At 69.6% G+C, this 45175-nt stretch carries 44 protein-coding genes and 1 pseudogene; 26 read left to right on the top strand and 19 right to left on the bottom strand.

The genetic code is table 11. The annotated features are described in order from the left end of the window. Positions 1–116: 116 nt before the first annotated feature. The 4 genes from ON19_RS16775 to ON19_RS16760 all read right to left on the bottom strand — a co-directional run bounded on the left by ON19_RS16775 (position 117) and on the right by ON19_RS16760 (position 3385). Positions 117–914, bottom strand: a complete 798-nt coding sequence (locus ON19_RS16775; protein ID WP_306307047.1) for an AraC family transcriptional regulator — start codon at positions 912–914, stop codon at positions 117–119. Between the two features lie 227 nt (positions 915–1141). Continuing rightward, positions 1142–1429, bottom strand: a complete 288-nt coding sequence (locus tag ON19_RS16770) for a DUF427 domain-containing protein (protein WP_043692968.1) — start codon at positions 1427–1429, stop codon at positions 1142–1144. A gap of 65 nt (positions 1430–1494) precedes the next feature. Further along, positions 1495–2046: an NUDIX domain-containing protein gene (locus ON19_RS16765; protein ID WP_218006439.1), complete on the bottom strand. Its 552-nt coding sequence runs from the start codon at positions 2044–2046 to the stop codon at positions 1495–1497. 139 nt (positions 2047–2185) lie between these two features. Then, positions 2186–3385 carry a DUF418 domain-containing protein gene (locus tag ON19_RS16760; protein WP_083899433.1) on the bottom strand — a complete coding sequence of 400 codons (1200 nt, stop codon included), beginning with the start codon at positions 3383–3385 and terminating at the stop codon, positions 2186–2188. A 121-nt stretch (positions 3386–3506) separates the two neighbouring features. Between ON19_RS16760 and dop the strand changes: the two genes are divergently transcribed. The 13 genes from dop (at position 3507) to ON19_RS39005 (ending at position 17562) form a co-directional block, all read left to right on the top strand. Then, positions 3507–5006 (top strand): depupylase/deamidase Dop, encoded by a 1500-nt coding sequence (gene dop, locus ON19_RS16755; protein WP_043692966.1) that lies wholly within the window; start codon positions 3507–3509, stop codon positions 5004–5006. 674 nt (positions 5007–5680) lie between these two features. Then, positions 5681–5875: a ubiquitin-like protein Pup gene (locus ON19_RS16750; RefSeq protein ID WP_014986166.1), complete on the top strand. Its 195-nt coding sequence runs from the start codon at positions 5681–5683 to the stop codon at positions 5873–5875. Then, on the top strand, positions 5872–6726 hold the full coding sequence (gene prcB / locus ON19_RS16745; protein ID WP_043692963.1) for a proteasome subunit beta: 855 nt from the start codon (positions 5872–5874) through the stop codon (positions 6724–6726). Before ON19_RS16750 ends, prcB begins: the two co-directional genes overlap by 4 nt. Before the next feature lie 2 nt (positions 6727–6728). Next, the gene (gene prcA / locus ON19_RS16740; protein WP_043692960.1) at positions 6729–7520 is read left to right on the top strand and encodes a proteasome subunit alpha; all 792 of its coding nucleotides are present in this window, start codon (positions 6729–6731) and stop codon (positions 7518–7520) included. A 208-nt stretch (positions 7521–7728) separates the two neighbouring features. Continuing rightward, positions 7729–9087: a Pup--protein ligase gene (pafA, locus tag ON19_RS16735; RefSeq protein ID WP_174186519.1), complete on the top strand. Its 1359-nt coding sequence runs from the start codon at positions 7729–7731 to the stop codon at positions 9085–9087. Between the two features lie 22 nt (positions 9088–9109). Beyond that, the gene (locus ON19_RS16730) at positions 9110–9406 is read left to right on the top strand and encodes a thiamine-binding protein (RefSeq protein WP_043692955.1); all 297 of its coding nucleotides are present in this window, start codon (positions 9110–9112) and stop codon (positions 9404–9406) included. A gap of 170 nt (positions 9407–9576) precedes the next feature. After that, entirely contained in the window at positions 9577–10572 is a 996-nt protein-coding gene (locus ON19_RS16725) for a helix-turn-helix transcriptional regulator (protein ID WP_086006654.1), read from the top strand. After that, on the top strand, positions 10569–11546 hold the full coding sequence (locus ON19_RS16720; protein ID WP_043692947.1) for a helix-turn-helix transcriptional regulator: 978 nt from the start codon (positions 10569–10571) through the stop codon (positions 11544–11546). The genes ON19_RS16725 and ON19_RS16720 overlap by 4 nt, the downstream gene beginning before the upstream one ends. Positions 11547–11568: 22 nt before the next feature. Beyond that, on the top strand, positions 11569–12618 hold the full coding sequence (locus ON19_RS16715; protein ID WP_043692945.1) for a 2-dehydropantoate 2-reductase: 1050 nt from the start codon (positions 11569–11571) through the stop codon (positions 12616–12618). A 64-nt stretch (positions 12619–12682) separates the two neighbouring features. Beyond that, a complete protein-coding gene (tatA, locus tag ON19_RS16710; RefSeq protein WP_043692941.1) occupies positions 12683–12943 on the top strand; it encodes a Sec-independent protein translocase subunit TatA in 261 nt (86 codons plus the stop codon). A gap of 97 nt (positions 12944–13040) precedes the next feature. Continuing rightward, the gene (tatC, locus tag ON19_RS16705; RefSeq protein ID WP_043692936.1) at positions 13041–13994 is read left to right on the top strand and encodes a twin-arginine translocase subunit TatC; all 954 of its coding nucleotides are present in this window, start codon (positions 13041–13043) and stop codon (positions 13992–13994) included. 3 nt (positions 13995–13997) lie between these two features. Then, positions 13998–16700 (top strand): DEAD/DEAH box helicase, encoded by a 2703-nt coding sequence (locus ON19_RS16700; protein WP_043692933.1) that lies wholly within the window; start codon positions 13998–14000, stop codon positions 16698–16700. A gap of 160 nt (positions 16701–16860) precedes the next feature. Further along, a complete protein-coding gene (locus ON19_RS39005; RefSeq protein ID WP_051168977.1) occupies positions 16861–17562 on the top strand; it encodes a DUF4333 domain-containing protein in 702 nt (233 codons plus the stop codon). Positions 17563–17968: 406 nt separating this feature from the next. Here the strand turns inward: ON19_RS39005 and ON19_RS16690 are convergent, their stop codons facing one another. Then, positions 17969–18934: a 5'-3' exonuclease gene (locus ON19_RS16690; RefSeq protein WP_043692930.1), complete on the bottom strand. Its 966-nt coding sequence runs from the start codon at positions 18932–18934 to the stop codon at positions 17969–17971. Positions 18935–19017: 83 nt separating this feature from the next. Between ON19_RS16690 and ON19_RS16685 the strand changes: the two genes are divergently transcribed. Continuing rightward, a complete protein-coding gene (locus tag ON19_RS16685; protein ID WP_043692927.1) occupies positions 19018–20145 on the top strand; it encodes a M24 family metallopeptidase in 1128 nt (375 codons plus the stop codon). 57 nt (positions 20146–20202) lie between these two features. Here the strand turns inward: ON19_RS16685 and ON19_RS16680 are convergent, their stop codons facing one another. After that, positions 20203–20646 (bottom strand): PPOX class F420-dependent oxidoreductase, encoded by a 444-nt coding sequence (locus ON19_RS16680; RefSeq protein ID WP_051168976.1) that lies wholly within the window; start codon positions 20644–20646, stop codon positions 20203–20205. A gap of 115 nt (positions 20647–20761) precedes the next feature. On the opposite strand from ON19_RS16680, the gene dprE2 reads away from it, so the two are divergent. The 4 genes from dprE2 to ON19_RS16660 all read left to right on the top strand — a co-directional run bounded on the left by dprE2 (position 20762) and on the right by ON19_RS16660 (position 24221). Next, positions 20762–21517 (top strand): decaprenylphospho-beta-D-erythro-pentofuranosid-2-ulose 2-reductase, encoded by a 756-nt coding sequence (gene dprE2 / locus ON19_RS16675; RefSeq protein WP_043692925.1) that lies wholly within the window; start codon positions 20762–20764, stop codon positions 21515–21517. Beyond that, a complete protein-coding gene (cbiE, locus tag ON19_RS16670) occupies positions 21514–22779 on the top strand; it encodes a precorrin-6y C5,15-methyltransferase (decarboxylating) subunit CbiE (protein ID WP_227954711.1) in 1266 nt (421 codons plus the stop codon). Before dprE2 ends, cbiE begins: the two co-directional genes overlap by 4 nt. Before the next feature lie 78 nt (positions 22780–22857). Next, on the top strand, positions 22858–23475 hold the full coding sequence (locus ON19_RS43805; protein ID WP_043692922.1) for a DUF8020 domain-containing protein: 618 nt from the start codon (positions 22858–22860) through the stop codon (positions 23473–23475). Beyond that, complete coding sequence (locus ON19_RS16660) at positions 23472–24221, top strand: cobalt-precorrin-6A reductase (RefSeq protein ID WP_043692985.1); 750 nt, start codon at positions 23472–23474, stop codon at positions 24219–24221. The genes ON19_RS43805 and ON19_RS16660 overlap by 4 nt, the downstream gene beginning before the upstream one ends. A 49-nt stretch (positions 24222–24270) precedes the next feature. Here the strand turns inward: ON19_RS16660 and ON19_RS16655 are convergent, their stop codons facing one another. The 5 genes from ON19_RS16655 to ON19_RS16635 all read right to left on the bottom strand — a co-directional run bounded on the left by ON19_RS16655 (position 24271) and on the right by ON19_RS16635 (position 28026). After that, positions 24271–24801 carry a PadR family transcriptional regulator gene (locus ON19_RS16655; RefSeq protein WP_043692919.1) on the bottom strand — a complete coding sequence of 177 codons (531 nt, stop codon included), beginning with the start codon at positions 24799–24801 and terminating at the stop codon, positions 24271–24273. 57 nt (positions 24802–24858) lie between these two features. Next, on the bottom strand, positions 24859–25254 hold the full coding sequence (locus ON19_RS16650) for a hypothetical protein (protein WP_043692917.1): 396 nt from the start codon (positions 25252–25254) through the stop codon (positions 24859–24861). A 32-nt stretch (positions 25255–25286) separates the two neighbouring features. Next, on the bottom strand, positions 25287–26855 hold the full coding sequence (cobJ, locus tag ON19_RS16645) for a precorrin-3B C(17)-methyltransferase (RefSeq protein ID WP_043692914.1): 1569 nt from the start codon (positions 26853–26855) through the stop codon (positions 25287–25289). Further along, a complete protein-coding gene (locus tag ON19_RS16640; RefSeq protein WP_043692982.1) occupies positions 26852–27487 on the bottom strand; it encodes a precorrin-8X methylmutase in 636 nt (211 codons plus the stop codon). Before ON19_RS16640 ends, cobJ begins: the two co-directional genes overlap by 4 nt. Positions 27488–27588: 101 nt before the next feature. Beyond that, entirely contained in the window at positions 27589–28026 is a 438-nt protein-coding gene (locus ON19_RS16635) for an Lrp/AsnC family transcriptional regulator (RefSeq protein WP_043692911.1), read from the bottom strand. Between the two features lie 137 nt (positions 28027–28163). Between ON19_RS16635 and ddaH the strand changes: the two genes are divergently transcribed. Next, positions 28164–29009 carry a dimethylargininase gene (ddaH, locus tag ON19_RS16630; RefSeq protein WP_227954712.1) on the top strand — a complete coding sequence of 282 codons (846 nt, stop codon included), beginning with the start codon at positions 28164–28166 and terminating at the stop codon, positions 29007–29009. A 32-nt stretch (positions 29010–29041) separates the two neighbouring features. Here ddaH and cobG read toward each other — a convergent pair whose 3' ends face one another. The 3 genes from cobG to ON19_RS16615 all read right to left on the bottom strand — a co-directional run bounded on the left by cobG (position 29042) and on the right by ON19_RS16615 (position 31751). Further along, the gene (cobG, locus tag ON19_RS16625; RefSeq protein ID WP_043692906.1) at positions 29042–30229 is read right to left on the bottom strand and encodes a precorrin-3B synthase; all 1188 of its coding nucleotides are present in this window, start codon (positions 30227–30229) and stop codon (positions 29042–29044) included. A 48-nt stretch (positions 30230–30277) separates the two neighbouring features. Further along, positions 30278–31162, bottom strand: coding sequence for an alpha/beta hydrolase (locus ON19_RS16620; protein ID WP_083899430.1), 885 nt, complete (start codon positions 31160–31162; stop codon positions 30278–30280). 223 nt (positions 31163–31385) lie between these two features. Next, positions 31386–31751: a hypothetical protein gene (locus ON19_RS16615; RefSeq protein WP_043692903.1), complete on the bottom strand. Its 366-nt coding sequence runs from the start codon at positions 31749–31751 to the stop codon at positions 31386–31388. 184 nt (positions 31752–31935) lie between these two features. On the opposite strand from ON19_RS16615, the gene ON19_RS16610 reads away from it, so the two are divergent. From ON19_RS16610 to ON19_RS16600, 3 genes are all read left to right on the top strand, one after another. Beyond that, positions 31936–33006: a hypothetical protein gene (locus ON19_RS16610; RefSeq protein WP_227954713.1), complete on the top strand. Its 1071-nt coding sequence runs from the start codon at positions 31936–31938 to the stop codon at positions 33004–33006. Positions 33007–33151: 145 nt separating this feature from the next. Then, the gene (locus ON19_RS16605; protein ID WP_043692899.1) at positions 33152–33952 is read left to right on the top strand and encodes an SAM-dependent methyltransferase; all 801 of its coding nucleotides are present in this window, start codon (positions 33152–33154) and stop codon (positions 33950–33952) included. Positions 33953–33961: 9 nt separating this feature from the next. After that, positions 33962–34402: a nuclear transport factor 2 family protein gene (locus ON19_RS16600; RefSeq protein WP_043692897.1), complete on the top strand. Its 441-nt coding sequence runs from the start codon at positions 33962–33964 to the stop codon at positions 34400–34402. A 133-nt stretch (positions 34403–34535) separates the two neighbouring features. Here ON19_RS16600 and ON19_RS16595 read toward each other — a convergent pair whose 3' ends face one another. Then, complete coding sequence (locus ON19_RS16595; protein ID WP_051168975.1) at positions 34536–36092, bottom strand: MFS transporter; 1557 nt, start codon at positions 36090–36092, stop codon at positions 34536–34538. Between the two features lie 103 nt (positions 36093–36195). Between ON19_RS16595 and ON19_RS16590 the strand changes: the two genes are divergently transcribed. From ON19_RS16590 to ON19_RS16580, 3 genes are all read left to right on the top strand, one after another. Next, positions 36196–36870, top strand: coding sequence for a TetR/AcrR family transcriptional regulator (locus tag ON19_RS16590; protein ID WP_043692894.1), 675 nt, complete (start codon positions 36196–36198; stop codon positions 36868–36870). 133 nt (positions 36871–37003) lie between these two features. Next, positions 37004–40579, top strand: coding sequence for a cobaltochelatase subunit CobN (gene cobN / locus ON19_RS16585; RefSeq protein WP_043692891.1), 3576 nt, complete (start codon positions 37004–37006; stop codon positions 40577–40579). Between the two features lie 170 nt (positions 40580–40749). After that, on the top strand, positions 40750–41277 hold the full coding sequence (locus ON19_RS16580; RefSeq protein WP_043692888.1) for a DUF8020 domain-containing protein: 528 nt from the start codon (positions 40750–40752) through the stop codon (positions 41275–41277). 97 nt (positions 41278–41374) lie between these two features. Here the strand turns inward: ON19_RS16580 and ON19_RS16575 are convergent. The 3 genes and pseudogenes from ON19_RS16575 to ON19_RS16565 form a co-directional block, all read right to left on the bottom strand. Then, positions 41375–42330 (bottom strand): annotated as a pseudogene (locus tag ON19_RS16575) (helix-turn-helix transcriptional regulator). A 49-nt stretch (positions 42331–42379) separates the two neighbouring features. Continuing rightward, positions 42380–43732 (bottom strand): cytochrome P450, encoded by a 1353-nt coding sequence (locus ON19_RS16570; RefSeq protein ID WP_043692886.1) that lies wholly within the window; start codon positions 43730–43732, stop codon positions 42380–42382. A gap of 115 nt (positions 43733–43847) precedes the next feature. Then, complete coding sequence (locus ON19_RS16565) at positions 43848–44216, bottom strand: STAS domain-containing protein (RefSeq protein ID WP_043692971.1); 369 nt, start codon at positions 44214–44216, stop codon at positions 43848–43850. Positions 44217–44473: 257 nt separating this feature from the next. Here ON19_RS16565 and ON19_RS16560 point away from each other — a divergent pair, with 257 nt between their 5' ends. Then, entirely contained in the window at positions 44474–44803 is a 330-nt protein-coding gene (locus ON19_RS16560) for a hypothetical protein (RefSeq protein ID WP_043692884.1), read from the top strand. A 267-nt stretch (positions 44804–45070) separates the two neighbouring features. Here the strand turns inward: ON19_RS16560 and ON19_RS40435 are convergent. Then, positions 45071–45175, bottom strand: a 105-nt coding sequence (locus ON19_RS40435; protein ID WP_043692881.1) for a DUF4235 domain-containing protein, incomplete at its 5' end; no start/stop codon positions are given.

The following is a 45175-nucleotide window of genomic DNA, read 5'->3' as shown; positions in this document are numbered from 1 at the left end:
ACGGCCACGCGGCGGGAGCGTCGCCGGACGAGCCGGCGCGCCCGCATGGCCGCGTCTCCGCGGTCGGCCGTGGCGGAGGACATCGGGAGAGGAATCGAACCTACAGGTCGGAGGGGCTATGCGTCCTGCATCGGATCGCCCGTGTGGCTCAGCGCCGAGGGGGGTAGTCCGAACGTCCGGCGGCAGGTGCGGACGAGATCAGCGTCATCGGTGAAACCCGCCGCGTGCGCCGCGGCGGCGAGATCGTCACCGGCCAGCGCGCGAGTCCGCGCGATGTGCAGCCGAAGCCAGAGGATGTAGCGGCGCAACGGAATCCCCATCTGCTCGGCGAACAGGTGGGACAGCCTGGCGGCCGGAATGCCCAGTTGCCGTGCGACGTCCGAGCCGCGTACCGACCCCTTGCGCACCAGAGCGGGCAGCAAGTGCAAGGCCGCGGTGACCACCGCGTGCCGCTCGCCGGCGCCGGACGCGCCGTCCTGCGGCAGCAGATCGTCGACGACCGCCGTGACCTGCGCGGTCAGGTCGCTGCCACCGGCGGTGAGGCCGAAGGTGTCGGCGCTGCCTGCCCAGCCGTTGACGTGGGCCCTGCGGTCGGCCGCCGCACCGGCGGCGGTCTCGGGGTCGAGGTAGACCGCCGTGCCGTGCGCGGAGCCCACATCGATCCGGTGCGGGGCGTCGGTGGGCACGATGACGTGGGTGCCCTGCCTGCGGACGCCGCTGCCGTCCACCACCACGATCGGGGTGCTCGCGGCGACGATCTGCACCGCGTGGTGCGCGTGCAACTCGGTCGGGCCGATCGATCCGGCGAAGGCCAGAACCCCCGGGCGCAGCAGCGCGACACCCGCGGGCGGTGGTTCGTCCGCTGCGCCGGTGGGCGACATGGAGAAGCCGTTGGTGACCAGAGCCTTCATCATGGGATGCTCCCGGCTGAGACACACGCGCTGAATCCTGGGATGAGCGTATCGGTTTCGCGCGCGCGGCATTCGGAAATCTTCGATTACCGCTCGCCCGGCATCGGGTGGGACATGCCGCCGACCGGTGTCCGAGCCGGGCAGGCGGTCACCTCACCGCCGTATCCCGACCGGATTCCGGGATCGATCATGAGTCCCGCGCTCGATTCCCGGCCCCGGAAGGACGGCGGTCAGCTATCGGTCACGTCGACGCCGCGCCAGAACGCGACATAGCCCTTGATCTGCGCCGCCTTCGTCTTCGGCTCGGGGTAGTACCAGGCGGCGTCGGGATTGCTGTCGCCGTCGACCACCACGGTGTAGTAGCTGGCGGTGCCCTTCCACGGGCAGTAGGTGTGCGTGTCGGTGGGCTGAAGGAATTCCGGTCGGATCGAGTCCGGCGGGAAGTAGTGGTTGCCCTCGACGATGATGGTGTCGTCGCTGGTCGCGAGGACGCGGCCGTGCCAAGTTGCCGTTGCCATCCTTCGATTCTGCCCCAGTTCCCGGCGTCGGCGGCGGCCGAGCGTGCCGGGCCGTGACCAGCCGGTCACCCGGGACGACCGGGCTGCGCCGCCGGCCGGTGGAGTTCGACGGCCAGGGCCACGAGTTCGCTCATGTGCTCGCCGTCGGTTCCGGCGCGCCGCATCGCCTCGGCGACGGGGAAGGTGCGCACCTCGAGGATCTGCTCGCCATCGTCGGGATTGGTCGGCGCGGAGTCGAGCACCACGTCCGCGGTGCACCAGAGCCACGCCTTGTACGGATGCGGCTGCCACTCGCGATGCGGCGCGGGACGATTGCTCGTCGCGTGGTGCGCGCCGAACCATCGAATCGGTCCGACCGGGCGGGCTCCCGCCTCCTCGCGCAATTCCCGGCGCACGCACGCGTCGATGGACTCGCCGCGTTCCCTGGTGCCGCCGGGGAGCAACCAGATGTCGCGATCGTCGCGGCAGAGCACGATTTCGTCGCCGACGAAGCACACGAGATGGATATTGGTGACCAGTTCGTCGGACGGGAGCGTGGTGGAGAAACGCACGTCCATGTCACCCCACTCCCAGTGCGCCGGAGCGTGCAGCAAGGGGTAGCGGTCGGCGAGCGTCACAGCTCGACGGTAGCGGTCGCCGACCGGCGAGTGCACCGGTTTCGTCCGAGCCGTGAGGCGTGCGGGCGCGACAAGTTCTGGGGCTCAACTAAGTTCACCGCTGCGGTGGTGCCGACGGCCGCGGGCCGTCACGGCGGCTTCAGCGTTCCCGGGCCAGCGTGCGGTAGCTCACGTTCCAGAACCACTCCACCGGCCCCCGCTCGAAGCGGCGTAACCACAGGTGTGCCCCGCCTGCGATGATCAGCGCCACCAGCAGATAGACGCCGATGGTGAACGGGACCCGGTCGTCCGGTGAGACCCGCGCGGCGAGCCCGAAACCCCAGCCGTAGCACAGCATCGAAGCCACCAGATTCTGCAGGATGTAGCAGCTGAGCGCGGTGCGGCCGATCTCGGTGAGACGGCGACCGGCGAACCCGGCCCTGGGACGCCGCAGGTACCACTCGGCGACCGCCGCGAGGATGCCGAGGCCGATGAACGGTGCGCTGCCGTAGCGAGTGAACAGGATGAGGTCGCCGCCGCCCGCGATGCCGACCGCCAGATCGATCGGCGCGGCGACGCCGAAGCCGAGGATCATGAGCCGCTTGCGGATCTGTGCGCCTTCCGGGCCGAACACCCCCGCCCGGAACAGTCGCGCGCCGGCCAGGAACAGCGCGACCGACATCGCGAAGACGAAGATCGCCTCCACCCGGAACAGCCCGGCGTTGCCCAGCCGGAACATCACGAGATCCCAGAACGAACCCTCCGCATAGGGATTCGGATCCAGCGCACGAGGCGCCGCGGAGTCCTGTCGCGGTGCGAACGCCATGGCGAGCGCGATCAGCGTCAGCAGGCTCACGTGCACGGTCGCGGCGCCGAGCAGCCAGCGCCGCTGTGCCCGCTCTCCGGTGGCCAGCACGAACGCGACGACGAGTCCGGTCACCGCGTACCCCATCAGGACGTCGAACTCGGCGACGAACACGAAATTCACAAATCCGTCCAACAACAGCAAACCCGCGCGCCACGGGTACTTGCCGGGCCAGCGCCGCCCGGCCTCGGCGGCGGAGCGCTGCTGGATGGCAAGGCCGATGCCGAACATGATGGTGAGCAGCCCCAGGAACTTGCCCTGCGCCAGCTGTTGCAGCACCCGCTCGGTCCACGCCCATCCGCCTGTCTGCCCGCCCAGGTCTCGCAGGTACCCGACCAGCCCCTCCGGGTTGGTCATGATCCAGATGTTGGTGCCGAGGGTGCCCAGGATCGCGATTCCGCGTAGCACGTCCAACGCGACGAGACGGGTGGGCGCCGGCGCCGCGCGGTACTGTTCGATGGTCTCCGCGCGGGGGTCGGCGATCGAATCGGTCATGTCCCGACTATCGCGCCGACCTGCGCCGAAACGGGTCCTCCGGAAGTACCACCTGCGGTATGACATTGGACTCCGCCGGTCGCGACCGGTTCGGGCGGGTGCGTCGCATAGGCTCGACAGCATGCAGCGCATCATCGGAATCGAGGTCGAATACGGCATCTCGACCCCAACCGAGCCGTCGGCCAACCCGATCCTCACCTCGACCCAGGCGGTTCTGGCCTACGCCGCGGCCGAGGGCGTGCCGCGCGCGAAGCGCACCCGCTGGGACTACGAGGTGGAGTCGCCGCTGCGCGACGCGCGTGGATTCGATCTGAGCCGGATGAACGGGCCCGCGCCCGTGATCGACGCCGACGAAGTCGGGGCGGCCAACATGATCCTCACCAACGGCGCCCGGCTCTACGTCGACCACGCGCACCCCGAATACTCCGCGCCGGAGGTCACCGACCCGTTGGACGCGGTGATCTGGGACAAGGCGGGCGAGCGTGTGATGGAGGCCGCCGCGCGGCACGCCTCGAGCGTGCCGGGGGCCCCGCGGCTGCAGCTGTACAAGAACAACGTCGACGGCAAGGGAGCCTCGTACGGCACCCACGAGAACTACCTGATGAGCCGGGACACCCCGTTCAACCAGATCATCGTGGGGCTCACGCCGTTCTTCGTGTCCCGCCAGGTGGTGTGCGGATCCGGCCGGGTCGGCATCGGCCAGTCCGGCGACACCGCGGGCTTCCAGCTGTCCCAGCGCTCGGACTACATCGAGGTCGAGGTCGGCCTGGAGACCACGCTCAAGCGGGGCATCATCAACACCCGCGACGAACCGCACGCCGACGCCGACAAGTACCGCAGGCTGCACGTCATCATCGGCGACGCCAACCTGGCCGAGATGTCGACCTACCTCAAGGTCGGCACCACCGCACTGGTCCTGGACCTGATCGAAGCGGGCGAGGACCTGTCGGACCTGCAGCTGGCCCGCCCGGTCACCGCGGTGCACACGATCAGCCACGACCCGACGCTGCGGGCGACCGTCGCGCTCGCCGACGGCCGCGAACTCACCGGCCTGGCACTGCAGCGCGTCTACCTGGACCGCGTGGTCAAGTTCGTCGACCGCACCGGCAACGACGACAAGCGCGTCCAGGACATCATCGAGAACTGGGCGATGGTGCTCGACCTGCTCGAGCGCGATCCGATGGAGTGCGCGAACCTGCTCGACTGGCCCGCAAAGCTGCGCCTGCTGGAGGGCATGCGCAGCCGCGAGGGGCTCGGCTGGGCCGCCCCCAAGCTGCACCTGATGGACCTGCAGTACTCCGACGTGCGCCTGGACAAGGGCCTCTACAACCGCCTGGTCGCCCGCGGTTCGATGAAGCGGCTGATCAACGAGCAGCAGGTCCTCGACGCGATGACCAACCCGCCCACCGACACCCGCGCCTACTTCCGCGGCGAATGCCTGCGGCGCTTCGGCGCCGACATCGCGGCGGCCAGCTGGGACTCGGTGATCTTCGACCTGGGCGGCGACTCCCTGGTCCGCATCCCCACCCTGGAACCCCGCCGCGGCACCAAGGCCCACGTCGGCAAGCTCCTCGACGGCGTGACCACCGCCGCCGACCTGGTGGAACAGCTGACTACGTAGTCTTCGGCAGCGCCCGCCTGCTCCCCGCCGCCGCACGGCTCATGCCGAGCGACCTCCGCTGGCAACTACGTCACGGACGCGTCGGCCGCTCACCTACGAACCCAGGTCGCGAACAACGATGATCTGCCGCGCGTACACCGGCGGCGTTGTGGTCCCGGTCGTGATCAGGCGTCGTCGACGCTCCGTGCGAGATCAGTGGATGGGCCGATCCGGCTGGATCTCGGCCACATTCAAGTTGCGGCAACTCGGGCGTCGCACTCCACTCAGGAGGGGAGGGTTCGATCCGTTGCTCGGGCACCGGTTCGATCCATCCCGAACGACCGGACCGGAACAACAGAGGCAGACCCTTGGACGTGACGTCCATTGCCCTGCTCGACCACACTGGCCCGACCACCGGTTTCGAGCGAAGCGAGACCGAGCATTGCCCGTTCGCGGCCCGGCTCGCGTCCGAGTGACCGCCGCTTGCTCCTTCGTCGCGTACGCGGCGGTCACTCGGACGCGAGCCATCCAGGGGCCGCGAACACGCCGCGCCCGCGCGGCCAAGGAGAGAGCAAAATAAGCACACTGTCGGTGCTGGTAGGTAGTGTTGAAGGACGAGCACGGACAATGCTCATGATCGGGATCGTGCTCACGATGGGTTCCGGTCATGGTGAGGACAGAGGAGGTCGGCTGCCATGGCACAAGAGCAGACCAAGCGCGCCGGGGGTGGCGACGAGGACGAGGGCCCGGACGGTGTAGATGCCGCCGGTCAGGAGCGCCGCGAGAAGCTGGCGGAGGAAACCGACGACCTGCTCGACGAGATCGATGACGTGCTCGAGGAGAACGCCGAGGACTTCGTCCGCGCGTACGTGCAGAAAGGTGGCCAGTGACAGTCGGTGACCCCTCGCGTCTCCAGCTGGGGTACGCCCTCTCTTCATTCTCCGACTACCTTCGTATGCATGCTCCGGATCTGTTGCCTGCCACCAGGTTCGGACAGGGTGCCGCCGGAATCTCCGGCGGCACTTCCGCGAAGGAGATCGCTCCACACGGCACCACCATCGTCGCGGTGAGTTACCGCGGCGGTGTGCTGATCGCCGGTGACCGGCGCGCCACGCAGGGGAATCTGCTGGCCAGCCGGGATATCGAAAAGGTCTTCATCACCGACAGCTATTCCGCCGCCGGTATCGCGGGTACCGCGGGCATGGCGGTGGAGATGGTGCGGATCTTCGCGGTGGAGCTGGAGCACTACGAGAAGCTCGAGGGCGTGCCGCTGACCTTCGACGGCAAGGCCAACAAGCTGTCGAAAATGGTGCGCGAGAATTTGCCCGCGGCCATGCAGGGTCTGGCGGTGGTGCCGATGCTGGTCGGCTACGACCTGGACGCCACCGATCCGGACAAAGCGGGTCGCATCGTGTCGTTCGATGTGGTGGGTGGACGCAGCGAGGAGCGTTTCGGGTACGCCGCGGTCGGTTCCGGCTCGGTGTTCGCGAAGTCCGCGCTGAAGAAGTTGTACGCCAAGGGAATCGATCAGGAGCGCGCGTTGCGCATCGCCGTCGAGTCGCTGTTCGACGCGGCCGACGACGACACCGCGACGGGCGGCCCGGATCTGGTGCGTGGCATCTTCCCGACGGCGATCGTGATCGATGAGGAGGGTGCGGTGGAGGTGACCGAGTCACGGCTGGCGGAGGTCGCCCGCGGGATCGTCGCCGACCGTGAGGCCGCCGAAGAAGGGATCGCCTGATCATGACGTTGCCGTACTACGCGTCGGCCGAGCAGATCATGCGCGACAAGACCGAGCTTGCGCGCAAGGGCATCGGTCGGGGGCGCAGCGTCGTGGTGCTGACCTACGACAAGGGTGTGCTGTTCGTCGCGGAGAATCCGTCCACGACGCTGCACAAGGTGAGTGAGCTCTACGACCGGGTGGGGTTCGCCGCGGTCGGCAAGTACAACGAGTTCGAGAATCTGCGCAGGGCGGGCATCCTGCAGGCTGACATTCGCGGGTATCAGTACGACCGCCGCGATGTCACCGGTCGTGCGCTGGCCAACGCCTACGCGCAGGCCCTCGGCTCGATCTTCACCGATCAGCTCAAGCCGTACGAGGTGGAGATCTGTGTGGCGGAGGTGGGCTATCCGGAGCAGGCGCCGCAGTCGGTGCTGTACCGGATCACCTTCGACGGGTCGATCGTGGACGAGCGGGAGTTCGTGGTGATGGGCGGCACGACCGAGCCGATCGTCACCGCCTTGAAGTCGTCCTACCAGCCGGGTCTCGACCTGTCCTCCGCGGTCGGCGTCGCGGTGCGCGCGCTGCAGGCGGGCCTGCCGGAAGGCGCGGAGAAGGAGAAGCGGGCGCTGGGCGTGAGTTCGCTCGAGGTCGCGACGCTGGAGCAGGCGCGTCCGCGCCGGGCTTTCCGGCGGGTGGCCAGTGCCGCGCTGGAGCGTCTGCTGAACCCGGCGCAGGAGGCAGGCGCTTCCGCGGCGGAGGAGGGGCCGAAGGACGAGGAGCCCGCGGCGAAGGAGGCTCCGCCGGCGGAGTGATCCGCCGGGGCCGACGAGCTCGGCGGCCCGCGAACGGCGCTTTGTTCGCGGGCCGCATCGGCATGTCCCCAGGTGTGCTTCCTTCGGCGGAAGTGGGGTTTCACCCGGGCAAATTCCGACAAAGCGGGCCAAATCGTTGTGAAGACGTATGCATACGGGTTGTTCGGTGCACCCCGCAAGTCCCTGATATGGCTGTAATGTCGATGGTGTGCAGCGACGAATTATGGGGATCGAGACCGAGTTCGGTGTGACATGCACCTTCCACGGTCACCGTCGACTGTCCCCCGACGAGGTGGCCCGGTATCTGTTCCGCCGGGTGGTGTCCTGGGGCCGTAGCTCGAACGTGTTCCTCCGCAACGGTGCTCGGCTCTACCTCGATGTCGGGTCCCACCCGGAGTACGCGACAGCGGAGTGCGACAATCTGGCGCAGTTGGTGACCCACGACCGTGCGGGCGAGCGGGTCCTCGAAGAGTTGCTGATCGACGCCGAGCAGCGTCTGGCCGAAGAAGGCATCGGCGGCGACATCTACCTGTTCAAGAACAACACCGACTCCGCGGGCAACTCCTACGGCTGCCACGAGAACTTCCTCGTGGTCCGTGCGGGGGAGTTCTCCCGGATCTCCGACGTGCTGTTGCCGTTCCTGGTCACCCGCCAGCTGATCTGCGGTGCGGGCAAGGTGCTGCAGACGCCGAAGGCGGCCACGTTCTGCCTGTCGCAGCGCGCGGAGCACATCTGGGAGGGCGTCTCCTCGGCGACCACCCGCTCGCGGCCGATCATCAACACCCGCGACGAGCCGCACGCCGACGCCGAGAAGTACCGCCGCCTGCACGTGATCGTGGGCGACTCCAACATGTCGGAGACCACCACCATGCTCAAGGTCGGCACGGCCGCCCTGGTGCTGGAGATGATCGAGGCCGGTGTCTCGTTCCGCGACTTCGCGCTGGACAATCCGATCCGCGCGATCCGCGAGGTCTCCCACGACTTGACCGGTCGCCGTCCGGTGCGCCTGGCCGGAGGACGGCAGGCGAGCGCCCTGGACATTCAGCGGGAGTACTACGCCCGTGCCGTGGAGCATCTGCGCAACCGGGACCGCGATCCGCAGATCGACCAGGTGGTCGACCTGTGGGGCCGCACCCTGGACGCGGTGGAGGCGCAGGACTTCGCGAAGGTCGACACCGAGATCGACTGGGTGATCAAGCGCAAGCTGTTCCAGCGCTACCAGGATCGATACGGCATGGAGCTGTCCGATCCGAAGATCGCCCAGCTGGATCTGGCATACCACGACATCAAGCGCGGACGCGGTGTCTTCGACCTGCTCCAGCGCAAGGGTCTGGCCAAGCGCGTCACCGAGGACGAGGCCGTGGACGCCGCGGTGGACACCCCGCCGCAGACCACCAGGGCCAAGTTGCGCGGTGACTTCATCACCGCCGCGCAGGAGGCCGGCCGCGACTTCACCGTCGACTGGGTGCACTTGAAGCTGAACGACCAGGCGCAGCGCACCGTGCTGTGCAAGGACCCGTTCCGCTCGGTCGACGAGCGCGTCGATCGCCTGATCGCGTCCATGTGAGTGCGGCGGGCATGATCGTGGCATGATCATCGCCTTCTCCGTCACACCGCTCGGAACCGGCGTCGACGTCGGACGCGCGGTCGCCGAGGCGGTCCGCGTGGTGCGCGCCAGCGGACTGCCCAACCACACCGATGCCATGTTCACCACCGTCGAGGGCGAATGGGACGAGGTGATGGCCGTGGTGAAACAGGCGACCGATGCCATTCTCGCTGTCGCGCCGCGGTGCAGCCTGGTGTTGAAGGCCGACATCCGGCCCGGTGTGACCGATGCGATCACCGCCAAGGTGGAGAAGGTCGAGCGCTACCTCACCGAGGGTTGATCGCCCGCGCGTTCAAGTGGATGGCGCAGCTCCACCGCTCGAAACCGATCCTGGGTTCGGCTCGGACGCGAGCCACCAGAGGGCCGCGAACACGCCGCGACGAAGTCGCAGCCGAACAATACGTCGCGCCGCCGCGCGCTGGCGCGGGTGCGCAGATTACCCTCTATCGGGTGGCGATATCCAAGGTCGAGCGGCTGATGAATCTGGTCATCGCGCTGCTGTCGACCCGGCAGTTCCTGACCGCGGAGCGGATCCGGGAGAGCGTCGCCGGTTACGAGGACTCCGCCAGCGACGAAGCGTTCAGCCGGATGTTCGAGCGGGACAAGAACGAACTGCGCGACCTGGGCATTCCCCTCGAGGTCGGTCCGGTGAGCCGGTACACGACGATCGAGGGCTACCGGATCAACCGCGACGCCTACGAGCTACCCGACATCGACCTGACCGATCAGGAGGCGGCCGCGGTCGCCGTGGCCGTGCAGATGTGGGAATCGCCCGAGTTGGCCGCCGCGGCGGAGGGCGCGCTGCTCAAACTGCGCGCGGCGGGCATCCATGTGGAGACCGACGCCGCCGTGGCCTCGGTGCCGGCCGTCCCGGCCCGCACCCGTGGCTCGGAACCCGTGCTCGGCAAGCTCCTGGCCGCGATCGACGCGGGCCAGGCGGTGCGGTTCGAGCACCGCACGGCGATCAACGCCCCCTATCTCATGCGCGACGTCGAGCCGTGGGGCGTGGTCACCCACCACGGCCGCTGGTATCTGGTCGGGCACGACCGGGACCGGGACGCGGTGCGCAGTTTCCGTCTGTCCCGGATCGGCGACGACGTGACCGCCTACGGCCCGCGCAACGTCGTGCGAAAGCCGGACGGCGTCGATCTGCGCACCATTGTCGACCAGGTCACCAGCACCGGGCCGGTCAGCGGCTCGGCGACGGTGTGGGTGGCCGAGGGACGGGGACGGGAGATCCGCCGGCTCGGCCAGGTGACCGGTGCGCGCACGGTAGGCGGCCGCGCGGGTGCGGTCGTCGAGCTTCCGGTGCGATCGCGGGACTGGCTGGCCCGGCTCATCACCGGGCTGGGGCCGGATGCCGTGGTGCTGGCCCCGGAGTCGCTACGCACCGATGTCATCGCGCGGCTGCGCTCGGTGTTCGACCGCACGGAGGTGCGAGCATGAGCTCGCGGCTGTCGGTACGTCTTTCCCGGCTGCTGAACATGATCCCGTACCTCATCGCCCATCCCGGTATCAGCGCCGCCGAGGCCGCCGCCGACCTGGGCGTCACCACCAAGCAGCTGATGAGCGACCTCAATCAGCTGTGGATGTGCGGGCTACCCGGGTACGGCCCGGGCGATCTGATCGACCTGTCGTTCTCCGAGGAGAGCATCGAGGTCACCTTCTCCGCAGGCATCGATCGGCCGTTGCGGCTGACCTCCACGGAAGCGACCGCGCTGCTGGTCGCGCTGCGCTCGATCGTGGAGATGCCCGGCATGGTGGACCCGACCGCGGCCCATGCGGCCATCGCGAAGATCGAATCGGCGATCGCGGGTAGCGCGGCCCCCGCCGAGGACGGGCGATCGCGAACGCCGCCGCAGGAGGCGCCCGCGGTGGCCGCGGTGCGCTCGGCGCTGGCGCTGGGCCGGGCGCTGCGGCTGGTGTACTACTCCGCCAGCCGGGACGTGGTGTCCGAACGGATCGTCGACCCGATCCGCATCGTCCTCGTGGACGACAACAGCTATCTGCAAGCCTGGTGCAGGCAGGCCGAGGGAGTGCGGCTGTTCCGCTTCGACCGGATCGAGGCCGCGGCCGAACTGGGCGAGCCCGCCCGGCCGCCCGAGCATGCCACCGAGGCGACGGCGGGCCTGGACCTGTTCCAGGACGACCCCGCGGTTCCGTTGGCGCGCTTGCGGATCCACGCCGACTACGCTTGGGTGCTCGATCAGTACCCGATGCACCGGCTCGCGGTGCACCCCGACGGCAGCCTCGAGGCGACCATGCGGTTCGCCACGCTGGACTGGATGGCGCGCCTGCTGCTCGGCTTCGGGTCGGGCGTCACCGTCCTGGGGCCGCCGGAACTGGTCGCGGCGGTGCGCGAGCGGTCGAATGCCGCGCTGGCCGCCTACGAGGAAGCCGGATACCTGGAGGCCCGATGAAGGACAACGAGGCCCTACCGGCATGAACAGGCGTGTGCTGGTAGTAGGTGCGGGCAGCATCGGCAATTTCGTCGGCGGCAAGCTCGCGGTGGCGGGCGCGGATGTCACCCTGGTCGGCCGGAGACGGGTGCTCGACGAACTCAGCGCGTCCGGGTTGCGGCTCACCGACCTCGACGGCGGGGACGACGCGCTGCCTGCGGACCGGTTCCACGTCGCCACCGAACCCGATGACGTCGGATCGGCCGATCTGGTGCTGGTGACGGTGAAATCGGCGGCGACCGCGGAGGCGGTACGCGAACTGGGTGGCAAGATTCGCCCTGGCACCGTGGTGCTGAGCCTGCAGAACGGTATCGGCAACGACTCGGTGATCCGGGAGATCCTGCCGCACTGTGTGGTCTTGGCGGGCATGGTGATGTTCAACGTTGTGCACCATCCCGGCGGACGCTTCCATCGCGGCACCGAGGGCGGTCTCGCGGTGCAGGACGATCCGGCGCTCGCGCCGTTCCTGGAGGTGTTCGAGCGGACGGGACTCGGCTTGCGCCGGTATCCCGACCTGCGCCCGGTGCAGTGGGCGAAGCTGCTGCTCAACCTCAACAACCCGATCAACGCCCTGTCGGGGCGCCCGCTGCGGGAAGAGCTCGCCGATCGCGACTACCGCCGCTGCCTGGCTCTGACCCAGCGCGAAGCGCTCGCGGTGATGAACAAGGCGCGAATTCGCCCGGCCCGGCTGACGCCGTTGCCGCCCCGCGTGATGGCCACCCTGCTGACCGTCCCCGACGGCCTGTTCCAGCGCGTGGCCAGGCAGGTGCTGGCCATTGATCCGATGGCGCGTTCGTCCATGGCCGACGATCTCGAGCTGGGCCGCACGACCGAAATCTCCTGGCTGTGCGGGGAAATCGTCGGACTGGGCGCGATGGTCGGGATGCCGACGCCGGTGAATCAGCGGCTGATCGAATTGATCGTCGCCGCCGAGCAGGGCGACCGGCGCGCGTGGACCGGTCGCGAACTGCTCGGGCAGTTGCGGGCCGCCGCGGCGGGCAGCGGGCCAGAACGCCGGGCGAACGAGCGGTGACGGCGGCGTTCGCGCACGTCACGGTCCGGTAGCATCGAAATATCACAGTCTTGGGAGGTAGATCATGGGCAGTCTGAGCATCTGGCACTGGCTGATCATTGCGGTGGTTTTCGTGATGTTCTTCGGCGCGAAGCGGATGCCCGACGCGGCCCGCAGCCTGGGCCGATCGTTGCGCATCTTCAAGAGCGAGGTGAGCCAGATGCACAACGAGAGCAACGCGTCCGATTCCGGCGCGTCCGCTCAGCAGCCCGCGCCGCAGTTGCCCGCCGCGCAGCAGCCGACGCCGTCGGTCACCGAGCCCCGCACCGAGCAGAAGTCGGTCTGAGCGGATCCGCTCGCGCCGGAGTGAGGAAGAACTCACTCCGGACCTAGTGCTGTTGCCGAGCTGAGCGAGGCACTCAACCCAGGGGCGATCACCAACCATGCGAATCCCGTTCGATCCGCGGCGTAGCAAGCGCAGGACCAATCCCGACGGCACGATGTCGTTGGTCGAGCATCTGCAGGAGTTGCGGTACCGGTTGCTGGTGTCGATCGCCGCGGTGATCGCGACGACGGTGCTGGGATTCCTGTGGTACGCGCACGGGTTCCTCGGCGTCGACAGCCTCGGTGAGATTCTGCGGGGACCGTATTGCTCGCTGCCCGCTTCGGCGCGTGCGACATTGAGCCCGGACGGCGAGTGCCGTCTGTTGGCGACCGCGCCGTTCGAGCAGTTCACGTTGCGGTTGAAGGTCGGTATGACCGCGGGCGTGGTGCTGGCGGCGCCGATCTGGCTGTATCAGCTGTGGGCGTTCATCACCCCGGGCTTGTACGCCAAGGAACGCAAGTACGCGATCTGGTTCGTGTCCTCGGGCACGGTGTTGTTCGCCGCGGGCGCGGTGCTGGCGTATGTGGTGATCGCGCACGCGTTGAGTTTCTTGCTGACCATCGGCGACAACGTGCAGATCACGGCGTTGAGCGGATCGCAGTACTTCAGCTTCATCCTGCAGTTGCTGATCATCTTCGGCGTCAGTTTCGAGACGCCGTTGCTGATCATCGGGTTGAACCTGGTTGGCGTGCTGACCTATCAGCGGTTGAAGGCGTGGCGGCGGGGGATCACGTTCGGATTGTTCGTGTTCGCGGCGATCGTGACGCCGCAGGATCCGTTCTCGATGTTGGCGCTGGCGTTTGCGCTGACGGTGTTGTTCGAAGTGGCGATCCAGTTCTCCCGGGTCAACGACCTGCGCCGGGCGCGTAAGGAGCGCGAGGGCTTGGGCGCGCTGTCGGACGAGGAGGCTTCCGAGCTGGGTGGGCCGGAGCCGATCGATCCGGCCGAATCGGTCTCCACGCCCGCCGAGAAATCCACACGACCGGTGTCGGACTACTCCGATACGCTCTGACGAGTGACAGATGACCGGTCGCGGACGGGCGAGTTGGACGTATTTTCCGCCGAACTGAAGTTCCAGCTGGATCCGTTTCAGCGCGATGCCTGTGCGGCGCTCGAAGAAGGCCACAGCGTCCTGGTCTGCGCCCCGACGGGCGCGGGAAAGACGGTCGTCGGCGAATTCGCCGTCCACCTGGCGCTGGCCGCGGGCGGCAAGTGCTTCTACACCACACCCATCAAGGCGCTGTCGAACCAGAAGTTCGCCGACCTGACCGAGCGTCACGGTCGGGACAGCGTCGGATTGCTGACCGGCGACCAGTCGATCAATCCGGACGCGCCGGTGGTCGTGATGACCACCGAGGTGCTGCGCAACATGCTCTACGCGTCCTCGGACGCGCTGCGCGGATTGTCCTACGTCGTGATGGACGAGGTGCACTACCTGGCCGACCGCTTCCGCGGCGCCGTGTGGGAGGAGGTCATCCTGCACCTGCCGCCCGACGTGCGGTTGGTCAGCCTGTCGGCCACCGTCAGCAACGCCGAGGAGTTCGGCGCCTGGATGGAGACCGTGCGCGGCGACACCGCGGTGGTGGTCGACGAGACCAGGCCGGTGCCGCTGTGGCAGCACGTCATGGTGGGTCGGCGGATGTTCGACCTGTTCGACACCAAATCGACCGACCAGAAGGTGCTCGTCGACGAAGACCTGGTGCGGTTCATCCGTCAGCGGGAGGCCACCGACCGGATGAACAGCTGGGGCGCCCCGCGCAACGGCCGCGGCGGACCGCGCCGGGATTTCCGTCCGCTGCCGAGGCCGGAGGTGCTTGCGAAACTGGACGACGAGGGCCTGCTGCCTGCGATCACGTTCATCTTCAGCCGGGCGGGTTGCGACGGTGCGCTCGCACAGTGCCTGCGGTCACGGCTGGATCTGAGCCGTCCGGAAGAGCGCGACGAGGTCGACGCGATCATCGACAAGCACACCGGCGATCTGCCGAAGTCCGATCTGGAGGTGCTCGGCTACTGGGAGTGGCGCGAGGCGCTGCACCGCGGCCTGGCCGCGCATCACGCCGGAATGCTGCCCGCGTTCCGGCACACCGTCGAGGAACTGTTCGTCAACGGGCTGGTGCGCGCTGTCTTCGCCACCGAGACGCTGGCCCTGGGCATCAACATGCCCGCGCGCACGGTGGTGCTGGAACGGCTGGTCAAGTTCAACGGTGAGTCGCACGCCGAGCTCACGCCGGGGGAGTACACCCAGCTGACCGGGCGCGCCGGGCGGCGCGGCATCGACGTCGAAGGCCACGCGGTGGTGCTGTGGCAGCCCGAGGTGGACACCAGCGCGGTCGCCGGTCTGGCCTCGACCCGCACCTATCCACTGCGCAGCTCGTTCCGGCCGGGCTACAACATGTCGATCAACCTGATCGACCGGATGGGCGCCGACGAATCGCGCGCCCTGCTGGAGCGATCGTTCGCCCAGTTCCAGGCGGACCGGTCGGTGGTCGGGTTGGTGCGCGGCATCGAACGCAACGACGCCGCGCTGCGCAAGCTGCGTGATCAGCTCGGCGGGGCGGAAGGCGGGTTCCTGGAGTACCTGTCGCTGCGTGAGCGGATCAAGCAGCGGGAGCGGCAGCTGTCCCAGCAGAGCCGTGCCGACCGCCGGGGCGCCGCGGTGGACGCGCTCGGCGCGCTGCGGCGCGGTGACGTGGTGGCGATTCCCTCCGGCCGCCGCGCCGGGCTCGCGGTGATCCTGGAGCCGGACGCGACGCCGGGTGATCCGCGGCCGCTGGTGCTCACCGAGGACAAGTGGGCAGGGCGGGTGTCGGTCGCCGACTTCCCGGTGCCCGCCGAGGCGCTCGGGCACATGCGGCTGCCGCGCCGGGTGGACCATCGCACCGCGCGCACCCGCCGCGATCTGGCCTCCGCGCTGCGCAGCACCGGCATTTCGGTGCCCGGCCGGCCCCGGCGCGGCAGGCAGTCCGCCGCGGCCGACGACCGGGAACTGGCCACGCTGCGCCGCACCCTGCGCGCGCATCCGGCGCACGCGCGACCCGATCGCGAGCAACTGTCCCGGGTGGGCGAGCGGTACAACCGGTTGCAGCGCGAAACGGAAGCAATGCGCCAGAAGGTTGCCGCGACCACCAATTCGCTGGCGCGCACGTTCGACCGGATCCTCGGCCTGCTGGAGGAACGCGGATTCGTGCACGAGAGCGAGGTGACCCCGGACGGACGCCGGCTGGCCCGCATCTACGCCGAAAGCGATCTGCTGGTCGCCGAATGCCTCCGGAAGGGGCTGTGGCGCGGCCTCGGCGCGGCCGAACTGGCCGGCGTGGTGTCGATCCTGGTGTACGAATCCCGCCAGGAGGGCGGATATCTCGGCGCGAGCGGACCGACGGCGCCGATCCGGCGAGCGGTCGGCGCGACCATCGGGGTCTGGTCCGAGCTGCGGTCCGACGAAGCGCGGCACAAGCTGCCGCCGACCAGGGAACCCGATCTGGGCTTCGTCGACGGTGTCTACAAATGGGCACGCGGGGACGGGTTGGCCGAGTCGTTGCTCGCCAGCGGCGACCAGGGCGCGCCGCTGTCGGCCGGTGACTTCGTGCGCTGGTGCAGACAGGTGATCGATCTGCTCGATCAGATCCACGGCACCGCCGACGACCCGGAGATCGCCGCCACCGCGGCCAAGGCGGTGCGGGCGATCCGGCGCGGTGTCGTGGCGGTGGACGCCGCCTGACCGGTGTCGCGACCGGCCCGGCGGCGGCAATAGCAACACGGCGGATTCGATTGTGATTTGATTTCTTTCGCGTACCGACCGTGGCGGAGTAGTCGTGTCATGCGACGAGGCCCACGCGGGGGGCTACCGTGTGTACAACGATGCGAGTGGAGGCAAGCAGATGAGCGGCCCGTACGGACCGAACGACCCCGGGGAGGGACGCAACGATCCCACCCAGCAGTGGGGTGGACAGCAGGCGCCGGGCGGGGCCGGTCCCACGCAGCAGTGGGGTGGTCAGCCGCAGACCCCGGCCTCGGCCCAGCCGACCCAGCACTGGGGCGACCAGCAACCGCAGCAGCAGTGGAACCAGCAGCAGCCGCCCCAGCAGCCGTGGGGTCAGCAACCCCAGCAGCCCCAGCAGCCGCAGTGGGGCCAGCAACCGCAGCAGCAGTGGGGCCAGCAACCGCAGCAGGACTGGGGTCAGCAGGGCCAGCAGCCGCAGTGGGGGCAGCAGCCGCAGCAGCCACAGCCGCAGTGGGGCGCTCCCGGCCAGCAACCGCCGCAGCAGGGTGGCAAGGGCAAGGGCCTGATCATCGGCCTGTCCGTACTCGGCGTCGCGGTGGTCGGCGCGATCGTCGCGCTCGTGCTCGTGCTGACCGCCAAGGACCAACTCGACCAGGCCGCGGTGCAGGACGGCGTGAAGAAGGTGCTGTCGGACTCCTACGGCATCCAGGACATCAGCGATGTCTCCTGCCCGTCCGGCCAAGAGGTCAAGGTCGACGCCACCTTCGAATGCAGCGTGAAGGTCAGCGGCGAGGCCAAGACGGTGTCCATCAAGATCACCAAGGACGACGGCACCTACGAGGTCGGTCGCCCGAGCTAGCTTGGTCAAGGGCGCGCATCCGAGCGGCCGCCGCTTGCTCCTACGTCGCCTACGCGACTGCCACTCGGACGCGAGCCGGGCTGTGTTGGTTTTTCCAGCGCCTGCGGCACTGGGTGTTCGCGGCCCCCTGATGGCTCGCGTCCGAGCGACCGCCGCTTGCTCCTTCTTCGCGTACGCGGCGGCCACTCGAACGCGAGCCGGGCCGCGAACGGCGCATGCTAGGTCTCGCTTCGCTCGAAACCGGGAGCTGAGCCGGTGTGGTTGCGTGTGGCGGATAGTCGCGCTGCCAGGGGTGTCGCTGTAGAGACCGACGTGGGAGGGACGCTGATGACCGGCGCGTGCTCGGTCTCGCTTCGCCGCTGAATCGGCTCCTTGTGACGCGAGCGGTGGGCCTGGTGTTCCCGCGTCAGGCGGTGCGTGCGGCGAGTGCCGTGATCAAGCGGGTGACCGGGCTCTCGGCGTTGTAGGCGGTGGCGAGGGCGCGCAGCCGGTCCGTGTCGGCCGGTTCGGTGGGGAGGACGTCGCTTCGGGACAAGGTCACCTCGGCGTCGCAGACCACCCGGACGACCGGCGCGGCGGCCTTCAAGTAGTCTCCGGCGGCGCGCAGCCGGGCGCGCACGCTCTGCGCCAGGTCGGCGTCGGGATCCTCGACGGCCGCGACCAGGGCGTCCAGCGAGCCGAAGCGGGAGATCAGCGTGGAGGCGGATTTCTCGCCGATGCCGGCCACCCCGGGCAGGCCGTCGGAGGCGTCACCACGCAGTGTGGCCATGTCGGCGTAGGCCGGGCCCGCGTTGCGCAGCGGCACACCGTACTTCGCCGAGACCTCGGCCGGGCCGAACAGTTCTGCCTTGGCCAGGCCACGTCCGGCATAGAGCACCCGCACCTGGGGTGTGGGCTCGTCCCGGACGAGCTGCAGCAAGTCGCGGTCACCGCTGACCACGACGACCTCGTCGGTGCGCTCGCGGGTCGCCAGGGTGCCCAGCACGTCGTCGGCCTCCAGCCCGTCCGCGCCGCCGGTCGCGATGCCCGCCGCGTCGAGCACCTCCAGGATCATCTCGACCTGGGGGGTGAGCCGGTCGGGAACGCTCTCGGCGCCGGGAGCGGCCTCCGCCGAGGTATCCAACCGGTGTGCCTTGTAGGACGGCACCAGATCGACCCGATAGGCCGGGCGCCAGTCCAGATCCAGGCACACCACCAGCCTGCTCGGGGCGAACTTGGTGATCAGCGACGCGACCATGTCGGTGAAACCACGCAGCGCGTTCACCGAGCGGCCATCGGGCGCGGTGATCTTGTCGGGGATGGCGTGGAAGGCGCGGAACCACAGACTGGCTCCGTCCAACAGCAACAGGGGCCCACCGGCAGCAGAGGTCACGCGCTGAGGCTACTCGCTCGCACCGACACCGCCCCGCGAAGTTCGGCGTTCATCGGTCACGCGTGCCGGGTAACGTCGGACGAATGAGCTCGCATACGGATTCCAGGTTCGCGGCGGACGTCTACGGTGCACGGCTGGAGCGTGCGGTGGAACTGATGCGGGCCGCCCACCTCGACGCGTTGCTGATCACTCCCGGGCCGGACCTGCGCTACCTGATCGGCTCGGCGGCCGAGTCGTTCGAGCGGCTGACCTGCCTGGTGATTCCGGCGGACGGCGCGCCCGCGTCGGTGGTGATCCCGAAACTGGAACTGGCGTCGCTGGACGCCTCGGCGGCGGGTGAACTGGGTCTGCAAGTGCTGGACTGGGTGGACGGCACCAACCCGTACGCCCTGGTGAAGTCCACACTGCATGTCGGCTCCCGGGTGGCCGTGGCCGATGTCATGCCCGCACTGCATCTGCTCCCGCTGGCCGAGTCGTTCACCGGTCTGCCGGTGTCCGCCACCCCGGTCCTGCGCGAGCTGCGCATGATCAAGGACGCCGCCGAGGTGGACGCGCTGCGCCGGGCGGGCGCCGCGATCGACCGGGTGCACGCGCGGATGGGCGAGTTCTTGCAGGTGGGGCGCACCGAGGCGGAGGTCGGGCGCGACATCGAGGCCGCGATCGTGGCGGAGGGGCACACCGAGGCGGCGTTCGTCATCGTCGGCAGCGGTCCGCACGGGGCGGACCCGCATCACGGGGTCTCCGAGCGCCGTCTCGAGGCCGGGGACATGGTGGTCGTCGACATCGGCGGCCCCGTCGAACCCGGGTACTACTCCGACTCCACCCGCACCTACGTCCTGGGCGAGCCCGCCCCCGAGGTGGCCGCCCGGTATGCCGAACTGGAGAGCGCGCAGGCGGCGGCGGTCGCGGCCGTCCGCCCGGGCGTCACCGCGGCCGCGGTCGACGCCGCGGCGCGAAACCCCCTGACCGAAGCGGGTTTCGGGCACGCCTTCGTGCACCGCACCGGCCACGGCATCGGCCTGTCGGTGCACGAGGAGCCCTACATCGTCGCGGGCAACGACCTCGTCCTGCAATCCGGCATGGCCTTCAGCGTCGAGCCCGGCATCTACTTCCGTGGCGAGTGGGGCGCGCGCATCGAGGACATCGTGGTCGTCACCGACGACGGCGGCGAGTCCTTGAACAAGCGGCCGCACGGTCTCGCGGTTTTGTGATCGACGGTTGACGACCGAGGGCGTCGCGGCCGGGCTATGCGGCGCGCGGCGCAGACCTTACGCGCCGACGCCGTTCCCGCGGGCTTCGCCGTCCGCGGTCGGCGCGATGAGCGTGCTGCTGGACAGGACGCGCCGGACCTGGATGGCGATCACCACACGCGTCGGGTTCTCCCGCGGCACGCGGTAACGACCGGCGTACCGCTCGACCGCCTCGGCGACGTCGTCCGGGGCGTCCAGGACGGTCGCCGGACCCTCCAAGGTGATCCACCGGATCCCGTCGACCTGGCTGACCGCCGCGTAGCCGGAGCGGCGCACATTGCGTACTTTCACCGACCCGTCGTTGGTGATCACGCGCGCGATCCCGGCTTCCCGGTCCCAGGTGAACCCCACCGCCACCACGTGCGGCGTTCCGTCCGCCCGCAACGTCGTCAGCGTGGCGAGGTGCCGTTCGGCGACGAACTCGAGGGCGGCGGGCGACAACTCAGCGGTACTCGTCGGCATCTTCCGACCGTAGCCTCCGGCACCGCTGCACGTTTCGGCAGCCCGACCGTGACGAGGACCCGCGCGCGGGTGAGTGCTGAGCGGCCACACCCGTGGCAATGACAGACTGAGGCGCATGGGAACGCGTGGATTGGCCGACGGGACCGTACTGCTGCTGGGCGGGCGGAGCGAGATCGGGCTCGAAGTAGCGCGGCGGCTGGCGCCCGGGCGAGCGGTGATTCTCGCGGCCCGGCGCAGCGGCGAGCTGGAGGCGCAGCAAGCGCAACTCACCGCCGCGGGCGCGAGCGACGTGCACACCGTCGAATTCGACGCCGACGACACCGCGAGTCATCCGGCGCTGCTGGAGAAGATCGACGCGGAGCACGGGCCGATCGGCATCGCGGTGCTGGCCTTCGGCGTGCTCGGCGACCAGCAGCGCGCCGAGCGGGATCCCGCCCACGCGGCGGCGATCCTGCACACCGACTTCGTCGCCCAGGCCAGTGTGCTCACCACCTTGGCGAATCTGCTGCGCACGCGCGGCGCGGGACAGATCGTGGTGTTCAGCTCGGTCGCGGGCGTGCGGGTCCGCCGCGCCAACTACGTCTACGGATCGGCCAAAGCGGGACTCGACGGGTTCGTCTCGGGTCTGGCGGACGCGTTGCACGGCAGCGGGGTTCGGTTGCTCCTGGTGCGACCCGGGTTCGTCATCGGGCGGATGACCGAGGGAATGTCGCCCGCTCCCTTCTCCAGCACGCCGGACCAGGTAGCCGATGCTGTGGTCGAAGGTCTGCGCCGGGGCGCGAGCCGAATCTGGGTGCCGCGGATCCTGCGACCGGTGTTCTTCGCGATGCGCCTGCTGCCGCAAGCGATCTGGCGTCGGATGCCCCGGTGAGCACCGCACCCGTGCCGTGGACCGGCGCGCCGATCGCGGTGGTCGGCATCGGCGCCGACGGCTGGGACGGTCTCGGTCGCGCCGCGCGGGACGCCGTCGGCGATGCCGAGATTCTGTTCGGTTCCGCGCGCCAGCTCGATCTCGTGCCGCCCGGTGTCGCGGCGCGGCGGGTGCGGTGGCCGTCGCCGTTGGTGCCCGCCCTGCCCGGGCTGCTCGAAGAGCACGCCGGCGCGCGGCTGTGCGTCCTGGCCAGCGGCGATCCGATGTTCTACGGGATCGGGGTCACCTTGGCCCGGCTGCTCGGCGCACCCGCGCTGCGAGTGCTGCCGCAGCCGTCGTCGGCCTCGCTGGCCTGCGCCCGGCTGGGGTGGGCGCTGCCCGAGACACCGGTGGTCAGCGTGGTGGGGCGTCCGCTGGTGACGGTGCTGCCGGAACTGGCCGACCGCAGGCGGCTGCTGGTGCTCAGCGCCGACGAGCACACACCCCGGGAGCTGGCAGCCTTACTGGGTCGGCAGGGTTTCGGCGGGTCCGAACTGACGGTCCTCGAGCAACTCGGTGGTCGCGCCGAACGTCACCGCGCCGGAATCGCGAAGCAGTGGGAACACCCGCCGGGCGACCCGCTGAACATCGTGGCGGTCACCTGCGCGGCCGACCCGGGATTCGCGCGTGCCACCCGCCTGCCCGGCTTGCCGGACGAATTGTTCGGCGGTGACGGCCAGCTCACCAAACACGAGATCCGCGCGCTGACGCTGGCGGCGCTGGCGCCGGCTCCGGGCGAGCTGCTGTGGGACGTCGGCGGCGGCTCGGGCAGTATCGCCATCGAATGGTGCCGGGCGCATCCGGGCAATCGGGCCGTCGCGTTCGAGCGGCTCGAGCGCAGGCGGCAGCAGATCGCCGACAACGCCACCGCTCTGGGCGTGCCGCACATCCTGGTGCGCGGCGAGGTGCGCGCCGAAGTCGCCGCCGACGCCGGAATCGCCGCGCCCGACGCGATTTTCGTCGGCGGGGGCCTGACCCAGGATGGCGTGCTCGAGACATGCTGGGCGCAGCTGCGTCAGGGCGGCAGGCTCGTCGCGAACGCGGTGACCGCCGAATCCGAATCGCTGCTGCTCAGCTGGTCGAGCGCCCAGGGCGGCGTTTTGCGTAAGTTCCAGATCTATCGCGGGGAACCCTTGGGCTCCTTCACCGCGTGGCGTCCCCAGCTTCCGGTGGCGCAGTGGTCGGTGGTGAAACCCGCCACGGGGTTCCCCGCTGAGGGGTGAACACGTTACCGGTCACGCGGTAGGGTCGGGGCCGAGTTCCGATCATGGTCGGAAATCCGATTCCTATTGGGGAGATAGATGAGATACAAGAAGTTCGCCGCTACCGCGTTGCTGGCGGTTGCCGCCACCGGGATCACCGCCGGTACCTCCTACGCCGCTCCCACGCCGCCCGCGGCGCAGGACCAGTCCGCCGCCGCGCCCGCGGTCACGGGCACGGACCAGGGCGTCGGCTACGCGCTGCAGCTCGCCGACGCGGGTAAGTCGGTCGTCACCAGCGTGACCGGCGGCGCGTTCAGCGTCGACACCGACAACCGGTCGGTCACCCTGAAGAACTCCGCGGGCGAGACCGTCACCAGCATTCCGCTCACCGCGACCGCCAAGGGCCAGGAGGTCCGGATCGCCGCGGCGGTCGCCGACGAGGGCAGGCAGCTGACGCTGACGCCGCAGGTCGCGCCGACCGCGAACGCACCGGTCGCCGCCGAGTTCATCGGCGCGCAGGAATGGTTCTTCGCCGAGTTGCAGCGTGCCTCGCTGGGCGCGCTGGTCGGCGGTCTGATCGGCGCCGCGATCGGCATCGTCTTCTTCGGTGTCGGCATCCTGCCGGGCGCGGTGCTCGGCGCGCTGATCGGTCTCGCCGTCGCGGGCGGGCCGTCGCTGCTGAACGCGGGCATCGCCTACTTCAGCGGCCAGCCCTGAGAGTTCTGATCCTGGGCGGCACCCGCGAAGCGCGGGAGCTGGCCCACATCGCTTCCGGCGAGCGAGGATTCGAGATCGTGTCCTCGCTCGCCGGTCGTGTGCGTGCGCCCCTGCTGCCCGAGGGGGCGGTCCGCATCGGCGGCTTCGGCGGTGCCGAGGGACTGCGGGTCTGGCTCGAGGCCAACGACGTGGCCACGATGGTGGACGCCACCCACCCGTTCGCGGCGGGCATCAGCGCCAACGCGGCGGCGGCCGCGCGCGCTTCGGGTGTGCCGCTGGTGCACCTGCGACGGCCGAGATGGGTGGAACATCCGGGGGACCGGTGGGTACGAGTATCCGATCTCCCCGCCGCCGCGAGGGAAACGGCCGCCCTCGGCGAGCGGGTCTTCCTGACCATCGGCAGACAAGGCGTCGACGCGTTCGCGGGACTCGACCGGCAGTGGTTCCTGATCCGCGCCATCGACCCGCCGGAGGACGCGCTGCCGCCGCGGCACGAATTGATCCTCGCCCGTGGACCTTTCGCCCTCGAAGACGAATCGCGGTTGCTCGCCGAGCATCGGATCGATGTACTCGTCACCAAGGACAGCGGCGGCGATCAGACCGAAGCCAAACTCGCCGCCGCCCGCGCGGCGGGAATTCCGGTCGTCGTCGTAGACCGTCCGCCGCTGCCGGAGGGCGCGCAGATCGTGGAATCCGCCGGGCAGGCCCTGGATTGGCTGCGCGAGACGCGAATCCGGCACGAGTGAAGCTCTTCCCGGGCTCACCAGCGGCGAGCCGCGGCGTGGTCCGGGCGAATCAGCGGCCGAGCAGTTCCGGCAAATGGTCGAACCACTCCAGCACCGCTCGCTCATAGCGAATCCCGAAATCCAGTGTGGCGCGGGCGAATGCCGGCATCTCCTCGGGGTCTTCGGCGAGATACCGGGTGAGCCGCGCCTGGTGGATCTCCCGGTTGGCCGCGACGATGCCGTCGAGCCGGTCGCGATCGAGATGCGCACCGAAGGAGAGCGTGAGCAGCAACGGCACCCGGATGGTCTCCCCGCCGGGATCGCGGGCGACCCATTCCAGGAACGCTTCCCGGCCCGCGTCGGTGAGGTGATACGGCGTCCGTTCCCTGGCTCCGGTCTCGCCCTTCTCGACCAGTCCCGCCGCGTCCATCGTGGCGAGTTCCCGGTAGACCTGGCTCTGCGTGATCGTCCAGAAGTCGCCGATGCGCTCCTGGGCCTCGGTGACCAGATCCCAGCCCGACATGGGGCCTTCGTGCAGAAATCCGAGCAACGACGCCGCCGTCGAGTTCAGCGGCTTGCGTGTGGTCGCGGTGTTGGTCAACGACTGCTCCCTTCGCTCTCAACATTCCATAGTGGAATGTTACCTGAACGGGGTGGGTCAGGCGTCGCCGGCCAGTTTGTCGAGCCGGGCGAGTACCTGCGCCATGCCCTGCTCCAGCCGTGCCTGGCCCTGTTCGAGCTGCGCCTGGCCGCGCGCCAACGCCGCCTGACCCTGTTCCAAACGGACCTGTCCCTGTTCGAGCACCGTGACCCTGCGGTTGAGTTCGCCTACGTTCTCACGCAGAACGCCGACGTCACGGTGCAGCTCGCCGACGGCTTCCCCGATGGTCTCCGCGCGCCGATCGATGCGGCCGATGCCGTCGAGCGCTTTCCTGGTCAGCGCCGCGAGTTCGTTGAGGACCTCGCCCTGCTCGTCGAGCGCCTGTTCGCCGGCGGTGGCCCTGGCCTCCAGAGCTCGGGCGCGCAGCGTCAGCTCCGACAGTGTCGCGGCCAAGGTCCCTCCGATCTTCGGTGCGTCAGGCGATCTTACGCGCCGTCGGGCGCAGCGTCGCGCGCGCGACCGTAGCGCCGGGAGGTGTAGACCCGGGTGCCCGCGTCGGTCTCCAGCGCCGTGGTGGTGGACGCGCCGATGATCAGCAGCGTACGCATGTCCACCTGCTCGGGGTCGAGGTCGCCGAGCGGCACCACCCGGACCGATTCGGCCGGACCTCCGACGTCGCGCCCGACGACGACGGGCGTGTCGGGCTTGCGGTGCTCCAGCAGCAGGTCGCGCATCGCGCCGACCTGCCAGGTGCGCTGTGAGGAGGCCGGGTTGTAGATCGCGATCGCCATGTCCGCGGCCGCGACGGCGGAAAGGCGTTGCGCCACCACCTCCCACGGCTTGAGCCGATCGGAGAGCGAGATCATCGCGTAGTCGTGCCCGAGCGGCGCGCCCGCCCGGCTGGCCACGGCGTTGGCCGCGGTGAGACCGGGCAGCACCCGCACCGGCACCGCGCGCCACTGCGGGTCCGCGGATTCCTCGAGCACCGCCGCCGCCATCGCGAAGACGCCGGGATCTCCCGAGGAGACGACCGCGACACGCCCGCCCCGCTTGGCCAGATCCAAGGCCATCGCCGCGCGCTCGGATTCCACCCGGTTGTCGCTGGCATGACGACGCTGGCCAGGACGTTCGGGTACCCGGTTCAAGTAGGTGGTGTAGCCGACCAGGTCGGTGGCCTCCGCCAAGGCCGCGCGCACCTCGTCGGTGGTCCACTCCGGCGCGCCGGGGCCCAGGCCCACCACCACGACCTCACCGACGCGGCCGGTCTCGTCCGCGTCGCTGATTCGTTGCTCCACCACCGCGGGCGCCTCGGGGCGAGGCAGCGGCGTGGTGGGCTCGGGGCCGGGCACCAGGGTGATGGCGAAGTAGGGCACCTCCGCGTCGTCCACCGCGGTGGCGTGCAGAACGCGCTGTTCGGTGGTGCTCGCGCGCTCCACGTAGTACGCGCCCGCGAGCCGGCCGGAATCCGACAGTGCCTGGCGCACACCGGGGTAGGTGCGTCCCAGCTTCATGATCGCGGCCGCGTCGGTCGTGCGAAGCCGCTGGGTGAGCTCGTCGACCGGCATGGTGCCCGGCAGCACGGTGAGCACCTGCTCGCCTTCGACCAGCGGCGTGCCCAGCGCGGCCGACGCCGCGCTGACGGAGGTGATGCCGGGGATGATCTCGGCTTCGAACCGGTCGGCCAGCCGCCGGTGCATGTGCATGTACGAGCTGTAGAACAGCGGGTCGCCCGCGGCGAGCAGCGCGACCGAGCGCCCTGCCGCGAGGTGCCCGGCCAGCCGCTCGGCGGCCTGTTCGTAGAACTCGTCGATCGCGCCCTGGTAGCCACCGGGATGGTCGGTGGTCTCGGTGGTCACGGGATAGACGAGATGTTCCTCCAGTTGGCCGGGGCGCATGTACGGCGCGGCGATGCGGCGGGAGATGCTGCGGCCGTGGCGCGCGCTGTGGAACGCGATGACGTCCGCCGCTGCGATCACGTTGGCCGCCTTGACCGTCACCAGTTCGGGATCGCCCGGACCGAGTCCGACACCCCACAGCTTGCCCGGAGTGCTCATTCCTGCTCACTCGCGATCGCGTTCACCGCGGACGCGGTGATGGCGCTGCCGCCTCGCCTGCCGCGCACCGTGAGGTATTCGACGCCGCCGAAATCGATCAGCGCGTCCTTCGATTCGGCCGCCCCGATGAACCCGACCGGGATGCCTAGCACGGCAGCGGGCCGGGGCGCGCCCGCGTCCAGAAGATCGAGAAGGTGGAACAGCGCCGTCGGCGCGTTGCCGATCGCCACGACGGCGCCGTCGAGCCGGTCCCGCCACAGTTCGAGCGCGGCGGCGGAGCGGGTCGTGCCCTTGGCCGCGGCCAACTCCGGCACGCGCGGATCGGCGAGGGTGCACAGCACCTCGTTGTCCGCGGGCAGCCGCTTCCTGGTCACTCCCGACGCGACCATGGTGGCGTCACAGAGAATCGGAGCCCCCGCGCGCAGCGCCGCCCGCGCCGAGGCGACGACACCGGGGGAGAAAGCGATGTCCGCGGCGAGATCCACCTGACCGCAGCCGTGGATCATCCGCACCGCGACCTGTGCCACGTCCGGCGGGAATCCGCTCAGATCGGCCTCGGCGCGGATCGTAGCGAACGATCGACGGTAGATCTCGGCCCCGTCGGTCAGGTAGCTGGCACGTACGTCGGACATGCGGTCCACCATATGGGTGCGGGTCCGGACAGGTCGGTCCGGGTCGGGCGCTTCGCATCCCGGCCGAGCCGCTCCGGATGCCGGGCGCGGACGCCACGCGATCAGGTTCGCGGACGCTCGAGAATCCGCGACATGACAATGGCGCTGCGAGTGCGCCCGACCCGGGCGTTCTCCCGGATCCGTTCCACGGTCACCTCGATCTCGGCCATGTCGGTGGCCATCACGTGCACCAGCGCGTCGGCCTCGCCCGCGATCGTCCACACCCCGACCACCTGCGGAATCGGTTCCAGACTGCGTTTGAGTTCGGCGGGGGAGATGTTGTCGCGGTAGTACACCTCGACGTACGCCTCCGTCTTCCAGCCCAGCGCCACCGGATTGACCAGTGCGGTGAACCCGGTGATCTGTTTGGCCGCCACCAGCCGGTCGACCCGGCGCTTCACCGCGGGCGCGGACAACCCGACCACGCCGCCGATCTCCTGGAACGAGGCGCGGGCGTTCTTCAGCAGTTGCTCCAGGATCCGCCGGTCGAGGTCGTCCACGTCACACCTTCTTTCCCTAACCACAATGATTCGCCAATTTTTCGGACCTATGCGCAACGAATCGCTATTTCTGGCGCAATGCTAGGCGACTTACCTTCGTTTCAGCTGAAAGTCCACGCTGACCTCAGGGAGTTCCGTTGACGTCCGTAGCCACCCTCCCCGTCGAGTCCACCGCACGCCGTTCGTCGCCGCGCCGGTTCGTGATGTGCCGTCCCGATCACTTCGACGTCACCTACTCCATCAATCCCTGGATGAATCCCGCCGAGCCCGTCGACCGTGCGCTGGCCCTGCGGCAATGGGAGATGTTGCGCGCCACCTACACCGAATACGGGCACACGGTGGACGTGGTGCCCGGGGTGACGGGCCTGCCCGACATGGTGTTCGCCGCGAACGGCGGGCTGATCGTCGGTGACCGCGCCATGTCGGCCCGCTTCACCCACGCGGAGCGCGCCGCGGAAGGCCCCGCGTACCACGCCTGGTTCGCCGGATACGGCGTGCCGAACCTGGTGGCCGCCGCGGAGTGCAACGAAGGCGAAGGGGATTTCCTCCTGGTCGGCGACCGCCTCCTGGCCGGGATGGGCTTCCGCAGCTCGTTCGCCGCGCACGAGGAGGTGGCGCGGCACTTCGGTCTGCCCGTGGTGTCGCTGGAACTGATAGATCCGCGCTTCTACCACCTGGACACGGTGTTGCTTCCCCTGGACGGCGACACCATCGCCTACTATCCGCCGGCTTTCGGCCCGGCGGCCCGCGCGGTGCTCGCCGAGCTCTACCCCGACGCGATCGTGGCCACCGACGCGGACGCGGCGGTGCTCGGGTTGAACGGAGTCTGCGACGGTTTCAACGTCTTTCTCAGCAGCGTGGCCACCGATCTGAGCGAAGCCCTGCGTGCCCGTGGCTACCATCCGGTCGGGATCGAGATGTCCGAGCTGCTCAAAGCGGGTGGCTCTGTCAAATGCTGCACCCTCGAGATCCATGGCCGGTGACCGGCCGGATGGTGTCCGGTGACGTGGGACGGTCAGTCGATGCGATAACCCTCGTCGGTCGCGACGATATCGGTGACGTCGCCTTGTGGGCGCCCGCAGCGGCGATCACACCCGGACCAGTGCTGACGTCCGGCGACCGCGACGTCCGTCGCGGGCATCGTCCGCGCGGCGCCGGCCGGATCGGCCGCGCCGGGCAGCACCCGGCCCGTGCCGACCGCGTCGGCGGCGTCGGCCCGGACGTCGGTGCGCGACTTCGCGCAGCCCGGCTGCCCGGCGCAGGCGCTGACCAGCAACCACGGCGAGTCGGCGTCGAAGATCAAGCCCATCGGGGCCAGCACGCGCACCACCTGTTCGGCGGCCCCCTCCGCCAGGTCGGTGACCACCAGGCTGCGCCACGGCGTGACCAGGAGCGGTCGCTCGACCGCGGCGAGGAACTCGGCGGTGCGCGCGGGCAGGGAGCCGAGGCGCACGCCTGCGCCGAGGGCGACCGAGCCGTTGTCCTGTTCGAGCCAGCCGATCGGGATGCGGTGTGCCGCGGAGAATTCGAGCTTTTCGGCGCCGGGGGACAGGCCGAGGCCGTCGATGACGCGTTCCGCGCCGTGTTCGATGTCGTGCAGCCGCCAGCGGCCCGCGTCGTCGCCGCGCAGTTGCAAGAACGTGTGCGCGGCGGCGAGCATGACATCGACCGCGTCGGCGGTGCAGAGCCGCAGGCCGCTGTCCTCGCCCGCCAGCAGTAGGGCGAACTCGTCGGGCCCGACCGCGTGCACGCCGATGTCGGCGCCGAGTCCGCTGACGTCGCCGCGTCCGTCATCGAGGGTGAACAGCACGCGGCCGGGCAGGTCGGCCAGCCGCGGCGCTGCGAGCAGGCCCGCGTCCAACCCCGAAACCAGCGGGTGCACGTCCGCCAGGCCGCCGATCCGGCCGGACAGTGGCGAGGCGATGATGTTGCGCACCCGATCGTGCGTGGTGCTCGGCAGGAGACCCGCGGCCGCGAGCCGCTCGGTCAGTGCCCCTGCGTCACGCACCTGGCGCAATTGGACATTGCCGCGCGAGGTGAGCTCGATATTGCCGTCCGCCAAGTCGTGCGCGGCCTCCGCGAGCGCCTGCGCCTGAGCGGGCTCCAGGCGCCCGCCGGGCACGCGGATCCGCGCCAGCGCCCCATCGGCCGCGTCGTGCAGCCGCAGCACGCCCGGGCAGGAATCAGCAGTACGTCGCGCCATAACGACCCCAGCCTACGGACGCGCGGACCTACCGCGGTGACCGGCCGCTCACCCGGCGATCGAATGCACCCAGTCGATGACGGCGGCCCGGTACTCGGCGGTGTTGCGCGCGAGATTGACCGAATGCCCGCTGCCGGGCAACACGTAGGTGCGCAGTCGCGCGGCCGGGCCGAAGAACGGCGCTTCGGCGGCGTGCAGTGTCTCGGCAGTCGCGCACACCGCGTATCCCGGACCGCAGGACAGCCGGTCCAGGCTGCCGTTGACCACCAGGACCGGGACGTCGATGAAGTTGGTCATCGGCGGGAGGGTGGAGGTCAGGCCGTCGGGATACTCGGTAGGCGAGAAGACTTCCTTGGTCGCTTCGTCGACCGCGAGAACTTCCGGGTCGGCCGTCTCGGGGGCGAAGAAATCGGCGGCGCGGGTGCCGGGCCGTGTCGTCAGATAGCCCGGATCGTAGCGGCGCCCGGCGAATTGCGGATCCGCGGCGGCTTGGTGGTAGGTGGAGATGACGCCGAGGACCTCGGACACGTTGAGCGCGTGGGAGAAACCGGTGAGCAGCACGCCGTCGACATCCTGGTACGTGGTCGCCTCCAGGACGTCGATGCCCGAGCTGAGCGAATGCCCTCCGGTGACGACCTTGCCGAACGGGGGCGCCCCCGCCAGTCCTCGGCGCAGGGCCTGGACGATGTCGTGCAGGGCACGGGCCGAGACGGTCGCCGTGACCTGCGTGCTCGGCGGCCTGGTGCTCGCGCCGTTGCCGAGCCGATCGACCACCAGCGTCGCGATCCCCGCGGCGTTCATCGCGCGCCGGAAGTTGTAGGTCTCCGGGGCGTAGGGGAAATCCCAGTACGTGTGGTTGTAGTTGGAACCCGCGATCAGCACCATGACGGTGTCGGTCGCCCGCGCCGTGGGAGTGCACAGGTCACCGGCCATCACCCCGAGCGGAACCGTAAGGGAGACCGATGTGCAGCGACCCGGCGCAGTGTCCTCGGCGTGGGCCACGCACGGGGTCAGGCAGAGCAGTGTCGCCGCCGCCGATGCGACTAGGGACCGTAGCGAGGTTCGCACGCGACGCAGGCTATGCGCGAACGTCGCGCCGCGCAACATCTGGCGGCTGTAACGCGTGGTCCGTCAAGCGATTTCGGACCGGGATCCGTCAATCATCCATCGGTGCGACGCCGGTGGCGAAGTCGACCGCGGCGGCGTCGCCGTCGACCGCTCCGGCGACGACCTCGAAGGAGCGGGCGTCGACGGCGGTGCAGCCCAGCTTGGCCAGGCTGGCGAACCGGTAGTCGCTGTCTGCCTCGCGCATCGCGTTGTCGAGGTCTTCGCGAGTGTCGTAGATCGTGATCGAGAAGACGGTGTTGTCCTGCTGATCGACGAAGAAGAAGATCTGTCGGGCGCCCTGGTCGGACATGGCGTGCGGGACGATCTCGTGCTGGAGGAACGGCACGGTCGTCGCCATCGTCTCCGGGTCGATGGGGCAGGCGGCCTTCATCATGCGGGCGTAGAGCTTCTTCATCGCCGAATGCCTCCCGAGCCGGGGCAGGTCGTGCGCCTGACTGTCCTGCGAACGACGCTACCGCACATAATGTTGCGTGGCTATCGCATAGTTGATGCCGCACGGGTGCACCCGGCCGCCCCCCGATATCGCGTCGGAAGGGCGGATGTCCGGGACGACGCGGGTGAACGAGGAGCGCGGGAACGTGGGTTCGAGACAAGGGGCGGGTATGCGGGCGGTGCATTTCGTCGGAAGTTTTCCGGCCGAGCGCACGGACATCGCGATGCGGGCCATGCTGGACGGTGCGGGTGCGCGACTGCGTACCTTGCCGACGGGGGAGACCGGGCGCTACGAGTTCTATATCCAGCCGATCATCGAAGACCTGGTCACCCAGGGTGTTCTGGCGGTGAAGAAGCCCGGAACGTGGCGCTCGAGCCGGAGCCGGACCATTCATCGCGTCGCTCGCGGCACCGAATTATCCGGTGCCGTTATGGATCTCGGATATCTCCGGGAGGCCGAAGAGGCGCTGCCGATCTTCCGCGAGCTGCGCAGGGACCGTGAGTTGCCCGGGCTCGCGCTCCAGATCGGCATGCCGACCGACTTCACGTTGACGTTCATCGCCATGGGAGCGTCCGAGGTGCGGCGGCATCGCCGAGCGTTCATCGACGCCACCGTGCGGGACATCGCCGCCATTCGCGAGCTGGCCGGCGACGATGTCGTCGTGCAGCTTGAGGCCACGGCGGAATTGGTGCTCATGGCGAAGACGCAACCGCTGCACCGGTTGGTCGACCGGACGCTGGGGCTGGGCGAAGGGATCGCAGCCCTGGCCGCGGCAGCGCCGGAGGGAACGCGTTTCGGAGTGCACCTGTGCCTCGGCAGTCTGCGCAACAAGGCCCGGGGCCGGTTACGTGATGCCCGGCCGCTGGTCGATCTGGCGAATTCCGTCGTCCGGCATTGGCCGGGGGGACGCGTCCTGGAATACGTGCACGGCCCCGTCGCGGCGGGCGATAGACCGCCTTCGCGGAAGGCCGGGTTCTATGCGCCACTGGCGGGGCTGACGCTCGGTGCGGGCACGGCCTTCCATGCGGGGTTGGTGCACGACATTCCCACCGAGGCGCAGCAGTTGGAGACGCTGCGGATGATCGAGAACGCGCTGGGCCGCCCGGTCGACGGAGTCGCCTGTGCGTGCGGCTTGGGTCGCCGTTCCCGTTCGGTGGCGGACGAACTCATGGCGCGAGCCGAGGTGCTCGCGGCGGGCGGGGTATCCGACGGGTGAGTGAACGCGCCGCCGTGAAATCGAAAACTCGCTCCTGCAATGCCATTCGCCGCACCGGTGTTCTCTGCGGAGAGGAATTCTGTGCCGCTGGAGGTTACCTTTGTCAGGATCGTGTTGGGCGGTTCGGGAAGGTACGGTGGCCGGCATGGAGCGAGCACCGCAGGGCGTCGATCCGAACGTGCCGAATTCCGCCCGGGTATACGACTATCTGCTGGGCGGCAAAGACAACTACGAGGTGGACCGGGCGGTCGCGCATCGAATGTTGTCCATCGCTCCGGATACCCGGACCTTGGCCTGGTTCAGTCGTAAGTTCCTGGTGAACGCGGTCCAGCTCGCCGCGGAGGCGGGGGTCCGGCAATTCATCGATCTCGGTGCGGGCATTCCGACTTCGCCCAACGTGCACGAGATCGCCCACAAGATCGATCCGTCGGCGCGGGTGGTGTACCTCGATTTCGACCCGGTGGTCTACGCGCACTGCAATGCCCTGCTGGCGCACGCGGAGGGTGTGACGGCGATGCTGGGCGACGTCCGCCGTCCGGACGACATCCTCGACCGGCTGAAGAGCGGGGGGTTGATCGACTTTGACGAACCGGTCGCGATCACGCTCGTCGGGGTGCTGCACTTCGTGATGGACGACGAACACCCGGCCGAGATCGTCGCCCGATTGGGTGCGGCCATGGCGCCAGGGAGCTATCTGGCGTTCACGCACGGCTCCGACAACAGCGATCCGGCCTTCATCACCCAGTCGTCGTCGGACACCGCCAACTCCTCGGCGCAGGTCGTCTACCGATCCGCGGCCGTGGTCGAGTCGTTCTTCCAGGGCTTCGATCTGCTGGATCCGGGCGTGGTTCCCCTGCAACGGTGGCTCGGCGACGAGCTTCCGGACACCGGGTTGGTGCTACTGGGCGGGGTGGCTCGCAAGCTCGCGAAGGCGCCTGCCGACTAAGGTCGGCATATGTCCGAAATCTCCACTCTCGCCGACCGGCTCGCCATCGTCGACGTGATCACCAAGATGTTCGTGTACACCGATCAGAAGCGCTGGGAAGGGCTGTCGTCCGAGGTCTTCACGCCGACCGTGGATTTCGACGGCGGGTTCGGCGGCCCGGTGGGGGAGCGGGCCGCGGCCGACATCATCGCGGATTGGCGCACCGGGCTCGCCGACCTCGACGAGGTGCACCACCAGTCCGGCAACCACCTGATCGATCTGGACGGCGACACGGCGCGCGTGCACGCGGACGCCATCGCGGTGCACGTCAAGAACGCCGCGGTCGAGGGCAAGACCCGCACCTTCGTCGGCAGCTACTCCCTCGGCGTCGTACGCACCGCCGAGGGGTGGCGGGTCGACCGGTTCCACTACCACCTCAAGGTGATCGACGGCAACGCCGACCTGGTCTGAGTCCTGCGCAGGCCGGCGGGGATCGTTCGTGACCCGGATCGGCACGCGCGCAATCTTTTCGCGAGCCGCTATGTCGTCGCCCGCGGTGGTGTCGTGGTGATCGGTCGCGCCGTGGCGTCACGGCGAGTGATCGTCACGGCGTCGTCGTCGGTTGTGTTTCCGGCTGCGGCGCCGCGGGTTTCGCCTCCGCGCGTGCGCGTCCCGGCGCCCATACGCCGATCAGGATCGCGGCGACGAAGGTGAGAATGCCCAGCGCGAGCGCGGCCTGCTGGACGCCGTAGACGAAGGCCGACTCGGCTACCTCGGCCAGGGGCGCGGCCTGCGAGCCCACCCTGTCGGTGACCTGCAGCGTCGCGGCCAGCGAGTCGCCGACCGGTTCGCGGATCTGTTCGGGCACCTGCGGTAGGACGGGCGCGATGCGGGCGCTGTACCCGGCGGCCAGGATGCTGCCCGCGATGGCGATGCCGACCGCCGCACCCACTTCGCGTGCCGCGTCGTTCACCGCGGCGGCGACACTGTGCTTCTCCACCGGGGTGCCCGCGATGATCGCGGCCGTCGCGGGTGCGGTGCACAGGCCGGTGCCGCTGCTCATGATCAGAAACGGCCAGAGCAGATCGATGTAGGTGCTGTCGACGTCGAGGCCGGCCAGCGCGAGGAGCGCGATCCCGATGAGCACCAGCCCGCCGGCGATCGGCAGCCGCAGTCCGACCCGTTCGGCCAGCCGGGGCGCCACCGCGGAGATCGCCACCATCGGCACGACCATCGGCGCCATCGCCAGCGCCGACACCAGCGGCCGGTACCCGAGGATCAGCTGTAGGAACTGGACCATCAGCAGGAAGGTCCCGAAGCACACGAGGAACTGCAGGGTCACCGATGCGGTGCCGGAGCCGAAGCCGCGATGGGCGAACAGGCGCACATCCAGCAGGGGGTGCGCCACCCGCGTCTCGACTATCAGGAACGCCACCGCCGCCAGCACCGCCGCGGCCGCCGTGCCGATCACCACCGGATCCAGCCAGCCGCGCTCGGGTGCCGCGATCGCGGCCACCACCAGCGATCCGACGGCCGCGGCCGAGGTGACCGAGCCCCACAGGTCGATTCCCGGACGAGCCCGGTCGACCGACTCCGGCAGTGTGCAACCCGCGATCGTCAGGAGCAGGCCCGCGACGGACATGGCGAGAAAGATCGACACCCACGACCACTGCTCCAGCAGCAGGCCCGATCCGAGGATGCCGAGCACCGCGCCCGCGCCCGCGACGCCCGCCCACAGCCCCACGGCATTGCTCCGGCGCGAATCGGGAAACCCGGCGGTGATCAGCGACAGCGTCGAGGGCATGACGAGGGCCGCGCCCACTCCGGCCACCGTCCGGCCCGCGATCAACCAGCCGGGTGTGTCGAGCAGTACGGGCATGGCCGAGGCCGCCGCGAACACCAACAGCCCGATGATCAGCACGGCGCGCCGCCCGTACCGGTCGCCGAGCGCGCCCGCCGGGAGAACCAGGCAGGCCAGCGCCAGGGTGTACCCGTCGACGACCCAGGTGAGCTGCTGCTGACTCGCGCCGGTCGCGGCGGCGATGTCCGGCAGCGCGGTGTACAAAGCCGCCATCGACGCGACGACCAGGGCGACGGTGGCACAGGAGATCGCCAGCATCCACCGCTGAGCGGATGACAAACGGGTCGTGGTGGACTCCATGGCGCCTCCCGGCAGAACAGAACTGTCAGTATCGCTACGCTACTACCAGTAGCATAAGTTGCCCGGGTGGCGATAGACGTCCCGGAGGAGGAACGTTCGATTCATGACCGGTGCTGTCCAACCGACCCCGCGCCACCTCGCTCCGGGCGAGGATGTCGACCCGCGCAAGCTGCGCTCCCGCGCCAGACTGCTCGACGCCGCGACCGCTCTGCTCAGAACCGGTGGGCTGGAAGCGGTTACCGTCGAGGCGGTCACCGCCATGTCGAAGGTCGCGCGCACCACGCTGTACCGGCATTTCGACAACGCCATGCAGTTGCGCGCCGCGACGCTGGAGCACCTGCTTCCTCCGGTCATCGAGGCGCCGCCCGCAGGCCCGCTGCGCGAGCGGCTGACCGAATTGCTCAGCAGACAGGCAGCGGTGGTCAACGAGGCTCCGCTGCAGATCTCCACGCTGGCGTGGCTGGCCACCGGCGAACGTGGCGAACCCGGCGCGGGCCCCGCCTTCACGTCGCTGCGGCAGCGGTTGATCGAGCAGTACCGCGAGCCGTTCGACCAGCTGTTCGGCGATCCGGAAGTGCGTGCGCAGCTCGGCGAATTCGACGTGACGCTCGCGCTGATCCAGCTCGTCGGCCCGATCGTGTTCGCCAGGCTGGTCGGCTTCCCAGCCGCCACGGCGGCCGACTGCGCGCGGCTCGTCGACGACTTCTTGGCCGCCCGGGCCTGCGACCGCGAACGCCGTACCGGACACACCATCGAGGGCGATCACAGCGGCAGGTAGGCTCGGCGTGCTCGGCGGACGACGAGGAAACCGGTGGAAGTCCGGTGCGGTCGCGCCACTGTAGAAAGCCAGACCCTCCCCGGCGAGCAGCGAACCCCCCGATGGGCGCGTCACCCGAGGAAGGCTGCCACCCGTGATTGTGCTGTTGTCCACGTCCGACACCGATCTGCTCAGTGCCCGCGCCAGCGGCGCCGACTACCGCTGGGGCAATCCGGCTCGCCTGCTGGTCGACGACCTGCCCGGCCTGCTCGACGGCGCCGACCTGGTGATCGTGCGCATCCTCGGCGGCAAGCGAGCCTGGGAGGACGGGTTGGAGGCGCTGCGCGCGAGCGGAATTCCGCTGGTCGCGCTCGGCGGCGAGATCGCCCCGGATGCCGAGCTGATGGAATGCTCCACCGTTCCGGGCGGCGTCGCGGCCGACGCGCACAACTACCTCGCCGCCGGTGGCCCGGAGAACCTGCGCCAGCTGCACAATTTCCTGTCCGACACCGTGCTGCTGACCGGTCACGGTTTCGAGCCGCCGATTCAGCTGCCCAGCTGGGGCGAGCTGGACCGGGTCGCCGCGACGCGGGCCGAGGGGCCGACCGTCGCGGTGATCTACTACCGTGCACAGCATCTAGCCGGCAACACCGCCTACGTCGACGCCCTGTGCACCGCCGTCGAACAGGCGGGCGCGCGGGCGCTGCCGCTGTACTGCGCCTCGCTGCGCACCGCCGAACCCGAGCTGATCGCCACCCTGCGCCGAGCCGACGCCCTGGTGGTGACGGTGCTGGCCGCGGGAGGCACCAAGCCCGCCACCGCCTCCGCGGGCGGCGAGGACGAGGCATGGGATGTCGGCGCGCTCGCCGACCTGGACGTGCCGATCCTGCAAGGGTTGTGCCTGACCACCGGCCGCGCCCAATGGGAGGCCAACGACGACGGGCTGTCCCCGCTGGATGTCGCGACCCAGGTCGCGGTGCCGGAATTCGACGGACGGATCATCACGGTCCCGTTCTCGTTCAAGGAATTCGACGCCGACGGCCTGTCCACCTACGTCCCCGATCCTGAGCGCGCCGCCCGCGTCGCAGGCATCGCGACGCGCTATGCGCGGCTGCGCCACATTCCCGCCGCACGCAAGCGGGTCGCCGTCATGCTGTCGGCCTACCCGACCAAGCACGCCCGCATCGGCAACGCCGTCGGCCTGGACACCCCGGCCAGCGCTATCCGTCTGCTCACCGAAATGCGCTCCGCCGGTTACGATCTCGGCGCCCCCGGCGAGGTTCCGGGCCTGGACGAACAGGACGGTGACGCCCTCATCCACGCTCTGATCGCGGCGGGCGGCCAAGACCCGGACTGGCTGACCTCCGAACAGCTGGAGGGCAACCCGATCCGCATCGGCGCGGCGACCTACGCGGCCTGGTTCGACACCCTGCCCGACGACCTGCGTGCCGCCGTGGTCGAAGCGTGGGGTCCGCCGCCGGGCGAACTCTACGTCGACCGCTCGTCCGATCCGGATGGTGAGATCGTCATCGCCGCGCTGCGTTTCGGCAACGTCGTGCTCATGGTCCAGCCGCCACGCGGTTTCGGCGAGAACCCCGTCGCGATCTACCACGACCCCGACCTGCCGCCCAGCCACCACTACCTCGCGGCCTACCGATGGCTCAGCGCGCCCGAAGGTTTCGGAGCCGACGCGATGGTGCACCTGGGCAAGCACGGGAACCTGGAATGGCTGCCCGGCAAGACGCTCGGCATGTCGGCCTCCTGCGGCACCGACGCCGCCCTCGGTGACCTGCCGCTGATCTACCCGTTCCTGGTGAACGACCCGGGCGAGGGCACGCAGGCCAAGCGTCGCGCGCACGCCACCCTCGTCGATCACCTCATCCCGCCGATGGCCCGCGCCGAGAGCTACGGCGACATCTCGCGTCTGGAGCAGCTGCTCGACGAGCACGCCAACATCTCCGCGCTCGACCCGGCCAAGCTTCCCGCCATCCGCCAGCAGATCTGGACGCTGATGCGCGCCGCGAAGATGGACCACGACCTCGGCCTCGCCGAGCGCCCGGACGAGGACTCCTTCGACGACATGCTGCTGCACGTCGACGGCTGGCTGTGCGAGATCAAGGACGTGCAGATCCGCGACGGTCTGCACGTTCTCGGCCAGGCGCCGGTAGGGGAGAGCGAACTGGACCTGGTGCTGGCCATGCTCCGCGCGCGCCAGCTGTGGGGCGGTGAGCGCAGTGTGCCCGGCCTGCGCGAAGCCCTCGGCCTCGACGAGTCGGGCGGCGAGGCGCGCGAGCGCGTCGACGAGGTGGAAGACCGCGCCCGCGGGCTGGTCGCGGCGTTGCGGGCGGCGGACTGGTCGGCGGACGCGGTCGACGGCCTCACCGACAACGCGGAGGTCCGGCGGGTGCTGCGGTTCGCCGCGCGCGAGGTGGTGCCGCGCCTGCGGCAGACCGGCGTCGAGATCGACCGGGTGCTGCACGCGCTCGACGGCGGGTTCATCCCGGCCGGACCGAGCGGTTCGCCGTTGCGCGGCCTGATCAACGTCCTGCCGACCGGACGCAACTTCTATTCCGTCGACCCGAAGGCGGTGCCGTCCCGGCTGGCCTGGGAGACCGGCCAGGCCATGGCGGAATCCCTGCTCGACCGCTACCGCGCCGACCATGACGAGTACCCGCGGTCGGTGGGTCTGTCGATCTGGGGCACCTCCGCCATGCGCACCTCGGGCGACGACATCGCCGAAGTCCTCGCGCTGCTCGGCGTCCGGCCGGTCTGGGACGAGGCGAGCCGCCGGGTCAGCACGCTCGAAGTGATCTCGCTCGAGGAGCTGGGCCGCCCCCGCATCGATGTCACGGTGCGCATCAGCGGCTTCTTCCGCGACGCCTTCCCCCATGTCCTCGCCCTGCTGGACGACGCGGTTCGCCTGGTCGCCGACCTGGACGAGCCGGCCGAAGCCAACTATGTACGCGCGCACGCCCTCGCGGATCTCGCCGAGCACGGCGACCAGCGGCGCGCCACCACCCGCATCTTCGGCTCGAAGCCGGGCACCTACGGGGCGGGGCTGTTGCAGCTGATCGATGCGAAGAGCTGGCGCACCGACGACGACCTCGCCCAGGTGTACACCACCTGGGGCGGCTACGCCTACGGGCGTGATCTCGACGGTGCGCCCGCCGCCGAGGACATGCGCGGCGCGTATCGCCGAATCGCGGTGGCCGCCAAGAACACCGACACTCGCGAGCACGACATCGCCGACTCCGACGACTATTTCCAGTTCCACGGCGGCATGGTGGCCACGGTACGCGCGCTGACCGGCAAGAATCCGGAGGCCTACATCGGCGACAGCACCCGTCCGGACGCGGTGCGTACCCGGACGCTGTCGGAGGAGACGGCGCGGGTGTTCCGTGCTCGCGTGGTGAACCCCCGTTGGCTCGAGGCCATGCGCAGGCACGGGTACAAAGGTGCGTTCGAGATGGCGGCCACCGTCGACTACTTGTTCGGCTACGACGCCACCACCAACGTGGTAGCCGACTGGATGTACGAGAAGCTCACCGAGAGCTATGTTTTCGACGACGTGAACCGGAAGTTCATGGAGCAGTCCAATCCCTGGGCGCTGCACGGCATTGCCGAGCGGCTGCTGGAGGCGGCCGAGCGGAAACTGTGGGAACATCCCGAACCGGACACACTCGACAGGCTGCGCCAGGCCTATTTGGCGGCCGAAGGCGAGCTGGAGTAGCCGGAGCTGCCTTTTATATCTCCCGGTCGTCAGCGGAACATACTGGCGGGCAAGACATTTCGGGCATTCACAACTGTCGGAAATGGTGATGCGTAGCATCTATAATCGCTAGTGATTCACGGCTGTACCCAGGTAACGACAGATCGAATCTGCTGAGGATGGGAAGGCTCATGAAGTTCACGAAATTGGTTGCGACCACGCTGCTGACCATTGCCGCCACCGGCGTGACTGCGGCGACCGCGTACGGGCAAACCGAGTTCGACGGCCCCGCGAACAATGCGAACGACAGCGGTGTCGGCTACACCGCCACCGTCGCGCCGGACCGGTCGAGCGCCGCGGTCACGCTCGCTTCCGGTACTTTCGCCTATTTGCCGGACGGGGGCATCGCGGTGCTCGGGCCCGACGGTGCGGTGCTGACGACGGTGCCGACGACCGTACAGTCCGCGTTCGGCCAGCAGGTCGGTGTGGCTCCGGACATCGATGCGGCCGGGACGACTTTGACCTTGACGCCGGTCGGCGCCGCCATGCCGGAGCCGGGCGCGCCGCAGTTCATCGGTGACGCGGCGGCCACGCTCGGAGGGGTGGCGATCGGCTGTGCCATCGGTGCGCTGATCGGTATCGTCTTCTTCGTCGTCGGGGTCTTCCCCGGCTGCGTGGTCGGCGGCCTCATCGGCGCCGCCGCGGGCGCCAGCCGCTAGGACAGGACCGGCCCGGAGCGTCGGGCATCGGCCGCGCTCGGTGCACCAGCGCCGGGCGCGGCCGTTCGTTTCTCTGCGAAAGGCGTTCGTTCCACCGCTACTCGTGCCCGGCCGCACGCCGCAAGCGCGCGGCGGTGGCGAGAAGGTGTTCGGCGAGCACGGGGGAGCCCAGAACCTCGAACTCCACCTCGGCGAGGCCGAGATACAGCGTGAGCATGTGCGGCGAGTCCGAACCCACATGCGCGACACAGTGTTCGGGCCAGTCGGGTTCGATGTCCACCGCTGCGGGCATACGCGCCCGGATCACCTCCGCCGGTGCGGCCATACGCACCCGGGCCCGGTAGCGCCAGGTGGCCGCGCCCACTCCGCGCTGCACCCGCTCTGCGATCTCCTCCTCGGACACGGCGCGGGGCGCGAATCGCGGACCGTTCGGGATCTTCGGCGTGATCGGGTCGACGCGAAAGGTGCGCCAATCGCCGCACCCGGTATCCCAGGCGACCAGGTACCAGTGGCCCCGGCAATGCACCATCCGATGCGGTTCCACATCCCGGCGAGACATTGCGCCGGAATGGGTTTCGTAGTCGAAACGCAATCGCTCGCTCGCCCGGATCGCGCCGGCGACGGCCGTGAGCACCGCCGCGTCCACGGCCGTCCACTCCATGGCACGTGCACGGTGGCCGTGGTCAGTGCCTCGACCCGGTGCCGCAAGCGCGACGGCAGCACCTGTTGCAGTTTCGTCAGCGCCCGTACTGCCATCTCCTCGATGCCGGTGACCGCGCCGTTCGCGGCGGTGACCAGCCCGATCGCCACCGCGACGGCCTCGTCGTCGTCCAGCAGCAGCGGGGGCAGCGCCGACCCGGCGCCGAGCCGGTAGCCGCCCGCGACCCCCGGGGTGGCATGCACGGGATAGCCGAGTGTCCGCAGCCGCTCCACGTCGGCACGGACGGTCCGAGTGGACACGCCGAGCCGTTGGGCCAGTGCCGGGCCGGTCCAGTCGCCTCGGAGTTGCAACAGCGACAGCAGCCGCAGCAGGCGCGCGGAAGTTTCCGGCATCGCTCGATCATGACAGTGATCGCGGAAGCTTTCCTTCCGCGATGGACGGTCAGCCGGCCTGTGTCATGCACGGCTCGACGGTGAAGTCGAGGCCGAAGTTGTTCAGTGTCACCGGCAGCGGGGCGTCCGGGTTCGGGCGCGGGGTGGAGCGCAGCCGGAAGTCGGCCGAGGTCAGCAGGTGCGCGAGCAGCGTGCTGGTGACGAACAGAACCAGATTGCGGCCGGGGCAGTCGGCCGGGCCCGCGCTGAACGGCACGAGCTGCGGGTACTGCTCCGCGCGGCCGTCGAGCCAGATGTCCGGGACGAACTGGTCGGCGAACGGCAGCAGATCGGGGTCACGATGGAACGCCGGGACCGCGATCATCAGGGCGGCGCCTGCCGCGATGGTGAAGCGCTCGTCGCCGTCGCGCCACTGGGTGTCGGCGGTGATATCGCGCAGCAGCATGGGCGTGGTGGGCCACAGCCGCACCGACTCGAGCACGCAGGCGCGCAGATAGCCGCGCAGATCCACGCGGTCCGGATCGATGGCGTCGGCGAGCGCGCGGGCGTGGTGCTCGGGATGGGTGCTCAGCACCGCCAGCGCACGGCTGAGCGCGATGCCCGCCGCGTCGAAGGCGAACAACCAGTGCGGGATCTGCCCGACCGGATCGGTGGCCCCTCCCGCGGGCACCGCGGCCAGCGCCCCGGCGAGGCTGTCCGGCGGAGCGGACTCCACGTGGCGGTACAGCCGATTGGTGAACTGATCGCGCTGCCTGCGATGGGCCGGCGCCAGGAACGACCAGTTACCCGCCGAGCGCAGCCGGGAAAGCTCGTCGGTGAGCACGGTGTCGTCGCGGCCACGCTCGCCGAGCACGATCCGCCGCACCAGCCGCCACCACCGTGTGGTGAACTGCCGCGCGTCCAGGTGACCGCGGTGCAGAGCCGACACGACCAGCTCGCGCGCCTCCTCCGCGACGGCCTCGGCGAACGGCCCGGCCAGGCGATGCAGCGGCTCCGCCGAGTCCAGCGCGGCCTCGTTCACCGCGCGGCGCTGATCCCGGATCGGGCCCTGCGACAGCAGCACACCGTGCGGCTGGAACTGGCGCAACGCGGCCCGCTTCTCCCGATTGGCCGGGTGGAACGGCGTCGGCGCGTCGGCCAGCACCCGCCCGACATCCTGCGGATCGAGGACGACCACGATCCGGCGACCCGGTACCACGAGCTCGACCGGACCCGCACCGAATTCACGCCGCAACTGCCGGACGCGTTCGATCGCCCGGGTATCGGCCCCGGTGCGTTCGAGCAGGCCCAGCACCGGCCGACGCCGCGCGATGACGCCCGAAGCGACCGAGGCGAATCCGAGATCCGCCAATGCCGCCACTGCGGGCACCCCCACCAGTCGGTGTTCGCGGTTGTCTGCCATACGGCCTCCTCCCGGTGCGCTCAGGTCGACACGGTGCCGACGACGGGCAATTACCCGGCGACGCTGGGTCGAAACCGCGGCGGGGCCTGCGCTGCAGCGATAGGGGCCGTGGAGCTCAGCTCGGTGACTGGGTCTCGTCCACCGCGAGTGCTTCCTCGACGGAGTCGAACACCGTGAGCAGCCGGTCCAGCGCGGTCACCTCGATCGGCCTGCGCGCGGCGTCGCTCGGGACGACGCGCAAGCCACCGGAGCCGGTGGCCTCCGAGGCCGCCAGCAGAACGCTGAGACCGGCGGAGCCGAGGAACCCGACGTTCGACATGTCCACCACGACCGCGGCGGGCGCGTCGCGCAGCGCCTCGTCGAGCGCCGACTGCAAGTGTGGCGCGGATGCCATGTCTATCTCGCCGTGCACGGTGACGATCACCGTGTCCGCCGCCGACCGCACCTGGACCTCCAGCGCCCTGGGCGCGCTTTCGGAACTCACCATCCACCTCCCGTGCCGGCGAGGCGTCCTCGGCAGTACGCCACGTCGACCTCCGCTCCGGTTCGCGTCTCTTGCGCACTCGGGCAGGGCGCAGAGAGCAAGCATTCCGCGGCCAACTTACCGCATCGAGCCGCCCTCCGATCACACTGTGTGCTGCCCTCCGTCTCGGGCCAGGTCATATCGCTCGCCCGAGCGGGCGTCGTACGCGCTGGTTAGTAACTCACCGCCCCGGGTAGTCGCTGTGCAGGAGGTGTGACATGCCCAAGGAATGGAGTTCCAAGGAAGAGCGGCAGTACGAGCACGTCAAGGATTCGGCGAAGAGCCGGGGCGCGAGCACCGGACGTGCGAAGGAGATCGCCGCGCGCACGGTGAACAAGAACCGTGCCCAAGAGGGGAAGACCAAGACCGCGAGCCGCAGCTCGACCCGGGACAAGTCGCCCCAACAGCGTGGCGGTCAGCGGTCCGGTAGCAGCGGACCGAAGGGGCCGACCCGCGATCAGCTGTACAACGAGGCGAAGCGCCGCAACATCAAGGGTCGCTCCACCATGTCGAAGAGCGAACTGGCGAAGGCGCTGGGCCGCGACTGAACCCGTCGAGTCGGCGTGCGAGCTGACGAAATCGCCCCTGCGAGACGAGTGGCCCCGCCCGCGATTCAACGCTGGGCGGGGCCACTCGAAGTACGCCGTCAGCCACTCGAAGTACGCCGTTATGCGGGTCGGCGTACGGCGGTGAACCCGTCCGGGTGCCCCGACCATGGCGCGCGACCGCCGCCGTGATTCCGGGTGAGTCTCCGAAATCTACGGCGGCGGTCGCGAATCCGAACGGCGGCGAGGCACCTCCCACGCACGGTGGCGCTAGTCGGGCCAAGTGCCGGTGAGCGATTGGTAGCCGGTCGCGCCCGCGCGGTCGATCGCGGCCTTGACCAGACCGAAAACCGCGCCCTGCAATGCCGCGGCGAA

Source organism: Nocardia abscessus NBRC 100374, from assembly GCF_000308455.1.
GTDB lineage: Bacteria > Actinomycetota > Actinomycetes > Mycobacteriales > Mycobacteriaceae > Nocardia > Nocardia abscessus.
This window is presented reverse-complemented; position numbering and strand designations above follow the sequence as displayed.

Excerpts from the sequence above, each read along its gene's own strand:
- tatC (WP_043692936.1), top strand. The coding sequence starts at position 13,041 with ATGCGAATCCCGTTCGATCCGCGGCGTAGCAAGCGCAGGACCAATCCC.
- ON19_RS16595 (WP_051168975.1), bottom strand. The coding sequence starts at position 36,092 with ATGGAGTCCACCACGACCCGTTTGTCATCCGCTCAGCGGTGGATGCTG.
- dprE2 (WP_043692925.1), top strand. The coding sequence starts at position 20,762 with ATGGGAACGCGTGGATTGGCCGACGGGACCGTACTGCTGCTGGGCGGG.
- ON19_RS16580 (WP_043692888.1), top strand. The coding sequence starts at position 40,750 with ATGAAGTTCACGAAATTGGTTGCGACCACGCTGCTGACCATTGCCGCC.
- ON19_RS43805 (WP_043692922.1), top strand. The coding sequence starts at position 22,858 with ATGAGATACAAGAAGTTCGCCGCTACCGCGTTGCTGGCGGTTGCCGCC.
- ON19_RS16715 (WP_043692945.1), top strand. The coding sequence starts at position 11,569 with ATGAACAGGCGTGTGCTGGTAGTAGGTGCGGGCAGCATCGGCAATTTC.
- dop (WP_043692966.1), top strand. The coding sequence starts at position 3,507 with ATGCAGCGCATCATCGGAATCGAGGTCGAATACGGCATCTCGACCCCA.
- ON19_RS16685 (WP_043692927.1), top strand. The coding sequence starts at position 19,018 with ATGAGCTCGCATACGGATTCCAGGTTCGCGGCGGACGTCTACGGTGCA.
- ON19_RS16570 (WP_043692886.1), bottom strand. The coding sequence starts at position 43,732 with ATGGCAGACAACCGCGAACACCGACTGGTGGGGGTGCCCGCAGTGGCG.
- ON19_RS16590 (WP_043692894.1), top strand. The coding sequence starts at position 36,196 with ATGACCGGTGCTGTCCAACCGACCCCGCGCCACCTCGCTCCGGGCGAG.
- ON19_RS16775 (WP_306307047.1), bottom strand. The coding sequence starts at position 914 with ATGATGAAGGCTCTGGTCACCAACGGCTTCTCCATGTCGCCCACCGGC.
- ON19_RS16760 (WP_083899433.1), bottom strand. The coding sequence starts at position 3,385 with ATGACCGATTCGATCGCCGACCCCCGCGCGGAGACCATCGAACAGTAC.
- ON19_RS16720 (WP_043692947.1), top strand. The coding sequence starts at position 10,569 with ATGAGCTCGCGGCTGTCGGTACGTCTTTCCCGGCTGCTGAACATGATC.
- cobJ (WP_043692914.1), bottom strand. The coding sequence starts at position 26,855 with ATGAGCACTCCGGGCAAGCTGTGGGGTGTCGGACTCGGTCCGGGCGAT.
- ON19_RS16730 (WP_043692955.1), top strand. The coding sequence starts at position 9,110 with ATGATCATCGCCTTCTCCGTCACACCGCTCGGAACCGGCGTCGACGTC.
- ON19_RS16750 (WP_014986166.1), top strand. The coding sequence starts at position 5,681 with ATGGCACAAGAGCAGACCAAGCGCGCCGGGGGTGGCGACGAGGACGAG.
- cobG (WP_043692906.1), bottom strand. The coding sequence starts at position 30,229 with ATGGCGCGACGTACTGCTGATTCCTGCCCGGGCGTGCTGCGGCTGCAC.
- tatA (WP_043692941.1), top strand. The coding sequence starts at position 12,683 with ATGGGCAGTCTGAGCATCTGGCACTGGCTGATCATTGCGGTGGTTTTC.
- ON19_RS39005 (WP_051168977.1), top strand. The coding sequence starts at position 16,861 with ATGAGCGGCCCGTACGGACCGAACGACCCCGGGGAGGGACGCAACGAT.
- ON19_RS16600 (WP_043692897.1), top strand. The coding sequence starts at position 33,962 with ATGTCCGAAATCTCCACTCTCGCCGACCGGCTCGCCATCGTCGACGTG.
- ON19_RS16680 (WP_051168976.1), bottom strand. The coding sequence starts at position 20,646 with ATGCCGACGAGTACCGCTGAGTTGTCGCCCGCCGCCCTCGAGTTCGTC.
- prcA (WP_043692960.1), top strand. The coding sequence starts at position 6,729 with ATGACGTTGCCGTACTACGCGTCGGCCGAGCAGATCATGCGCGACAAG.
- ON19_RS16615 (WP_043692903.1), bottom strand. The coding sequence starts at position 31,751 with ATGAAGAAGCTCTACGCCCGCATGATGAAGGCCGCCTGCCCCATCGAC.
- ON19_RS16605 (WP_043692899.1), top strand. The coding sequence starts at position 33,152 with ATGGAGCGAGCACCGCAGGGCGTCGATCCGAACGTGCCGAATTCCGCC.
- ON19_RS16770 (WP_043692968.1), bottom strand. The coding sequence starts at position 1,429 with ATGGCAACGGCAACTTGGCACGGCCGCGTCCTCGCGACCAGCGACGAC.
- ON19_RS16620 (WP_083899430.1), bottom strand. The coding sequence starts at position 31,162 with ATGGCCGGTGACCTGTGCACTCCCACGGCGCGGGCGACCGACACCGTC.
- ON19_RS16640 (WP_043692982.1), bottom strand. The coding sequence starts at position 27,487 with ATGTCCGACGTACGTGCCAGCTACCTGACCGACGGGGCCGAGATCTAC.
- ON19_RS16560 (WP_043692884.1), top strand. The coding sequence starts at position 44,474 with ATGCCCAAGGAATGGAGTTCCAAGGAAGAGCGGCAGTACGAGCACGTC.